Origin of the sequence: Actinomadura madurae, assembly GCF_900115095.1 — a bacterium.
Taxonomy (GTDB): Bacteria; Actinomycetota; Actinomycetes; order Streptosporangiales; family Streptosporangiaceae; genus Spirillospora; species Spirillospora madurae.
This window is the reverse complement of record NZ_FOVH01000012.1, coordinates 223,506-280,693: the sequence shown is the minus strand read 5'-3', so window position 1 is coordinate 280,693 and position 57,188 is coordinate 223,506. Positions and strand designations below refer to the sequence as shown.

Here is a 57,188-nt window from a genome sequence, read left to right as displayed (position 1 = left end):
GAGCTGGAGGCCGACCTCGGCTTCGAGATGCCGGGCCGCCAGACCGCGTTCATGATGCGCGGGGTCGTGATGGGATGCCTGATCAACTCGAACGACTTCGAGCTGGCGGAGCGGTACCGCCGGGAACTCGACGCGACGCCCGTGTACGCGGCGCTTGAGGAATGGGCGTTCCCCACCTACAGCAAGGACGGCCGGATCAGCAGCGACTTCACCCTCCCGAGCTCCCTGTCGCTGCGCAACACGGCCGTCGAGGTGCTGCGCGAGATCATGGTGTACAGCGACGCCTACCTGTACTACCTGGCGTCGACGTACATCCCGCTGGCGCTCAAACGCGACCCCGCGTTCGGCGGGAAGATCCCCGAGCTGATCCAGGCGCTGCGCCTGCGCGGAGCCGACTGCCGGGACAGAAGGACCAGACAGACCTGCGAATCACTGGTGCGGCGGCTCAAGAGCATCGCCTGAACCAGGTACCGAAGAATGGGGAGCCGGTGGAGGACACGGCGCAAGCCATCGCGAACCTGACGCGTGAGCGTTGGGAGGCGAACGCGCAGTACTGGGTCAAGGTGATCAGAGAGCGCCGCGACCGGTACCGCACCGAACTGACCGACACGGCGGTCCTCGACGCCGTCGGGCCCTGCGCGGGCCTGCGCGTCCTGGACGCGGGATGCGGCGAGGGCTACCTCTCCCGCACGCTCGCGTCCAGGGGCGCGGACGTGACCGGGGTCGACGCGGCGCAGGGGCTGGTCGACGCGGCCGCGTCCCACCCGTCCCGCCCGGAGAACACCCGGTTCCTGCGCGCCAGCGTGGAGGACCTGCCGCTGGATGACGACGCGTTCGACCTCGTCCTGTGCAACCACCTGTTCAGCCACCTGCAGGACCCGGCGCGCGCCATCGGCGAGTTCGGGCGGGTCCTCAAGAGCGGCGGGCGGATGATCCTGCTGACGCTGCACCCCTGCTTCTACGTCGAGAACGCCGAGCAGGGCGCCGCCAGCGGCGTCCCGGCGGCGGACTACTTCGCCTCGCGCGGGATCGACCAGCACTTCCTGGTGGACGGGCTGGAGTCCCCTTCGATGATCACAAGCTGGCTCCGGCCGCTGGAGTACTACGCTGGAACGCTCCGGGACTCCGGATTCGTCATCGCGGACCTGCGCGAGCCGCACCCGTCGGAAGAGCAGCTGCGCGACGACCCGTGGTGGCGCAAGGGCTTCCCCACGGCCATGTTCATGCTCCTGGTCGCGGAGCGCCGTTAACCTCGTCCCCATGGACGACGTGGCACCGGAGCGGGTACCCGCGGAGCTGGCCGAGCACCCGGACAGGCTCCGGTGGAACGCCAAGTACGCGGACGCGGAGCCGGACGGCGGCGGCCGGCCGCCGGCCGCGCATCCGCTGGCGGAGCGGGCGCTGTCGCTGGAGCTGCCGGACGGCGGGGTGCTCGACCTCGCGTCCGGGCCGTCCGGGAGCGCCCTGCAGGCCGCCGCGACGGGACGCCCCGTGACGGCCGTGGACATCTCCGAGATCGCCCTCGGGCGGCTCGGCGCGCAGGCCCGGCGGCGCGGCCTCGCCTCGCTGATCACGCTCGTGCAGGCCGATCTGGGCGCCTGGCGGCCGGACGGCCCGGGATACGCGCTCGTCCTGTGCACCGGGTTCTGGGACCGCGCCGTCTTCGAGCGGGCCGCCCGCGCCGTCCTGCCGGGCGGGCTCCTGGCCTGGGAGGCATTCACCGAGGAGGCCCGCCGCGACCGGCCGCACCTGCCCGCCGCGTGGTGCCTCGGCGCCGGGGAGCCCGCGTCGCTGCTGCCGGGCGGCTTCACCGTCCTCGAACAGGCCGACGACGCCGGCAAGCGCCGCTTCCTCGCCCGCGCCGGGAGCTAGTCCAGGTCGACGACGACCGGAGCGTGGTCGGACGGGCCCTTGCCCTTGCGGGCCTCCCGGTCGACGTACGCGGACCCGACCCGCCCGGCGACGGCCTCGCTCGCGTAGAAGAGGTCGATGCGCATCCCCATGTTCTTGTGGAACATCCCCGCCCGGTAATCCCAGTACGTGTACGGATGAGGGCCCTTCATGGGCGTCGGGACGACGTCGTGGAGGCCGAGGTCGCGCAGTTCGGCGAGCGCCTGCCGCTCGGCGGGCGTGACGTGGGTGGAGCCGACGAAGACGGCCGGGTCCCAGACGTCCTCGTCCGTGGGCGCGACGTTGTAGTCGCCGCACGCCACGAGCTGCGTTCCATCGGCCAGTTCGGCGCGCAGGGCGTCCCGGAGGGCGGCGAACCACGCGAGCTTGTAGGCGTAGTGGGCCGACTCCGGGGTGCGGCCGTTCGGCGCGTACAGCGACCAGACCCGGACACCGCCGCACGTCGCGCCGACCGCGCGGGCCTCCGGAACGAGCATGACGGGCTCGTCCAGCTTCATCTGGTCGTCGGCCTCGCCCTCGTAGGCGGGCTCCCCCGGGAAGCCGTTGGAGACGTCCTCGGCGCCGACCCGGGAGAGGATCGCCACGCCGTTCCACCGGCCGTCCCCGTGCGCGGCGGTCTCGTAGCCGAGTTCCCCCACCTCGGCGGCGGGGAACTGGTCGGCGCGGCACTTGGTCTCCTGGAGGCAGACGACGTCCGGCCTCGTCTCGTCCAGCCAGGAGAGAAGGCGCGGAAGCCGTGCCTTGACCGAGTTCACGTTCCACGTGGCGAGGCGCATCCCTCCAGGGTGCCACCCGCCATGTGGCCGGAGGGCGCGAGCCGGTCGGCCGGCGGGGATATCCTGGCTGCTTCCCTGTCCCCTGCCAGACGGCTTCACCCCTAGCCTGTGACCGGTAGATTGCGGGTCGGCCGCCTTTACACGGTTTTCACGCTGTGCTTAGCCCGGCCCTGGAAGGGTGGTCACGTTCGTGGTGTCGTCGAACCCGTCGCGAGTGAGGAAACATGGCCGAGGATGACAAGCCCCGGGGCAAGCCGGCGGTCAAGGCGAAGATCCCGAGCGCCCAGAACATCCGCAGCCCGGAGTTCACCCCGCACGGCATCAGCGCGGGGCGCGGCAGCGGGCTGAACCGGCCGTCCGGGCTGACCGCCAAGGACGCCAAGAAGCGCCGGCTGAAGGTGATCGCCGGGGTGGTGGTCGCCGCGCTGGCGATCTCCGGCGGCGTCTACTGGTGGGTCAACCGCCCCGATCCCGAGATCGAGGTGACCGGCAAGTTCGCCGCCGAGCCCAAGGTCGAGATCCCGACCAAGCTGGCGCCGACCAGGACGCTGAAGACGAGCACCCCGATCAAGGGCTCCGGCCCCGCGATCGCGGACGGCGACACCGTCTACGTCCAGTTCGCCACGTACAAGTGGGCGAAGGACAAGGACGAGGAGAACTCGCGGGTGAAGAGCTCCAGCGAGAAGGTCCGCTCGTCCTACGAGGAGGGCGCGCAGAACCCGCAGGGCGGCGGCCCCATGCACCTCGTCGTCGGCAAGAGCGGGCTGAAGGACATCGACAAGAGCCTCGTCGGCAAGACCGCCGGCAGCCGGCTCGTCCTGCAGCTGCCGCCGTCGAAGGAGCTCACCCAGCTGAGCCCGCAGCAGATCTCGGCCAAGGACGCGATCCTGTTCGTCATGGACATCCAGGCCGTCGTCCCGAAGAGCCAGCAGCCGCAGGGCACCGAGAAGAAGCTGGACGACAAGGCGCTGCCCAAGGTCGAGGACAAGGGCGCCGGCAAGGAGCCGAAGGTCACCGTCCCGGACAAGGACGCGCCGGACAAGCTCCAGGTCAAGACGCTCGTCGAGGGCTCCGGTCCCGCGCTCGCCAAGGGCGACGAGGCGGTGGTCAACTACACCGGCAAGATCTGGAAGACCGGCAAGAAGTTCGACTCCAGCTGGGACAACAAGCAGCCCGCGACGTTCCCGATCGGCGGCGGGCAGACCATCCCCGGCTTCGACAAGGGCCTCACCGGCGCGAAGGTCGGCAGCCGCGTGATGCTCGTCCTGCCGCCCGAGGAGGGCTACGGCAAGAAGGGCAGCCCGCCCACCATCAAGGGCGACGACACCCTGGTGTTCGTCGTGGACATCCTCGCCAAGGTCTACAAGTAGGCCGCGAGGCGCGGACGCGAGAGCGGCGGGCACCCGGGGCCGGGTCCCGCCGCTCGGCGTTTGCGAAAGGCCGGCAGATGCGACATCCATCACGACAACCGGCGAGGCGCATTGCCCGTCCTCCTATTGGGAGGCCAGGAGATGCGCATTGGGCGGCCGGCGCACGGATCCCCTCAGGTATCGTCGGTAACGCATTGATCACGGGGGGCTTGTGAGCGACAGCGAAAAGGTTCCGGAGGGCGAACGGCCCGCCGGGACGGGCGAGGTGGAGCGGCACGACACCGAGGCCGGAACGCCGGCCGGCGCCGACGGTCCCGCGACCGCGACGCTGACCGAGGACATCGAACCGGGCACCGGAGAATCCACCCAGGACGCGGAATTCACCCGCGAGGGCGACATATCTCGGAACGGCGATAAGGCCGCCGAAGAGGCGGGCGAGACCGAATCGCCCGCCGCCGATAAGGCCGGAACCGAAACGGCCGCCGAATCCGCGGCCGAATCTCCCGCCGCCGGGGGCGCGGCGAAGACGGCCGGGTCCGGAACGTCTTCCGAGCAGGACGCGGTCACGGATGCGACGGTGCCGGATGGTGTCGGCGAGGCGACGACCGGTGATACCAAGACCATGGCCGCCTCGCCCGAACGTGGAGCGCCGCCGCCCGGCGCCGGATCCGGCCGCGGCGGAGGCGGCGCGGGCGGGGGCAAGGGCCCCCGGAAGCCGCGGAGCCGCAGGTCGCGCTTCCTCCGCCGGGCGCTGTTCACGCTGCTCGGCCTCATCGGCTTCTGCGTCGTCGCGTTCGCCGTCGCCTACCTGTTCACGCCGGTGCCGTCGCCGCAGGAGCAGGCGATCGCGCAGGGCCCCACGTTCTACTACTCCGACGGCAAGACGCCGATCGCGAAGACCGGCGTGAACCGGGACGCCGTCAAGCTCGACCGGATCCCCGAGAGCACCCGCAACGCGGTGATCGCGGCGGAGAACCGCAGCTTCTACGACGACCCGGGGGTGTCGGTCCAGGGCACCACGCGGGCGGTCTGGTCCACGGTCACCGGCCGGCAGCTGCAGGGCGGCTCGACGATCACCCAGCAGATGGTCCGCAACTACTACGGCGGCATCGGCAAGGAGCGCTCCGTCACCCGCAAGCTCAAGGAGGTCATGGTCTCCCTGAAGGTGGGGCGGGAGAAGTCCAAGGACTGGATCCTGGAGCAGTACCTCAACACCATCTACTTCGGGCGCGACGCCTACGGGGTGCAGGCCGCCGCGCGCGCCTACTACGACAAGGACGTCTCGCAGCTGACGCCCGCGGAGGGCGCCTACCTCGCCGCCGCGATCCAGCAGCCGAGCAACTTCGCCGACCCGAGCGGCCCCCAGCGGGCCTACGCCGAGCAGCGCTGGCGCGCGGTCGTCGGCAACATGGTCCGGGACGGCGCGCTCACCTCCGCCGAGGCCGCGTCGCTGAAGTTCCCCGTCCCGGACAAGGCGAAGATCACCGACGTCCTCAAGGGCCAGAAGGGCTACATGGTCAACGTGGCCAAGAAGGAGCTCACCGAGCGCCGCGGCTACAGCGAGGACGAGATCAACCGGAGCGGCCTGAAGATCACCACGACGTTCGACAAGCGGCTGATGGACGCGATGAAGCGCTCCGTCGCCCAGAACACCCCGCAGGGGATGAGCAAGAAGATCCGCACCGGGGCGGTGTCGGTCGACCCGTCCACCGGGCAGGTCCTCGCGTTCTACGGCGGCCGCGGCTACCTGGACGAGGCGCTGAGCAGCGCCTTCGGCGACTGGGCCCAGGCCGGGTCCGGGTTCAAGCCGATCGCGCTCGCCGCCGCGCTGGACGACGGCAGGTCGCTCAGCACGACCTATGACGGCAGCTCCCCGCAGTACTTCGCCGGCTCCGACATCCGCAACGACAGCAACGAGAACTTCGGCATGGTGAACCTCGCCACCGCCACCCAGCACTCGATCAACACCGCGTACGTCAACCTCGGCCAGGACATCGGCACCGAGAAGATCGCCGAGATGGCGGAGAAGATGGGCATCCCGGCGTCGCAGATGAAGCCGGAGCAGCGGTCCGCCGCCACGTTCCCGCTCGGCATCGTGTCGCTGCACCCCGTCCAGCAGGCGGGCGTGTACTCCACGTTCGCGTCCGAGGGGCTGTACCGGGCGCCGTTCGTCGTCAAGTCCGTCACCGACAACCAGGACCACAAGCGGACCTTCACCGAGAAGGGCAAGCGGGCGTTCAGCCAGCAGAACGCGCGGGACGCCACGTACGCGATGCAGCGGGTCGTCCAGGGCGGCACCGGGACGAACGCGCAGCTCCCCGACGGCCGCGACGTCGCCGGCAAGACCGGCACGACCGACAAGGGCCGCGCGATCTGGTTCAACGGGTTCATCCCGCAGATGGCGACGACGGTCGCGATGTTCCGCAGCGACGGCAAGCCGCTGAACATCCCCGGCTACGGCGCGTACGGCGGGCAGCTCCCCGCGCAGATGTGGCGCACGTACATGAGCGACGCGGTGAACATCAAGGACTACGAGCCGGAGTCGTTCGGGTCCCCGTCGATGACGCCGGGCGGCGGCTACGGCGGCCCGACGCGCGAGGCGCCGCCGGACGGCACGGAGCGGCCCGGGGACGACGGTCCGTCCGCGCCGCCGCCGTCCACCGAGGAGCCCGAGATCCCGACGCCGCCGACCGGCATCCCGACCGGCATCCCGACACCGCCCGGCGGGGGCGGAGACGGTGACGGCGGAGGCGACGGCGACGGTGACGGCGGGAGCGGCGGCGGAGGCAACGGCGGCGGAGGCGGGGGCGGCGACGGCCCGATCGGCGGCTTCCCCAGAGGCTAGCGCCGGGTGCGGCGCGCCGCCGCACCCGGGCCGCGCGTCAGTCGCAGGCCTTGCCGATGGTGGCCGGCGTGTCCCTCATCACGGCGTCGAGCTTGGACACGTCACCGGTGCCGACGGCCGGCGCGGCGGCGCGGAGCCTGCCCGCCTCGGTCTTCAGCGCCTTCTCCAGGGCGGCGTCGTCGGCCTGCTTCGCCAGGCCGTCGACCCGTCCGGCGAGCTGCTCGGTGGCCTGCCGCCACCGCGCCGGCTCCGCCGCCGGGATGCTCCTGACCTGGGTGACGTACTGCTGGAACGCCTTCTTGGTGTCGGTGCACACCTGGGCGGAGTTCCCGCCGCCCAGCATCCCGCACCCGCCCAGCAGGCCGGACGCGCCGAGCGCCACCACGCCCCCGGCCACCGTCCGCACCACCCCGTACCGCATCGCACCCTCCCCTTTGCGCCCAGATCGGCCGCGTATATGATTCCGCATTAGGTCATGAGCGCCAGCGTCAAGCCCCGGCTTGCTGGCCGGCAACCCTTCGTCCGCGATGGGGTGCCCCGGGTGAGGACCTGGCCGGACGCACCACCGCGTCCCGGCAAGCGCGGACCCCGCCGGCTCTCCCGGGGTCCCTGACCCGAAGGGTTCCGGTATGCCCACGCTGCTCGCAAGCTCCCCCATCGCCACCCCTGCTGTGACGCCGCCCGAGGGGGTCCGGGTTCGCCCCGTTCCCCGCGTCATCGGGGCGGACGTCCCGGTTCCGGTGCGGGACGGCGGACAGGTCCCCTACGCCAACTTCGACTACGCGGCGAGCGCGCCCTGTCTGGAGGCGGTGCACGAGGCCGTCACCCATGCGCTGCCGTACTACAGCAGCGTCCACCGCGGGGCGGGCTACGCGTCCCAGGTCACGACCCGCGCCTACGAGGAGGCGCGGGAGACCGTCCGGTCGTTCCTCGGGGCGTGGCGGCGCTCGGCCGTCGTGTTCACCCGGAACACCACCGACGCGATGAACCTGCTCGCCCGCGCCGTGCCCACCGGGACGAGCGTCGTCGTGTTCGAGACCGAGCACCACGCGTCGCTGCTGCCCTGGAAGCGCGCGGTGCGCCTCCCCGCGCCCGCCACCCCCGCCGACGCCGTCTCCGCCGCCGACCGCGCCCTGCGCGACTGCCCGATCGGGTCGCGGCTGCTCGTCGTCACCGCCGCGTCCAACGTCACCGGCGAACTGTGGCCGATCGAGGAACTGGCGCGCGTCGCGCACCGCAACGGCGCCCGCATCGCGGTCGACGCCGCCCAGCTCGTCCCGCACCGCCCTCTGGACATGACCGCGCTCGGCCTCGACTACGTCGCGTTCTCCGGGCACAAGCTGTACGCGCCGTTCGGCGCGGGCGTGCTCGCCGGGCGCGCCGACTGGCTGCGCGCCGCCGAGCCGTACCTGAAGGGCGGCGGCGCGAGCGCCTCCGTCGGGACGGCGACGCGGTGGGCGCCGTCCGCCGAGCAGCGCCACGAGGCCGGGTCGCCGAACGTCCTCGGGGCCATCGCGCTCGCCGCCGCCTGCGAGACGCTGTCCGCCTCGTGGGAGGCGCTGGCCGCACGCGAGGAGGCCCTGGTGGCGCGCCTGCGGTCCGGGCTGGCCACGCTCCCGGCCGTCCGGGAGCTGTCCCTGTGGGGCGCCCGCGCGCCGCGCGTCGGCATCGTGTCGTTCGTCGTGGACGGCTGGGACGCCCGCGACGTGGCGCTCACGCTGTCGGACGAGCACGGCATCGGAGTCCGGGACGGGAAGTTCTGCGCGCACCCGTTCGTCCGGCACCTGCTGGGCGGTGAGGCGGGCTGCTCGGAACCCGGCTCCGCCATCCGCGCGAGCCTCGGCATCGGGACGACCGAGGAGCACGTCGACCGTCTCCTGACCGCCCTCGCCGGGCTGTCAAAGCGCTGACCTGCGGTCTCTCCCGCGCAGTCAGATGATTAGGCTCTTTGGTCCTGTTCGCCCATGTAGCGTAGGCAGTCGCGCGGGGACGAGCACGGAGGAAACAGGGGGTGGCGACCGTGGCCGACGCGTGGCGACCCACGTCGGAACTGGAGCACCGACTGCAGGAGACCGTACGGGCCGGGGACCAGGAGAGCTACTTCCGCCTGCTAGCGGACAGTGAGCTCGTCGTACCCGTCCCGCCCGAGGCCGTGGACGGCGTCCTCGCGGGCGAGGCGCAGCCGTCCTGGCCCACCCAGGAGGAGGACGGCCGGGTCCACGTCCTGGTTTACACGTCGGCCTCGGCGATGCGCGCCTGCATGGGGCCGTCCTACCAGCACTTCATGACGGTCCGGTTCGGCGACATCGCGGAGACCTGGCCGGACTCCCGCTGGTGGCTCGCCATCGACGCGCCCGCCCACGGCGTCGGCACCGTCCTGCCCATCGAGGCGCGGATGCCGTCCTGGTTCATCCGGCAGGTCGCCGAGGGCGACGGCCGCCCCCCGCAGGTCGGCCGCGTGGCCGCCCCCTGGGAGGAGCTCCGCGACCAGCACCGCGACCTGCCCCGCGAGACGTCCCGCACCGAGTTCCAGCCGGCGAACGACGTCGAGCGCGACCTGCTGCGGGCCGCCTCCACCAACGACCACGACCTGTTCCTGCAGACGCTCGCCGGCACCGAGGTGCTGCTGCCCGTCCCGGACGACCTCGACTTCTCGCTGCGTCCGGGCCGGCCCGGCTTCCCCTGGCAGACCAGGGAGGTCGACGGCGCCACCGTCGTCCCCGTCTTCACCTCGCCCGAGCGCCTTACCGAGGCCGCCCGCGCCGCCGGGACCGGCACCGAGTTCATCACGCTGCCGTTCACCGTCGTGCTGCGCTACTGGCCGAACCACGACTGGCTCCTCGCCATCAACTCCGGCTCCCCCGCCGGCGGCACCGTCCTCGCCCAGCAGCTCCCCGGCCTCGCCACCTGGGCCGACCAGCGCGCGGCCCAGCGCATGGCGGACCGCTTCGAACCGCAGAACGACATCGAGCAGCGCCTCCTGGACGCCGCCCGCCGCCGCGACACCGACGGCTTCTTCAAGATCCTCCTCGGCGCACAGGTCCTGGTGCCCGCCGACACCGACACCCCGTGGGGCATCGTCCCGGGCGACGCCGAGTTCCCGTGGCGGCCCGTCCCCGTCCACGGCCGCACGTCCATCCAGCTGTTCACGTCACTGAAGTGGATGAACGAGGCCCTCGGCACGTCCCGCTTCATCATGCCGAGCCTCCTGGAGATGGTCACCAACTGGCCCGACACGAACTGGACGCTCGTCCTGAACCCGGGCACCCCCATCGACGCGTCCATGCCGGGCGACCAGGTCCGCACGCTCCGCGGCCCGGCCACCCCGCCGTCCGCGTCCGCCCCGCCGCCCCCGGAGGCGCCGGCGGTCCCCGTCGCCCCGGCCGTCCCCAGCACCGACCCCGCCCCGCCGGCGCCCGCGGAAGCCGCCCCCATCGAGCCCGCCCAGGCCACTGGACCAGTGCCCGCGGCACCGGGCGGAACCGGCCGCCACTCCGGCCCGTCCGGCGACCCCCAGGACCTGGCCGCGGCACCGACGCCCGAAGCACCCGCGGGCGCCCACGCCGCCCCCGCCAGCGAGCCGGGCGGGAGCAGCCCAAGCGCGCCGGACGTCCCACTCCAGACCGCGCCTAGCGGACAAGCAGACGCCCCCGGGCAACCTCCCGCCCCACAGAACACACCCCCAGCACCGCAGCCCAGCGAACCCTTCGCGACCGGCGCAGCCACACCCGCCGGACAGGTAGAAGTCCCGGGGCCCGACCCCAGCACGCAAGGCGCAGCCCAAAACGCCGCACCCGCCAACGAGCCGACGCCGACCGGAAGCGACACAGGGGCACCCAACCTCCCACCCCAAGCCACACCAGGCGGACAGGAAGGCGCCGCACCCGTCGGCGAACCAGGTGGGAACGACACAAGCGCGCCCAACGTCCCGCCCCAGCACGCCCCCCAAGAGCCGCAGCCCAGCGAGCCCTTCGGAGACCTCGCAAGCACACTCGGCGGACAACCAAACGCCCCCGGCGCCGACCCCGCACCCCAAACTCCCACGCCCGCCAACGAACTAACCGAAAGCGGCACAGGCACGCCCAACGTCCCACCACAGACCGCGCCGGGCGGGCAAGCAGACACCCCCGCGCAACAGCACCCCGGCCCCCAGCACGCCCCGCAAGGACCGCAGCCCAGCGAGCCCTTCGGAGACCTCGCAAGCACACTCGGCGGACAACCAAACCCCACCGGCGCCGACCCCGACACCCACAGCGCACCTCAGAACCCCACGCCCGCCAACGAACCAACCGAAAGCGACACAGGCGCACCCAACGTCCCACCCCAGACGGCGCCTAGCGGACAAGGAGACATAGGGCAGCCCCCCAGCCCACAGACCCCCGCCAGTGAAGCAACCGAAAGCGGCACCGGGGCATTCGACGTCCCACCTCAGACCGCGCCTGGTGGACAGAGAGACGTTCCCGGGCAGCAGCCCAGCGCCCAGAACCTCGCGCCCGCCAGTGAGCCGAGCGGTAGTGGTATGGAGGCGCCCAACGTCCCGCCCCCGGCCATGCAAGGCGGGCGGGAGGAAGCGCCCGCGCCCGCCGGAGAACCGGGTGGGTACGGCGTCGGAGCGGTCGGTGGACAGGGAGAAGGTCCCAGGCATGGCGCGCCGGGCGTTCCCCCAGGCCCTGTGCACCCGGCGGAGCCCACCGTCCCGGACGCCGGCGGTGCACCCGATGCGGGTGGTCCCGGGCACGCGGGGGGCGCGGACGTTCCGCAGGGCCGGGCGTTGCGCGCCGTGGAAGAGCCCGAGCCGCCGTTCGAGCCGGGGAACCGGATCGACCAGGAGCTTTTCGACGCGGCGGCGGGCGGTGACTCGGACGCCTTCCTGCGGGTGCTGCTGAACGCGAACGTGCTCGTGCCGATCCCCGGTGACGCGCCTCTTGAGGTCACGCCGATGCAGCCGGAGTTCCGGTGGGACGCGGCGCTGCGGAGCGCGACGGCCGTGCAGGTGTTCACGTCGCTCGTGAGGCTGCGCGAGGTGATGCCGGAGTCCCGGTTCGTGTACGCGGACTTCCGGGAGCTGATCGGCGCGTGGCCCCGCGAAGACTGGACGATGCTGCTCAACCCGGGCACGCGGATCGGCGCGTCGCTGCGCGGCGACCAGGTGCGGGCGCTGAGCGAGTGGGCGATCCGGGTCGGGCTCGTCCCGGCGCGGCCGGAGGTCCCCGTGCCGCCGCCGCGGCCGGAGCCGGCGCCGCAACCGCCGTCCGACCTGGACGACCGTCTCTCGTCCCCGACCATCATGCAGAAGGTCGTCCCGCACGGGCACGTCGCCTGGTACCTGGAGCAGGGGTACGACCGGGTCGGCGGGTTCGTGCACTCGACCGGCGACGTGGCCGAGCTGCAGACGCCCGCCCAGCTCTACGAGGCGCTCGGGCTGCTCTACGACGGCTCCCCGTTCTCGCCCGGCGATGAAGGCGTGTACGTCATCCGGTGGCCCGCGTACTGCCCCGACCTGTACCGCGTCCCCTTCGGGGGGAGGGACGCCGAGGAGATGGCGGCCTGGGGCGAGGCCGGATGGGTCATCGAGCGGCCGCCGTTCCTGGGCAGCGGCTTCGCGCCGGGCAGCGCCGGGTCGATCCGCGAGTACAAGGTGGTCAGCGTCCGGCTGCCGTACGGGGCGGAGATGTACTTCCTCGGCCGGGACCGGTCCGAACGGTTCATCGCCATGTACGACCCCGACCGGCTCGCCTGGCTGCGGCCGGACGCCAACGCCGAGGCCTGGGACGGACGGACGGAGGCCACCCAGTGATCCGGGACGGGTACGTCGCGCGCTGGCTCGGCCGCGACTTCGAGGCCGCGCCGGGCGCCGACGGCGAGATCAGGCTGTACGCGCCCGGCCCGACGGACGGCTTCGAGGAGCTCCGTCCAGGACGTTTCCGCCGCATCGTCCCCGCGTCCGAGGTCGAGGAGCTCCGCTACGTCCGGACGACGTGCCGCTGGCGCGGCGAGCGCTTCGTCATCGTCGGCGAGCATGAATCGTGGCTGCGCGTCGAGTACGCGGGCGGGCGCGCCCCGGTCGCCGAAGCGCTCGGCCTCGACCGCATTGACCAGGGCATCTGGCAGACGTGGGCACCCGGCACCGAGATCGAGGACATCCGGGAGGAGTTCATCTGATCGCGGACACGGGTTGATTTGCGCCGGGGATCCATGTTCGCATGATTCCCGGGGCGATCCCTCGGGTAGTGAAACGGGCGCTCAACGGCGACGCGACGGAGGTGCGGCGGCAGTGATCTGCCGATCGGCGGTAAAACCGGTCTTTGTGGGGCTCGGCACGGCGGCCATCCTCGCCGCCGGCGGCGCATCCGCCGTCGCGGACGACTCGCCCACCCCCTCCGACCCGGGGACCCCGGCTGTGGGCAAGCTCGCGGTGAGCGTCAAAGCGAGTGACGCGACCGTGGCCCCTGGGCAGTCGGTGACTGTCACGACCACCGTCAGCGCCGTGGACGGCAACCTGACGGACGTGAAGGTCACGAGGATCGCGCCCGCCCTTGAGGGCACGACGATCTCGGGAACGTGCAGGGATCCGTTCGCCGCGACGGCCGGTTGCAACCTGGGTGACATCGCTGAGGGTGAGTCCGACTCCGTCGGGTCGGTGGTTACGGTGCCTGAGAAGGGACCGGAGAGCACCATCAAGTTCACGATCAGCGTCACCGTTGACGCGGCCGACGTGGACCCCGCTTCCGCCGAGCCCATCAGCCTCACCTACGTCGTGCCCACGAAGTCGCCCACGCCGACGAAGACGCCCACGAAGAGTCCGACGAAAAAGCCGACCAAGAAGCCGACGAAGTCGCCGTCGCCGTCCGCCAGTTCCTCGTCGTCCTCCGGGACGTCGTCGGGTGGTGGCAGCGGATCCGGTGGCTCCAGCGGGTCCAGTGGGTCGGGGTCGGGCGGTTATGCGGGGCCGTCGCCGAACTCGTCGTTCGACGCGCGGAACCCGCAGGTGGCGCTGCCGCCGATCCAGGCGCCCAGCCCGTCCGTCGCGCCGAGCCCGGCCCCCGGGTCGGGGACGCCGCAGAGCCGCCTGCAGGGCAACAAGGCGCCCGTCGCGCAGGACCTGACGTTCGAGCGGATGGCCAGCACGCAGATCGCGTGGCTGGCGGCGCTGCTGGTCGCGTTCTCGCTGCTGCTGACGCAGGTGCGGCTCGGCCGCCGCCGCCAGCCGGCCGGGGCGCCCAGACGCGCGAAGGGCACGCACCGCCGTCCCCGCCACGGCATGTTCGGCAGGTAGGCCCGGCCCGGGTCCGCCGCCCCATCGCCTTTTGGGACTCCGGGCTCATGCGTTTCTCCGGCCGCTGGTATTCGATGGTCGGGACGCATCCGAGCGGGGAGAAGCGGTCATGAACGAGCGCCGGGACAGGGGTGAGGGCGCCGTCGCCTATGTCGCCGTCCTCTGCGTGGGAGCCACGGTCGTGGCCACTCTGGTGAGCGGGGTCGGCGAGCGGATCAGCGGATCGATCGGGGCCGCGACCTGCCGGCTCGTGCAGGACGGCGGCTGCGAGGACGGCGACGCGCCCGCCACCCGTCCCGTGCCGTCGAAGGAGCTGCCGCCCACCATCTACTGCGTCCAGGCTCCGTGCCCGCAGCCGACGACCAGCCCCACGCCGTCACCGCAGAGGAAGCCCGGCGGGACCATCTACTGCTTCCGCGCGCCGTGCCCGCAGCCGACGCCGGGCCGCCCGACGTTCGGGGCGGAACCGACCGGCTGAGCTCCCGGTCGGCGGGCTCTGTGCTCAGGCGACGGCCTGCCCCGCGGTGCACGTATTTACGAGGACGTTTCCGTTGTCGATGAGACATACCCTGTAAGTGACGACGGCGCCCTCCGGCAACGAATAGTTGAAATCCTTCGAGGTGCCCGCGCCTCGCGTGTTCACCATGTCCGGGAGGATCTGGTCACCGGCCACGGCCTCCACATAGACCCCGGCGCCGTCCGGGGAACTGTCGGTGAGGATGAAGTGCTCTCCGTGAGCCTTGAACTCCATGCTCCCGGCGCCCTTGGGGTACCGACCGGCCGCCGCGGTCTGGGCACGGGCGTCCTGTCCAGCGTCCGCGACCCCCGCGAGAGGAATCGAAACACCCATGGCGAAAATGGCGGCCGCGGACGCCCTGACCACATAAGCGAACTTACCCATTTGCGCTTCCCCTGCCTATCGGAGTCGATATCCCGGCCGGACGGATCTCGAATCCAGGACGGGACTTCGACGTGAGCTGCCGTTGCCGGCACGATAAGAAGAGGCGTGTTACCTCACCGTTTCCCGGACGCGCTCTTGTGCATGAGGGAATGGCAGGCGATGGCGGCGGCCGCGGTGACGTTGAGGGAGTCGACGCCGGCGGACATCGCGTCCGGGCTCATCGGGATGCACACCGGCTCGTCCGCCTCGTCGAGCCAGTGCGAGGAGAGGCCGTCCCCCTCCGAGCCGAGCATGAGGGCGACACGGTCGCCCGTGGACGCCTCGTCTATGGGCGTGGCCGCCTGGTCGGGCGTCAGAGCCAGCAGGGTGAAGCCGGCGGCGCGCACCTTGCCGAGGCCGTCGCGCCAGTTGGCCAAGCGCATGTAGGGGATCGCGAAGACCGCGCCCATGGAGACCTTCACCGACCGCCGGTACAGGGGATCCGCGCAGCGCGGGGACAGGACGATGGCGTCGATGCCCAGTGCGGCGGCGCACCTGTATATGGAGCCGACGTTCGCGTGATCCACCAGGTCCTCCAGGACGAGGATGCGGCGGGCGCCGGCCAGAACGGCTTCGAGGGGCGGCAGCGGGAGGCGTTCCAAGGACGCGAGGGCGCCTCGGTGGACCTGGAAGCCGGTGAGGGACTCCATGGTGGCGTCGTCGACGATGTAGGCGGGTGCGTCCAGGCCGTCCAGGACGTCGGCGAGCGGTTCGGCCCAGCGGCGGGCCATCAGCAGGGAGCGGACGGGGTGGCCGGCGGCGACGGCCCGGCGGATCACCTTCTCGCCCTCGGCGACGAAGAGCCCGTGCTCGGCCTCCAGGCTCTTGCGCAGGTTCACGTCGCGGAGCCGGACGTAGTCCGCGAGGCGCGGGTCCGCGGGGTCGGGGACGGGGATCAGGCGGGCCATCCCCCAAGTGTGCCGCCGGGCAGGGGATGGTTCAGCGAAGCGGCGGCCGGATCTGGCCGCCCGGAGGTCTTTTCCACCCGGGCCGTCCACAGTCAACGCCGGGGTGTACCGCTGTGATCGCTGGTTGTGACGGTCGAGGGCAATGCCGGGATCTTCAAGACATACGCTCATGACCTGCGTCATTATCAGTTTTGAGTTCTTTGTAACCTCTGGTTCGTACTACTACAGTGCCGTGGAACATCGGCGGGTTTCTGGTGAATCGAGGTCAGGCCATGAGCGGACGTCATCGCAATGACATCCCCGAGGGGATGGGCGACGGCGGATACGACCCGTCCACGCCCGTCTTCGGCCCGGCCAACGACGGGTCGTCCGACTGGTTCGGGACGCGCGACGGGCAGGGGCAGCCGCTCGCCCAGCCGCAGGCGGGTCCGCAGGGCGCGCCGCCCGGCATGGCGCCGGGGGCCTCGGGCGAGACGCCGGAGTGGTTCACGCCCCGGCAGTCGTCGGAGCAGCCGGTGTACGGCGGGCGGTCCGGCCCGTCCGAGACGGGCGGGTACGGGACCGGGCGGTCCGGCGGCTACGGGCGGGAGCCCGGGGCCTCCTCGCCGCAGGGACCGCCCCCCGAGTCCTCGCCGCTGGCCGGGACCGGGTACAGCGAGTACGACGCCATCAGCAGGTCGGACGGCGGCCGGGCGGGTTTCTTCGGCGGCTCCGGAGGGCCGGGCGACTCCGGCGGATCCGGCGGCTACGGCGGCGGGTCCGGTGACTCGGGCGGCTACGGCGGCGGCTCCGGCGGGTACGGCAGCGGCTCCGGCGGCTACGAGTACGGGCGCCGCAAGCGCAAGCGCAACGCGACCGCGCTGATCGGGCCGATGGCCGGGGCCGTCGGCCTCGCGGTGCTGCTCGGCGTCGGCGTCTACGCGTTCGCCGAGAGCGGGGGCGGCTGCTCCGGCGACGACGCGCTGAACCTGTCGGTCGCGGCGGCGCCCGACATCGCGCCGGTCGTGGAGAAGGCCGCCGGGCGCTTCAACGACTCCAAGGAGAAGGTCGACGGCAAGTGCGTCAAGGCGACGGTGAAGAAGGTCGAGCCGGCGTCGGTGACGACGCTGCTGTCCGGGCAGGCCGTGGCGAACGACCGGCCGGACGTGTGGATCCCGGACTCGTCCCTGTGGACGTCCCTGGCCCAGGCCAGTGACGAGAAGGGCGGGCAGGGCGGCGTCGTCTCCACCAAGACGTCCGTGGCGCAGAGCCCGATCGTCGTCGGGCTGCCCCAGTCGCTCGCGGTGCAGCTGAAGAAGCAGGGCGTCACCGCCAGCCCGTCCTGGGACAACCTGCTGAAGGCCGCCGGCGGCGTCGCGGGCGGCGCGGTGACCAAGAACCAGATGATCCCGGCGGGCTCGGTGCGGCTCCTCGCGCCCGACCCGATGAAGAACGCCGCGGGCATGGGCTCGCTGATGGTCACGAGCATGCTGCTGGCGAACGACCCCAACCGCGACTCGATCTTCACCGGCATCGTCCGGACCGTCCGCGAGAGCACCGTCCCCAACGTGTCGGCGGAGTTCCAGCGCTTCCGCAAGGACCGCAGCGGCAAGCAGCCGATCTCGCTGTCGTCCGAGCAGGCCCTCTACGCCTACAACCGGACCAAGCCGGCCGAGCCCGCGGTGGCGCTGTACCCGATCGAGGGCACGCTGTCGATGGACTACCCGTTCACCGTGACCAGCAAGGACGGCGCCAAGCAGAAGGGCGCCCGCCTGCTGGAGAAGGCGATGGGCACCGAGGCCACCCGCAAGGACGTCCTCGACGCCGGGTTCCGGACGCCGGACGGCAAGGCGCCCTCCGGGTTCACCCCGGCCGCCGGGGTCAGCCCGGCCCGGCCGCGGCAGCTGCCCATGCCGAAGAGCGCCGACGTCGCGAAGGTCATGCAGGCGTGGTCGAAGCTGTCGCTCGGCCTGCGCATGCTGACGCTGATCGACGTGTCCGGGTCGATGGCCGAGAAGGTCGGGCCGAACACCAACCGGCTCCAGGCGATCGCGCAGGTGTCGCAGGGCGGGCTCAGCATGATGTCCAACGACACCGAGCTCGGGCAGTGGCTGTTCTCGACGAACATGAACGGCGGCATCCCCTACAAGGAGACGGTCCCGATCGGCGCGCTCGGCGACCGGATCGGGTCGAACACGCGGCGCGGGCTCGTCCTGTCGACGCTGAACCAGATGAAGCCGAAGCCGAACGGCGACACCGGCCTGTACCGGACGATGCTGGCCGCCTACAAGAAGATGAACGAGACCTACAAGCCGGAGTTCGGCAACTCGATCCTGCTGCTCACGGACGGCAAGAACGACGACGACGGCGGCCCGACGCTGGAGGAGACGCTGAAGCAGCTGAAGGAGATGCAGGACCCGAACAAGCCGATCCAGGTCAACATGATCGGTTTCGGCAAGGGGGTCGACAAGAACGAGCTGGAGCAGATCGCCGCGGCGACGAACGGCAACGTCCAGGTCGCGCAGACGCCGCAGGAGATCTCCAAGATCTTCCTGAAGATGCTGTCCCGCCGCATCCAGTGATCACCTGCCGGTGATCTTCCGGACGCGCCGGGTAGTTCTGGAATTTTCCCTGCGTTCGGTGTCAACCGGGTGCGGGACCCGATCGTCTTTCTATGTGGAGGCCCGACGGGGAGCGGGGCCGTCGGGCCTCCGACTCACCTTCCTCCCTGGCCCGTGACAGGGAAGGCGGCCGGTCCGGAGGACCGGGGCCGCCGGGAGAGAACACCGCTCCCCTCTCAGCTCTTCTCAGCCCGTCCCCGATGGTGCGGACGAGGATTTCCGAACAGCCCGCGGGAGGACCTCGTGTCCGGTTGGCCCAGTCTCGATCGCGCCGACGATGAGCGCCTGGCCCGGTCGCTGGCGGCGGGCGACCCAGGCGCCCTCATCCAGGTCATGGACCGCTACGCGGCCCGCCTGTACGACTACTGCCACGCGCTGCTGCGCGACCAGGACCTGGCGGCCGGCGCACTCCACGACGCGCTCATCGCCGCCTACGCGCACGTGTCAGTCTTGCGCGAGCCCGACCGGTTCCGCGGCTGGCTCTACGCGCTCGTCCGCAACGAGTGCATGCGGCGGCTGCGCGACCCGGACCGTCCCGCCGAGCGCCACGAGGCGCCCGAGGTCGAGGACGGCTTCCTGGACGAGGCGGAGCAGGCCCGGCGGCAGGAGGCCCGGCGGCTCGTCCACGGCGCCCTGGCCGGGCTGCGCGGGCGCGAGCGCGAGGCGCTGGACCTCATGCTGCGGCACGGCCTGGACGCGGGCGAGGTCGGCGGCGTCCTCGGCATGGACGCCCAGGAGGCCACCGACCTGACCGGCCAGGCGCACGCCCGCCTGGACGACGCGCTCGCCGCCGGCTACCTCGCCCGCGCGGGGCGCGACGACTGCCCGGAGATCGCCGCGATCGCCGGCGACGGCACCGGGCCGCTGCCGCCGCCCGTGCTGCGGCGGCTCGTCCACCACATCCAGACGTGCGGCATCTGCGGTCCGCGGCGCGACCGGACCGTGTCCGCGGCGCGGCTCCTGCAGGTGCTGCCGGTCGCGATGATGCCGACCGACCTGCGCGGGCTCGTCATGGCGACCGCCACCGACCCCGCGCTGGCGGCCGACCTCGCCGCGATCGCGCACGGGGCCGAACCGTTCGACGCCTGGGGCTGGCCGCACGGCCTCGACCGCGCGGACGCGCGGGACCCCTCCGGGCGGCGCCCTCCGCGCGGGCTCCTGGCGGCGCTGGCCGCCGCCGTGGCCGTCATCGTGATCGTGGCCGGGGCCTTCTACGTGATGTCCGGCTCGTCGGGCGAGCCGACGGCCGCCAAGGGACCCTCGGGCGGGGCGCCGGGCTCGGCGGCCTCCCCGTCCTCCCCGGGCGACTCCGAGAGCCCGTCGGACAGCCCGTCGCCGACCGAGTCGGAGACGCCGACGCCCACGCCCACCACGACCAGCCCGACCCCGACGCCGACCCGGACGCGCACGCCGACGCGCACGTCCAGGCCGTCCGCGACCAGCAGCGCGCCGAGGACCGGCAGGCTGTCGGTGGGCGGCTGCACGATCAGCGGTCCCGGACGGGGCAGCTGCAATCTCCCGGTGCGCGCCGTGGGCGGGACGGTCACCTGGTCCGTCACGGGCACATCCGGCGGCCTCAGCGCCGGCGGCGGCGGCACGCTCCGCAGCGGGCAGAGCACCTCCGTCCGTGTCTCCGGCACGTGCACGCCGCCCGGTGGATCGGGGACGGTCAGCTTCTCCCCCGGCGGCACGGGCTCGGTCACGCTGTCGTGCGACGAGGAGCCCCCGGGCGACGGTCCGGGCGGCGACTGACGCAAACGTGATATAGATCACATTCCTACTCGCAAGTACCGTTCCACAAGGCGATTCGGCCACAGCGAGTACCGCCCCGGTCACTAAAATCGGCCCAAAGGGGAGAAATTCCAGCGACTTGGTGGCAAGATCAGGCAACCAGAGTCGGCCGGCCAGGTGTCGGGGCTCACCGGGGGCACGATCTAGCACATCGAAGACCATCGACTGGGAGGGTTCCCTTGGCCGGTGAGCCAGGGCCCCGGCAGAACGATGACGTCAGGCTGGCGGACTCGCTGCGAGCCGGGGACGTCATCGCACTGACCGAGGTGTACGACACCTACGCGCCGTTCCTGTACGACTACTGCCACGGCCTGCTGCGCGACCGCGTCGAGGCGGCCGGCGCGCTGCGGAACGTCGTGATCGCCGCCCGCGAGCACGTGGACCGGCTCACCGAGCCGGACCGGCTGCGCGGCTGGCTGTACGCCATCGCCCGCAAGGAGTGCATGCGGCGCCGCGACAGCCCCAACCGGCACACCGGGCAGGAGGCCCCGGAGGCCGACGACGAGCTCACCCCCGAGCAGCTCGCCCGCCGCGAGGAGCGCCGGCTGCTCGCGCACAGCGCGCTCGCCGCGCTCAACGGGCGGCAGCGCGAGGCGATCGACCTCTCGGTCCGCCACGAGCTGGACGAGGTGGACCTGTCCGGCGTCTTCGGCATGCCGCTGGAGGAGACCCTCGCGCTGGTGGAGAAGGCCCGCGAGGACCTCGCCGCCGCGCTGCACGCGTCCCTCATCGCGCAGAACCACTGGAAGGACTGCCCCAGCGTCTCCGCGCTGACCGAGTCGTGGCCGCTGTCCCCGCAGACGTCGGCCTCGCTCGTCCGGCACGTGGCGAGCTGCCCGGTCTGCGGCGCCCGCGAGACGCCGCCGCTGCCGCCGGACCGGCTGCTGTCGGTGCTGCCGATCGCGGCGATCCCCGCCGAGCTGCGGCTGGACGTGCTGACCGCCGCGACCGCCGAGGACCGCGCCGGGAACCGCCGCGCCATCGCCGCGTGGACCGAGCCGTTCGACGAGTACGGCTGGCCCCTGCCCTACCAGCAGACCGCGCCCCGCGCCCGCGACCGGGCGCCCCGCCGCCGCGGCCCCGTGCTCGCCGCCGTCGCCGTGGGCGTCGGCGTCCTGGTGCTGTTCGGCGGCGCGATGGCCTGGCTGGGCGGCGGGAACGGCGGGACGAACGCCTCCGCGACCGGCCCGGCGTCCCCCGGCGGCGGCTCGCCCGGTGACTCGGGCGCGCCCGAGCCGACGCCGGGAGACCCGTCCCCCACGGTGTCGTCGCCGTCCCCGAGCGAGTCGGAGTCGCCGTCGAAGTCGCCGTCGCCGTCCAAGAGCCCGTCGAAGACGCCGTCCAGCAAGCCGCCGGCCCCGCCCTCGACCGAGGCGCCGAAGCCGCCGACGCCGGGAGACCTGTCGGTGAGCGGCTGCGACATGGGGCGGGGGAACTCCTGCACCGTCCGGGTCACCGCGGTCGGCGGTCCGGTGAACTGGCGCGTGACCGGGACGTCCGGCCCCGTGCGGGCCGGCGGCTCCGGGCATCTCGACGCGGGAGAGAGCAGCGGTGTGCGCGTGTCACGCACGTCCGGCTTCTGCCTGGGCCAGCAGACCGGCACCGTGTCGGTCTCGGGCCGCTCCGTGTCGGTCACCTATACGTGCTGAGCGGGTGCGCGCCGCGTGATCTGCGCGCGCCCGCGGGGCAGGTCCGGGCCGCCTACCGGAGGAAACCGGCGTCGAGGGTCGCGTGTGCGCGCTCCAGCAGGAGCGGGACCCCGGCGCCGATCTGGTCGAACCCCTCCCCGACGGTGGCGTTCTGCAGGTAGCGGGCGTGGATGCCCTCCAGGATCACCGCGAGCTTGAAGCACGCGAACGCGACGTAGAAGTCGATGTCCGCGAGGTCGAAGCCGGTCAGCGCGGCGTACCGGCCGGCGAACTCGCGGCGCGTGAAGAAGCCGGGCGCTGAGGTGATCGTGGCGCCGACCGGGAGCTCCCGCTCGTCGGCGGCCTCGGCCCAGTAGACGAGCGTCAGCCCGAGGTCGGACAGCGGGTCGCCCAGCGTCGACATCTCCCAGTCGACGACGGCGGCGATCTCCGGGCGCGGCTCCAGCCGGGCCAGGGCGTTGTCGAGCCGGAAGTCGCCGTGGACGAGCCGCGCCGGGGAGTCGGCCGGCATCCGCTCGGCGAGCCGCGCGACGAGCCGGTCGTACTCGGGCAGGTCGCGGCTCGTGCCGGTCGCCCCGATGGCCTCCTGCGAGCCGTCCCACTGCTTGCCCCAGCGCCTGAGCTGGCGCTCCATGTAGCCGCTCGGACGGCCGAAGTCCTCCAGCCCGACCGCCTCCACGTCGACCGTGTGGATCGCGGCGAGCGCTCCGGCCAGCGCCTCGCTGAGGCCGCGCGCCTGCTCGGGGGTCATGTCCCCGGCGTCCTCGCGGGCGCGCAGGACGCGTCCCTCGACGAAGTCCATGAGGTAGAAGCGGGCGCCGATGACGTCCTCGTCGTCGCAGAACGCCAGCGTCTTCGGCACCGGCACCGCCGTCCCGTGGCCGAGGGCGCTGAGCACCCGGTACTCGCGTCCCATGTCATGGGCCGTCGGCTGGACGTGCCCGAGCGGCGGCCTGCGCAGCACGACACGGCGGCCGCCGTCCAGCGTGATGCCGTAGGTGAGGTTCGAACGCCCGCCCGCGATCAGGTCGATCGCGGTGATCCGTCCCGATCCGGGCAGCTCGCGGGCCAGCCAGGCCGCCAGCCGGGGGACGTCGATACCGGGCACCCCGGCCGGAAGTTCTGCGTCAACGGTCATGACGTCCTATTAGAACGCGGCTCGGTCTGGGCTGTGAACCCCACCGGGGTACCCGCGCCGTGAGCGACGCCACCCCGGCCACTTCCGGCCGACTTGCAGCCGGGCTTCACCGGACCTTCAGCATGGCGGCTGACCTGCGCGGACACCGCCGACCGGCGGACACCGGAGTCGGATTCCCGGGGACACCCGGAGGAAAAAGGTGACACAAGGTGGAATGCTCGGACACGCGGGGTACCCATTTGCACCGACACCCGAGCAAACTGGGCTCTACCCGGCACGGATGTCCTTAGCCGTCATCCGGCCCATGAGACGGCAGGCTGGACTTAAGAGTCCCGCTGGGCTAAGAGAAGAGGACTAGACCACTCGGGGTCAGACCGCCCGATTGGGGGGGACGCACCGTGGCAGACGCATGGCTGCCGGGAGCCGGCCGCATGCCGGCACGACATGACGGTGGAGCGTTGAGAGGGGGTGCTCCCCGCGCCGTATGGTGCGCCGGCGAGTACGACCCGCACACCGTCTCCGCGCGCTCGGTGGCCGCCGACCTCCTCAAGGAGGACCGGGCGGCGCACCTGGTGTGGCATCCCGGCACCGGCGAGATCGTCCAGCTCCTCCCGATAACCCGCGCGGCCCGGCTGCTCGGCGGGCGGATCGGCCGGGAAGGGCGCGTCTGCGCGCAGCTCATGGTGATCGGCCAGTCCCGGTCGCCGTTCACCGGATCGCTGCTCACCGGCATCGACGCGATCGTCGCCTGGCTGGACGCGTGGGGCGTCGCGCGCCGCTGGCCGGCCGGCCCGCCGCTCCCCTCGCCCCAGTCGTACCACGCGCACCGGAACCGCAGGGACTGGGCGCGCGGCGGGCACTACGGCGCGTCCCAGGTCCCGGTGCTCGACCGCCCTGATCCCGGCGGCATCGACATCCGGCGCATCACCGGGCCCGACACGCCGCTCGCCGCCATCCCGAAGCCCCGCGTCCCGGGCACCGCGGCCGGACCCCGCCTGCTGCCGCCCCGTCCGCGCACGCCCGACACCGTCCGCCCCCCGCAGAACGACCCCCCGCCCCCGGGACGCCCCGCACCGCTGCGCCCGGCCTCCGAGCCGGTGCCCGTGGGACCGTCCGCCAACTGACCGGCTCGCAGCCGATGGGCCCCAGGGCGCGTCGGCCCTTTCGCGCTACCCGACGAGGTCCCGGACGACCTCGCACCCCTTGCGCAGCTCGGTGAGGGAAGCGGCGGCGCCGTACCCGATCACCAGGCCCGACGCGCGCACCGGACCCATGTGGTGGCGGTCGAGCGTCTCGACCAGGACGCCGCGCTCGGCCGCCTCGTCCGCGGCCCGCCCGGCCACCGGCCCCGGCACGTCCACGACCAGGTGAAGGCCTGCCGTGTCGCCGCGCAGGGACAGGCCGTCGAGCGCCCGCACCACGACCTCGCGGCGGCGCGCGTACTCCCCGCGCATCCGGCGGATGTACCGGTCCAGATCGCCGCGTTCCAGGAGGAGCCTCAGCGCGTCCTGGGGCACCACGGCGGTCCGGTCGTTCAGCTCCTCCCGCCGCAGCGCCACCTCGGCGACCAGGTCGGGGCGTCCGACGAGCCAGCCCACGCCCATGTCCGCCGTGAGGATCTTGGCCGAGGTGCCCAGATAGATCACCACGTCCGGATCCAGCCCGTACAGCGCGGGCAGGGGCGCGACGTCGTAGCGGAACTCGCCGTCGTAGTCGTCCTCGGCGATCAGCGCCCCGTTGCGCCTCGCCCACGCCAGCAGGGCCTGCCGGCGCGGCACGGGCAGGACACCGCCCATCGGGAACTGGTGCGACGGCGTCGAATAGACGATGCGCAGGTCATCGGGCAGGCCGTCGACGATGAGGCCGTGCTCGTCGACGGGGCAGGGGACGAGCTCGGCGCCACGCCCCATGAGGACCGTCCGGGCCTTGCCATAGCCGGGCTCCTCGACGCCCACGCGATCGCCCGGCCGGAGCACGGTCGCCGCCAGGAGATCGAGCCCGTTCGTCGCTCCCCGCGTCACGAGAAGGCCGTCCAGAGGGCAGGTCACGCCGCGACTACGCCTGATGTAGTCGGCGAGCGCCTCCCGCAGGCCGGGCAGCCCGTGCCCCTCCTGACGCTGCTGCGGCGGCATCCCCGCCGCCAGCCGCCATGCCCTGCGCCATGCGGGCGTGTCCAGCGCCCCGATCCACGCCGTTCCAGGTCTCAGATCAATCTCATGTGCGGCCGCCATCCTGCGGAGCGGCTTCGTCTTCACCCTCTGGGGCGCCGGAACAGGTGCGGCCGCCACTCCCTCTGTGACGTACGTGCCGGAACCATGCCGTCCCTCTAGCCAGCCCTCGGCGTACAACTGCTCATAGGCCTCGGTCACGACCGTCCGGCTGACACCAAGGAGATTTGCCAGCGCCCTACTGGACGGAAGCCGTTCCCCGGCGGCCAGACGTCCCTCCCCCATCGCGGCACGCAACTGACCGACGAGCTGCGCGCTCATCGGCTCCTTACCGTCCCTCTCCACGGACAGGGGCAGATCGATCGACAAGTGGTCCCCGCCTATACGCGTCGAGTGGCCATACCCACCAGGCCACTCCCCTCCTAGCGTAAACGGGCATGAACCCACTCTCCTCCACCGCCCGCACACGCCTGGGCCGATACCCCGAGCGCTCCAGCACCGACCGTTCCGTCCTCTACGAGATCCTCGACGACGGCATGATCTGCCACCTCGGCCTCATCGTGAACGGCTCACCACGCGTCATCCCCACCGGCTACGGCCGTCAGGACGACACCCTCTACATACACGGCTCGTCCGGAGCGAGCAGCCTCAGAGCCGGACCGTCCCAGGAAATCTGCATCACCGTCACCCATCTGGACGGGATCGTCCTGGCCAGGTCCCTGTTCCACCACTCCATCAACTACCGCAGCGCCCTCATCTACGGGACGCCCCGCCTGGTCTCCGACACCGACGAGAAGCTGCACAGCCTCCGCGTCATCACCGAGCAGATGGCCCCCGGCCAGTGGGACGCGGCTCGCCGGCCCACCCGCAAGGAACTCGCAGGCGTCTCCGTACTGGCCCTTCCCCTGGACGAGGCGTCCGTCAAGGTACGGCAGGGACCGCCCAGCGATGACGAACCCGACTACGACCTCGACGTCTGGGCCGGGGTCCTCCCCGTCCACCAGACCTTCGGCACACCCGCCCCGGACCCCCTCCTCCGTCCCGGCATCCCCGTCCCGGGGCATATCGCCCGCCGTGTGACCTCCTAAATCGATCGCCCGCGATGCCCCGTGCGGTCGGTCATGGCCGTAGGGTGAGTCCATGAACGAGCGGCTGGTCTGGATCGACTGCGAGATGACGGGACTCGACCTGCGCAACGACGCGCTCATCGAGATAGCCGCACTGGTCACCGACAGCGAGCTCAACATCCTGGACGAGGGCGTCGACGTCGTGATCAAGCCCCCGCCCGAGTCGGTCACGCAGATGACCAAGGTCGTCCGGGACATGCACACCACGTCCGGCCTCCTGGAGGCCCTCCCCGGCGGCATCACCCTCGGCGAGGCCGAGGACGTCGTCCTCGACTACATCAAGAAGCACGTCAAGGACGCCAAGAAGGCCCCCCTCTGCGGCAACTCCATCGCCACCGACCGCTCCTTCCTCGCCCGCGACATGCCGGCCCTCGACGCCCACCTCCACTACCGCATGGTGGACGTCTCCTCCATCAAGGAGCTCGCCCGGCGCTGGTACCCCCGGGTCTACTTCGCCAGCCCCGAGAAGAAGGGCGGCCACCGCGCCCTCGCCGACATCACCGAGAGCATCCAGGAACTGCGCTACTACCGCGCCGCCGTCTTCGTCCAGCAGCCCGGCCCCGACTCCGACACCGCCCGCGCCATCGCCGCCAAGGTCGCCTCCGGCTGACCCACCCCCGGGGAGCCGCTACACTACTGGGAGCCGGGCGCGATCCCGGCCACGGTGGGTGTAGCTCAGCTGGCAGAGCACTTGGTTGTGGTCCAAGATGTCGGGGGTTCAAGTCCCCTCACTCACCCCAGACGCGAGGCCCCGGTCATTCAAGGCCGGGGCCTTCGCCGTCCCCTCGGCGCGGCCGATCGACTCTCGAAGATCGTCCCGTTATGCTCCCACCCTAGAGATGTCACCGACACGCCAAGGGCGACGGATGAGTGTCGACGAGACGGCCCCGCTCCGCATACTCGTGGTGGACGGGGACCCCCGGGTCCGAGCCGACGTGATCTCCCTGCTGGACGCCAGCGACGAACTCCAGGTCGTCGCCGACACCCACGACCCCGCCACGGCCCTCGACCTCGCCGAACGCCTGCGCCCCGACATCGTCCTGCTGGACGCGGCCGCCGCCGACCACACCTCCCCCCTCAGCACCGCGTCCCGCGTGTTCGTCCTCGCCACCGACGACCAGCACGCCGTCGACGCCGCCCTGCGCGCCGGCGCCTGCGGCCACCTCGTCCCCGGCTCCTTCACCGCCCGCGACCTCATCCGCGGCGTCCGCGCCGCGTCCCGCACCAGCCTCGGCCTGTCCGCGCGCGAGGCCGAGGTCATGGACCTCATCGCCACCGGCCGCTCCAACGGCGAGATCGCCCGCCAGCTCTTCCTCAGCGAGAAGACCGTGAAGAACCACGTCAACCGCATCTACGGCAAGCTCGGCGTCAGCTCCCGCGCCACCGCCATCGCCCTCTGGCGCGGCATGATGAGCGTCCTCCCCGCCCGCGACTGAACCGGTTCGCACTGGTCCGCCGCTCCTGATACTGTTCTTCCTGTCGCAAGGCCCACAGGGCCCACACCGACAGGCGCCGTTAGCTCAATTGGCAGAGCAGCGGACTCTTAATCCGCGGGTTCGGGGTTCAAGTCCCTGACGGCGCACCCCGCCCGACCAAGACATTCTCGCTCGAGAGTGCATCTGGCCAAATTGGACCGGCCATCGCCGCGTCCGCCCACGAGGGCACGAAACGCCTCGCGATGTTCGCGGGCGGCTGCCTGGGCAAGGCTTCGCTGCAGCGAGAGAAGCGTTCACTGCGGCCTCGGAGTTGCGTGCTTCGACGCGGGACGTTCGGTGGCGCTGCGCTCCTAGACAAGCCCACAGGCCACGGCTCATCCCCTTTTCTGCAAGTTACGATCATTCACCCGGCTCACGAGCAGGTTCGGGAACTGGTGATGGAGATCTGACGCAGTTACTGCGGCCGACTACTTCATGAGGCCACGCGACTTCAGCCACTGTTGGATTTTGGCGCCGACGAGGTCGGAGTTGCGATCCATCATGATCATGTGCGAGTTGCCTGTGATGCCCTCTCTCGGCAGGTCGATCGTGTCGGCGATGCCGCCTTGGTCAGACTGCGCCTGCCAGTAGCGCTGACACGAACGACGCAGGTCCGACCACACCTCGCTGTCGTCGATGTGATCGCCCCAGACGCAGAGGACGGGGGTGTCGCGCATTGCGGAGATGTCCTCGCGTCCCGGATCGGGTGCCCCTCCGGGCTCCAGCGCGACGACCGCCTTCACCATCGCAGGCGCCGCGGCAGCGGCCCGCAAAGCGAAGATCGCTCCCTGGCTGTGCGCGAGGAGCACGCAGGGACCAACGCGTTCCACCAGTTCGTCGTATGCGGCCTGCGTGCACAGGTCGTTCGTCCCCCAGCGCGGGACCGTCTGCTTGGCGAACTGGTCGAAGGCGGCGACCGGGAACTGGGTGTCCGGATAGGCGATTCGGTTCTCTGGATCGCTGTGCCAGGACGGTCCGATGCGGAAGTCCTCCCAGGCCGTCTGCTTCGGCCTGAAGAAGGGTTCGGTGGCGAACACTTCGGGGAATCTGGCCCACGATGCGCGTCCGCGCTCGACGGCGTCGGACACGAACACGTCGTGGCCGTAGCGGAGGAAGAGGTTCATCCACCCGGGCCGGCCGTCGGGCGTTGTCTCCCAGGTGACGCCGGTCAGGCCGCCGCCGTGCCACATCAACAGCGGGTAGCGGGATCTGGGCGCGGCGAGACGCGCGTACTGGACATACATCTGCTCGACCTCGAACTCACCGTTCGGGTTGATCTCTAGGGGCGGCGCCGCCGGCGTCACCTGCAATATCCGCGTGGCGAGCCCGGACAGGGCGGCCTCGCGACCCCCGATGTGGAAGCTGCCCAGCTCGGCGACGGCGAGTGGCTCTGTGGCGCCGGTGTCCGTCACTGCCCGGCCGCCTTCGTGTTCCCACTCGGTGGGCGGAGGTGCCCGGCCACTTCGAGTTGACTGATCAGCCCACCACTGCGGAGCATGTCCACGATGAAGTCCGGGAACCTGGCGAACGTGCGTCGGGCTCCGGTGGATTCGTTCTTGGCGATGCCGCGATCGACATCGAGGGTCACGACGTCGCCCTCGACCACGAAGGCTCGAGCATCCGCGATGGTGATGGCGGGTAGCCCGAAGTTGAGGCAGTTGCGCAGGAACAGTGAGTTGTACTGCTCTGCGATCAGCGCCGCGACACCGAGTTCGGTGAACAACTCGGCGACGGGCCGGCTGGAGCCGAGTCCGAAGTTGCGCCCGGCGACCACGATGTCCCCGGGCTGGACGAGTTCCGGCCAACCCGGTCTGGTCGCATCGAACATGAATCGGCTGGCCTCTGCCGCGGACAGCTTCATGGCGAAGCCCGGATACATGTCGTCGGTGTTGACGTCATCTCCGAAGAGCCATGCGCGTCCAGCGACGACGAGGTCGCTCGATGTGCTCATGCGCGGGACGCCTCCATCAGCTGTTCGGGGGAAACGATGCACCCGGCGACCGCGGAGGCGGCGACCGTGGCCGGCGATGCCATGAAGACCGACGCCTTCGTGCTGCCCATCCTTCCCTGGAAGTTTCGGGTGCTGGCCGTCACGCAGACTTCACCGGGCGCCAGGACCCCCATGGCATAGCCGAAACATGCGCCGCAGGTCGAGTTCGTGACAACCGCGCCCGCTTTCGTCAGGGTCGTCACGTATCCACGTTCGACCGCGTCGAGGTACACCTGTTGTGAAGCAGGGGTCACGATCAACCGGACGCCTGGCGCGACCCGGTGGCCGGCGATCACTCGTGCCGCTTCTTCGAGGTCTGCCAGTTGACCGTTGGCACACGAACCGATGAAGGCCTGGTGGATCGTCGTGGATTCCAGCTCGGCCACCGGCACGCCGTTGTTGATGACCGTCCCCGGACGGGCGACCATCGACTCGATCTCGTCGAGGTCGATCGTGCGGACGGCGGCGTACCGGGCGTCGGCGTCGGCGTCAACGGGGCTCACCGCCAGGTCGGGCCTCACCGAGCGCAGGTGGTCGACGCAGATCTCGTCCGCGGGAAAGAGTGTGAAGTCGGCGCCCACCTCGGCCCCCTGCGTCGCGATGGTCCGGCGGTCGCTCATGGGGATCGATGCCAGGCCGGGGCCGCCGAACTCGATGGCGTGGTCCGTGGCGTCGCCGTAGCGTGCCGCGATGGCGAGGAAGACGTCCTTGCCGTTGATGTGGGCCGGTTTGGTCCCCACCAGCTCGTACCGGATGGTCGGCGGTACCTGGTGCCAGGTCTTCCCGGTGCAGACGATCTGCATCACCTCGGCCGGTCCGAGTCCGCGGGCGGCGGCGTTGAAGGCGCCCGCCGCGCACGTGTGGGAGTCGGTGCAGGCGACGACCGAACCCGGCGTGGCCAGCCCTCGCTCGGCGATCACCTGGTGCACGATCCCGTGCCGGCCGATGTCGTAGAAGCGCTCGATGCCGTGTTCCCGGGCGAACGCGCGCGCCCGGGTGCCATGCGTGGCGTCGCGGACCGTCGGCGCGGGCACCGCGTGGTCCATCACGATCGCGATCTTGTCGGGGTCGTGGACCGCGACCACGTCCAGCAGCCTGGTCATGGCGAACTGGACATCGATGATCACGGTCATGTCGACGTCACAGGTGAGGATGTCGCCTGGCGTGGCCGCCTCCACTCCGGCCGCCTCTGCCAGGATCTTCTCGATCATCGTGCTAGGCACTTCTCGTCCCCCGATCGTGGTTCTCGTGGAGTGCCTCCCAGAAGGGCAGGCCCAAGTTGTCGAAGAGTTCGCGAGGCGAGACCCGGCTTGCCGGCTCGGGGTCGCCGCGACGCAGCGACCGCAGTGCCGTCGTCAGTGACGAGACGACCGGGCTCAGGCACGCGCCGGGAACGATGGCGAGGGCATAGCCGAAGGACTCGAGGTCGCGGAACGTCACGGCCGGCGACTTGCCGCGTCCCACGAGGTTGAAGAGCACCGGGACGTCGATCTCGCGGGGGATGGCCCGGATCTCGTCGAGCGACCGCGGGGCCTCGATGAAGATCACGTCTGCGCCGGATTCGACGTAGGCCTGTGCCCGTTGGACGGCGGCCGCGAAGCCATGGGTCGCGCGGGCGTCGGTCCGGGCGACGACCAGGAGATCACCGTCACCCCGCGCCTCGACCGCCGCGGCGATCTTCTCAATGAACTCGGGGGGATCGATGACACGCTTGTCATCCAGGTGCCCGCACTTCTTCGGGAATGCCTGGTCCTCGAGCTGGATGGCGGCAACCCCGGCGCGGACGTACTCCCGGACCGTCCGGTAGGTGTTCTTCAGGTCACCGAAGCCCGTGTCGGCATCCGCGATCAGTGGTACGTCGAGCTGGCGCCTGATGACCGCGGCCTGCACCGCCATCTCCGACATCGTCGCGAGTCCGATGTCCGGCAGGCCGACCGCCGAGGCGGACACGGCCGCGCCCGACATGTAGGCGGCGTCGAAACCGGCGGACCGTACCAGGGACGCGGTGATTCCGTCGTACACCCCGGGTGCCACCAGGAGGTGCGGCTCCGCGAGCAGTTCTCGCAGGCGCTTGGCGGTCCCCATCAGCCGGCGGATGCCTGCTCGCGCAGGTGGCCCGACGGAAGTACGTCCCGACCGGGGTCGGCCGGGAGGGTGATCCCGAACTGCCGCTCGAAGATGTCGCTGATCAGCTCGTAGCAGGTCCCGACCCGCACGACCTCCATCGTGCTGAAGTCGATGATCGTCGAGGACCGGCCGTAGTGGTGGTACTTGCGGAGTCCGTGGTCGACGACCAGGTCGACCGCGTCGATGATCTCCTGCTGGATGTCCTCGACGCGGAACCTGGTCCCGGTCCCGGTCAGGTTGGCCGACGAGCCCAGCAGGGCGACACCGTCACGGTGCGCGATGCGCACGACCTCGTCGTGCAGTGCGCCACCGTTGATCAGCATCGCCAGCGTGCTGCCGACGGTGCTGGCTGCGAGCGTCTCCGGCTCGATCGAGGCGACCACCGGGTGGGACGGGTCGTAGTGGGCTGCGATCGCCAGCGGGAGCCCCGCGTCCACGACCACCGCGTCGATCATGTCCTGTTCCCGCTTGCCGAGCCGGTGGACCTCACGATGGAGCTCGTAGTTGCCGCCCATGGCGTGCCGCTTGTGCGGGGCGCGTCGCTTGGCCTGGAACAGGCGCAGCAACGCGTCCGAGGAGATCGCGGTCGCCGCGTAGCCGACGTCCCCGGGCATGATGACCGCCCCTCCGCCGGCCACCGTCTCGTAGATCCTCTGCGCGTCACCCTTGATGTCGTACCTGCCCATGCGGCGCTCCCTTCGACCGATCAACCACATCGTGGTTTACGAAACCATAGTGCAGTGCAGATCTGGACGCTAGCCCTCACGACCTGCGGACGAACGATGCGTTGTGCGTTGACAATGCTTCGACGATGTGAGTACGGTCACGCCACGATGTGGTTGATGACACCACATCCTGGAGAGGGGGTTCGCATGAACCGCTTGACGTCACGCCTGAGCCTCGTCGGGCTGGCGGCCGCCCTGAGCCTCAGCGCCGCGTGCTCGTCGTCGCAGAGAGGAGCCGACCCGGAGAACCCCTACCAACTGGATGTCGCGGTCCTGGCGGCCAACGAGTTCTACTCGATCCCCTGGCTCGTCGGTCAGAAGCGAGGATTCTTCGAGGAACACGGCGTCAAGGTCGGCAAGATCGTGGCCGGCAGCGGCGGTAGCGCGACCCTGCGGACGCAGCTGTCCGGTGACCTTCCGATCGGCGAGGTCGGCTACAACTCCGTCCTCCACGCCGCCAAGGAAGGCGTGCCGCTCGTGGCCGTCGGCGGCGGCGTACAGAACACCCACGGCGGGGAGTACTACGCGCGCAAGGACAACGATGAGGTCAACAAGCTCGCCGACATCCGGTCCTGGGCATACACCAATCCCGGCTCCTCGATCTACGCGCTGTCCTTCATGATCCTGGAGGAGGCCGGCCTGCCGACCAAGGCCGAGCGCGTCGCCGCAGGCGGTGTCGGCGAAGGCGTCGCCCTCCTGGAAGCCGGCAAGGTGGACGTCGCTTGGCTTCCTCCCACGCTGGCCAGCCGCCACAAGGACGACTTCAAGCTCGTCGTCAGGACCCATGACTACGTCGACAAGTTCCAGGCCAGCGTGATCACGACGAGCCCGCGATTCGCCAAGGACCACCCCGATGTCGTCAAGGCCGTTCTGGCCGGCTATCAGGAGGCGATCAAGTGGGCGACCGGGAATCCCGAGGAAACGGCGAAACTCTACGCCGCGCACGTTGACGTGTCGTATGACGCCGCCCTTGAGGTCGTCAAGGGCGCGACGGGAGCGGTGGCCTGGAATATCGGCTTCAACCCCGAGTCCCTCAAGTCGGGCACCAAGTCCGCCGAGCTGAGCGGCCTCAAGGGCGGGGTCGACTACTGCGGCCTGTTCGACGGCAGCTTCCTTCCCAGAGGCGCCACCGCGGAGCTACCCACCGACTGCTCGTGAACGAGCCTGACCCAGGAGGGCTGATCATCGTGGCACCACACGAATCGACCGCAACGTCCGTTCCAGAGCCACCGATCCGCACGAGTCACGTGCAGGCTCGACAGGTGACGCGCAGGTTCGGAACCGTCGACGCGCTCGGACCGGTCGACCTGGACATCCGGCAGGGAGAGTTCGTGTCGATCGTCGGTCCCAGTGGGTGTGGGAAGTCGACCTTGCTCGAGCTCGTCGCCGGACTCCAGGTCCCGTCGTCGGGCGCGGTAAGGGTCGCGGACGAGCCCCTGAAGGGACCGCGCCGCCACACCGCGGTCATCTTTCAGGATTCGGCGACCCTCCCGTGGCGCACGGTCCTCGACAACGTCGCCTTCCCGCTCGAGGTCCGCCGGGTGGCCCGAGCCGAACGCCGCGCTCAGGCCGCCGCCCTGCTGGAGAAAGTGGGGCTGTCCGGGTTCGCCGCCCACCACCCCGGCCAGCTCTCGGGCGGGATGAGGCAGCGCGTCGCCATCGCGCGCGCTCTGATCATGGAGCCGGACCTCATTCTGGCCGACGAGCCGTTCGGTGCGCTCGACGAACAGACCCGCCTCCTCATGGCCTTCGAGCTCCTCGCCGTGGTCGAACGGCTGGACGCGGCCGTCCTGTTCATCACCCACAGCATCCAGGAGGCGGTCCTCCTCTCGGACCGAGTGCTGGTGATGGGTGCCCGCCCCGGAACGTTCCTCGACGAGATCGGCATCGACCTGCCTCGACCCCGCGCCGAGGACACACTGACCATGCCGATGGCAGTCGAGGCGACCGAACGCATCTGGAGCACACTTCGCCACGAAGCCTCGACCAGCATGCAGGCAACATCGTGACCCGCCTGGCATCCTCGGGCTCGCGTTCGACGCTCCCCGGCTACCTCCGGCTGGACCAGGGCCGATCGCTCGGCCTCCCCCCTCCGGTGTGGCGCATCGCCGCCCTTGTCGTCTTCCTGGGCGGAGTGGAGGTGTATGCGCGTTACGTCCTGGCGACGCCGTTCGAACTCGTGCCCGTCACCGACATGGCGGTCCGTGCATCCGAGCTCATCAGGGAGTCGACCTTCCTGCGCGATGACCTCGCGTGGACGGCGCTCGCGGTCGGCATCAGCTTCGTCGCCGCCGGAATCCTCGGGGTCGCCATCGCGTTCGGCATGCACGGCTTCGGCTGGTGCGACCGCGCATTGCAGCCCTATGTCTCGGTCTTCTACGCGGTCCCGACCTTCGCCATGTATCCGCTCCTGGTCGTGATCCTCGGCACCGGGCTGACGCCCATCATCCTGATCTCGACATCGTTCAGCGTAGTCGTGGTGATCGCCCGGGCACGCGACGGCTTCTCCTCGGTCCCCGCCTCGGTCGCGAAGGTATCCCACTCGCTGCGGCTGACCCGATGGCAGCACTTCCGCCTGATCCTGGGGCCCGCCGCGCTCCCGGACATCATCTCGGGCCTCAAACTCGCGCTCTCCTACGCGATCATCTCCGTCCTCGCGACCGAGTTCATCCTCGCGACACGGGGAGTGGGACACTTCATCTCGCGGGCCTACGAGAGTTTCGACTCGCGCGATACCTACGGCGGCATCTTCCTCGTCTCCATCCTCGCCCTCGCTCTCGTCCTGCTCGTCGACCGCCTCGGTTCCGCCATCGACTGGAGGCAACGATGACCGCGCAAACCCCCGTCTCGCCCCGGCGGAGGGCGGTCGCCAACGGCCTCGGGCGGCTCTGGCCACCGATCCTGTTCGCGCTCCTCGTCGTGGCGTGCTGGTGGGGGACGGCAACAGTGCTGAAGAGCACCGTCGTCCCCGCACCCGGAGCGGCCGTCAAGGGATTGCAGGCCGAACTCGGCAATCCCCGGTTCCGGGCGAGTGTCCTCGACACCGTGCGTGTCCTCGCCATCGCCTACATGGCGGCCGCGGCCGCCGGCGCCATCGCCGGTACCCTGCTGGGCGTACGCGCCTTCTGGTCGCGTGCGCTCCTTCCCCTGGTCTATGTGCTGAACTCCGTGCCGAAGGTGACATTGTTCCCCGTCTTCCTGCTCGTGCTCGGGCTGGGTGACCTGAGTCGCGGCTCGTTCGCCTTCGCCTGTGGCGTCGTGCCCATGTTCATCATCGCGGCCGAGGCGACCCGCGGTGTGTCCCGAACCCACCTGAAGCTGGCCGCGTCGCTACGTGTGGGGGAGATCCAGGTGATGCGAAAGATCGTGTGGCCCTCCGCCCTGCCCGCGATCGCCGGCGGGTTGCGGCTGTCCTTCGGATTCACCTTCCTCGGGTTGGTCCTCGCCGAGATGTTCGCTGGTTCATCGGGCCTCGGCCAGGAACTCTTGCGCAACGTCTCCATCGGGCGCATGGAGAACATCGCGGGAGAGGTGATCCTTATCGCGGTGCTCGCCCTCGCGCCTACCGCACTCCTCACCTGGGCCGAGCGCTGGACCGCCGAGCGCTACGGACACAATGCCTAAACTGAAGCGCCGGGCTCCTGATCCGGGGGCAGTGGCCAGATGAAGGCGACATCACAGAAAACGACCTCACGGAAACTCGCCTGGCGAGGAAGGGAGAAAGGCATGGCGGCGGGTCCCTCCGTCCTCGTGCTCGAGAAGGCGGTCAAGCTCCTCGACTGCTTCACACCAGAGCGCACACACCTATCCGTCGGCGATCTCCACCGCCTGACCGGTTTGCCGGTGACCACCGTCGCTCGACTGATCAACACGCTGGTGGCACTGGAACTGCTCCACAAGACCGGAGATACCTACAGAGTCGGGTTGCGGGTGCTCACCTGGACGGCGGCCGCGACAGCCGCCTCGGACCTCCTGGAAGCGGCAGACCGGGCAGCGGCACATCTCCGCGACCAGACGGGCGAGACAGCGGGTATGTACATCCCGCGCGGTACCACGCGTGTGGCGGTCGTGGTCAAGCTGTCTCACCAATCGATCATCTTCCGGGGCTATGTCGGGCAACTGATGCCGATGCGCGCCGGCGCCGCCGGAAAGGTGTTCCTGGCCTACGACCGACATCTCCTCAGCGCAGTTCTCGTCGAAATGAATGAGGGCGCCGGGATCGAGGTCCCACCCGAGCTGGAGGCGCAGCTGGCGCTCACCCGCGAGCAAGGCTGGATCCTGACCGAACAGGAGCGGGAAAAGGGCCTGAACTCGCTCGCGGCCCCCGTCTTCGACTCAACCGGCGCCGTCGTGGGTGCCCTCGGCATCGGCGGCCCGTCCTTCCGCTTGAACGCCCAGTCGGCTCGAGAGTTCGGGCCGCTCGTCGCGGAGACCGCCGCATCCCTGTCGAGCCGATCGGGTGACGGCCCGAAGCGGAGCGTCGGCAACTCGGCCTGAACCACCTGCGGGATCATGGTCGGCCCACACAGCCCGCCCTCCGCGTCCAGGCGGCAAGAATCTTGCGGTCGACCATGGAGACGACCGGCGACCGTCCGTCGGGAAGCCGGCCGAGCCCGGACGGTTGCTCGGGGACGCGCGCCTCCACGCGCAGGTCGGACCGTCCTCGACCATGGACATGGCCGTTTCCGTCATCGTCGGCCTCCCCCGACAGCGCTGACTGGTTCCGCCCGCCGGTGCGGCGTCGCGTCCGCGCGGTGTGCTCGGAGCCGGTCCATCGCCTGATGCAGTTCGGGGCTCTCGATGGCCACGATCGCTCCGAGCAGGGCAGCGTAGAGCAACCGGGTGAAGTAGTCGGGCATGGCCGTGACCGCGACGACCTGCGCGAGCAGGGCCACCGACAGCGCACCGGCCAGCAGACCCAGCGGGGCTCCGCGGCCGTCAGCCCGAGCACACCGGCGGGGAGACCGGCGCGGAGCGATGTGGTGCGGAACATGCTTCTCAACTCTCCCGAGGGATGAGCCGAAGGTGAATAAGCGCATAGTCACCAGCAAGGATGAGCTGTGTCAAGGCTCACAGTGTCACGCAGAGTCACGGCACACCGCGCGAGCCGCCTCGGCATCGCACATCGGCCTCGAAGGAGAGAGTTCCGGACGGCCAGACGACAGGCCCGAGACACCCAGGATCCGGCGCCCGGTCCGCGGCTACAGGACAACCCCCGGAGATCGGATATCGATCAGCCACCGGCCCCGTCGGCTCGTGCCTCGAAAAGACGAGGGGATGGGCGCGTCTCCGCCGCCGGGGGTGGTGTGGTCGGTGTGGTCGGGGTCGGGCAGTACCCCGCCTGCGTGCGTGGCCGTCGCCGGAGCATCAAGCAGTAACTCCTGTTTGTCGTGGACTGAGGGCTCCTCGCAGCCGGCACCTGTGCGGGAGCGTTACCGGCGACGTCTTTGGGCGCGCCGCCGGATCAACACGATCCGCCATAGTACGAGCGCGACCAGCACTATAAAGCCGATAGAGAGCATGACCTTGTGGCCGGTCCCGAAGTAGTAGCCCAGCACGCGGATCATGGCATCGAAGATGAACAGCATCCTTCCCCCTGCGCGAGCCGTACCCGATGACAGCCGCCCCATTCCCGGTCAGAGCCCATGACGATTTGGGTAGCACTTTATGGCCCGGAGGGCGTAGATCAGCCAAGGTCCGGGGAGGCCCCGCGGGCCCCCGATGTGGTACACAGCGGAATACCGCGCAATGCGCGGTACGCTTTTACCTCGCCGCACGTAAAGGAACACTCGTTGTCCGGCGAGATGGAGATTATCGGCGCCTCAACGCAGTTACCGCCCTCGTGGCCGCCGCAGGTCGCCATGCACCACGCCCGGACCGGAACCACCGGCGCGCTCCCGGCCGCGGCACATCAGTCGACTTCGGGGAATGCCATGAAGCGGACCAGTATCGTGCGCGCGTCCGGGTCAGGGGGATCGCTCGCCTGGACGTAGCGGGTGAAGAGCGCCATGTAGTCGTTCCAGAACTCGGTGACCTGCGGAAGGGTGAGGGCCAGTTCCCCTCGCGCGAACAGTTCGGCGTCGCCCCACTTGCCCATCAGGTCGCGCCGTGCCTGGAACCGGGCCAGCGCCTCGGCGTCCTCGACCGCCTCGAACTGCTCGAACTTCGCCAACTCTCGGCGCATCTCCGGGCTCATCCGGCTGCGCGGCGGGAAGCGCAAGTCATGCCGAGGAACCCGCCACCAGCGCTCCCGGCCGCTGCCGTGCTCGGAAGCCTCCTCGATGAACCCGTGCGCGGCCAGCTGCCGCAGGTGGTAGCTGGTCGCACCGGTGTTCTCGCCCAGCGCCCGGGCCAGTGAAGTGGCCGTCGCGGGCCCGTCCCGATCGAGCACCCGCATGATCCGCTTCCGCAGCGGGTGGCGCAGCGCGCGCAGCGCCGCGGCATCAGAGAGCTGGCGGGGTTCCGGACTGTCCGACATCGCTTGCACTCTACCAAAAGCCGTTGCATAGTTCTTTGCAAAGAGTTCTGCAATACGGACTGGAGTGTTCCGCGTTGCCTCACCACACCCCCCCGGGGTCGCCGGGACGCATGCATCACGGTCACCTCGGGTTACCGCCGTATCTCCCCACATCAACGGAGGGAACAATGCCGCAGTCGGACGAACACCACTTCACCCGCCGCACCCTTCTCGGCAGCGCCGCGGTGATCGGCGCAGGAGCCGTCGCCGCCCCCGTCCACGCCGACGCTGTCCCCCGCCACGCCCCAGCCGGCCCGCCGGTAGACCAGAAGTCGATCGACGCCGTGGCGGCGCGGCTCGACCGCGCTCTCGTCGCCCTGCGCCGGCGCATCCATCACCACCCCGAGCTCGCCGGTGCCGAAAGCCGCACCGCCGCAACGGTGGCGGGCCGGCTCCGTGCCGCAGGACTGCGCGTGACCGTCGGCGTGGGCGGGCACGGGGTCGTCGGTGTCCTCCAAGGCGCCCATGCCGGACCCACGGTCGCCTATCGCGCGGACATGGACGCGGTGCCTCCAGCCGATCAGATCGGCGGCGGCGGCGAAGCGGCGCACCTGTGCGGGCATGATCTGCACACCACGGTGGGCGTCGGCGTCGCGCAGGTCCTGGCACGGTTGAGGCACGGACTCGGCGGCAAGCTGGTCTTCCTCTTCCAGCCCGCCGAGGAGAACCTGACGGGTGCCCGCGCGATGCTCGCCGACGGCGTGCTGGAACGGACCAGGCCGCAGGAGATCCACGCCCTGCACTGCGGCCCGTTCCCGGTCGGCCAATTCGCCGTCACCCCCGGTACCGGGCTGCCGGGCCACGACCATGCCGCCATCACCCTGACCGGCCCCGACGCGGCCGAGCAGGCACGGCAGCTCACGACCGGGATCAACGCACTCGGCACCGTGGCCATCCCGCAGACCCCCGCGGACTTCGAGCGACTCGTCCGAGACATCCAAACACCGGCGGGACCACTGGCCCGGTTCATCGCCATCCGGGCCCAAGCGGGCGAGGCCGACGCCGAAGGAAGGATCAAGGTGGAGGCGTCCTACAAGTGCTGGCCCGAGGAGCGATACGTCGAGGTACGTGACACCATCCGACGCCTCACCCAGCCCTACGCCGGCTCTCGGCTGAGCTTCTCCGCCGAGCCATTTCCCGCCATGGTCTGCCCGCAGAAGGAAGGCCATGCCCTCAAGCACCACCTGCGCCGCGTCCTCGGCTCCGACTCGGTCACCGTGCTGCAGGCTGCGGTCCCCTTCAACGGCGAGGACTACGCGCTGTTCCTGGACCGCATTCCCGGCACCTACACCTTCCTCGGCGTCCGCACGCCCGGCGCCGACATCACCACCTGCTATCCGCACCTGGGCACCTTCGACCCCGATGAACGAGCCATTGGCATCGGCGTCCGCGCGATGGCAGGCTGGCTCGCCCAACGCACGTCGACCCAATGAGTTGATCTCAGCGATTCAGCGGGCGTGGCCGTGTTCGAGATGGGTGAGGACGGGGCCGGCTCTGGGGATCTCGCCGATTCGGCTGGTGCCGGCGGTGATGTGCAGGATGCGCCAGGGTTGGGTGAGGGGACGAAGCCGTGTCGGCCAGGTGGCGCAAGGCGAGCAGCGGCGCGTGCAGGTGCGTTCGTCGGCGTCCAGAACGTGACTGCCGGTGCGTTGCTCGACCGGTTGTGTGGTCGCGTTCGACGCGGGCGCCATTGGTCAGGTGCCCGGCTGCTTGAACAAGCTTGCGCACCGGCAGACGCGGGGTGGACGCCCCCACCCACACCCGCATGACCTTCCTCGTCCTCAAGGCTCCCCATACCTCCAGGACACCGAACCACCAAGCCGTCCCAAGACGTCCTGAACGATCCCGCCATCACCGGGCCGGCAACCGAGGAAGCCCGCTCGCCGGCGTCAGGTGCGCTCGCCGTCAAGGCTCGTCCGCCTGGAGACTTGCCTGGTCAACGCGGCATGCGCCTACCTGGAGGTGAATGGTGATGCGTCCGCCATCGCTATGCGGCCAGGAAGCCGGCCCGCCCGCACCCTCCGCGGGGGCCGTGGTGACGGGGCGGGGACTCGCGTGCAGACCGCTGCCTGCGGACCGGCTTCGGCCGAGACGCCGGCCGACCGGAGAGCATCACCATGTACGCGTGTGCGAGTGCGCCTCCTCCCAGTACAGCGGATGAACACCGCTGTCGAGGGGCTCTCAGTGGCGGCTTTCCGTCGCTGCTCGGAGAGCATCGAGCGTGGGCTGGGGCGGCTGGTCGATGACGGCCTTCGACTCGTCCACCAGGCCGGTCAGGCGGGCCACCTCAGCATCGGTCAGGTTCGCGGCGACCTCGGACGCGGCGATGTTGGAGCGTAGGTGACCGGGATCGGTCGTACCGGGGATGACGACCATGGCCGCCGAACGGCGCAGCAGCCAGGCCAGCGCGACCTGGGTCGGCGTTGCGCCGAGGCGCTCCGCCGGGCCTGTCAGCTCGTCGTAGCTGGTGAGCTGCCCGGAGGCCAGCGGGGTATAGGGGACGAACATGATGCCCTGAGACTCGCAGTCGGCGAGGACCTCGACGCCACTGCGGTCCAGGAGGTTGAAGCGGTTCTGCACGGCCGCTATCGGTGTCATCGTCTGCGCGCGGGCCAGCATCTGCGGCGACGCGCCGGACAGACCGATGCGGCGGATGAGCCCCTGGTCGCGCAGCTCGACGAGCACTCCGAGCGATTCCTCCAGAGGCACATCGTTGTGCGCTCCCGGAGTGTCTCCGGCGAGCCGCAGGTACGTCAGCTCGCTTGTCTCCGTCCCCAGGTCGGCCAGTGCCTCGTGCACCTGCCGACGGACCGTGTCCGGGTGGTTCGTGATGATCCACGACTTACCCGGGCCACGCCCGGCGCCTACCTTGTTGCCGACGATCACCCCCTCCGGGAACGGCCGCAGCGCCTCCCCGATCAGGCGGTTCACCATGCGCGGCCCGTAGGCGTTCGCGCTGTCGAAGAACGTGACTCCTAGCTCGACCGCCAGGCGCAGCACCCGCCGCGCCAACTCGGGATCCTCCGGCGGTCCCCACACGTTCGGCCCGGCGAGCTGCATGGCGCCGTATCCGACACGGTTCACTGGCTTCTCCTCGGTGTCTCACTGATCCGCAAAAGTACGTATCACTGATCGACTCAGTGATACATGGAATGCCGTAACATTGCAACGTGGACGACGCGAAGACCCGAACTCGGCGGCACATCATCGAGGTGGCGGCCGGCATCCTGGAACGGGAGGGTGCGCAGGCCGTCTCCACCCGGTCGGTTGCCGCGGCGGCGGGCATCCGCGCCGCTTCCCTCTACCAGCACTTCGGCGACAAGGACGGCCTCCTCTCGGCCCTGGCCGTCCACGCCTTCGACCTCTACCTGGCTGAGAAGCACACGCTGGCGCACACCGACGACCCGGTCCACGACATGCGCCGCGGCTGGGACATGCACGTCGACTTCGGCCTGCGCCACCCCGCCTTCTACCTGCTGATGTTCGGCACCGACCGTCCCGGCCGCCGTCCACCCGCCGCCGACAAGGCCAACGAGCTCCTGCTGAGATTCCTCGACCGCGTGGCCGCCGCGGGGCGCCTTCGAGTCCCGGCCGCCCTCGCCGCCCACCTCAGCCTGGCCGCCGTCAGCGGCGTCACCCTGTCGCTGATCGGCGCTCCCGCAGAGGACCGCAATCCTCAGATCTCCGTCAGAGTGCGTGACACCCTGATCGACTCCCTCATCACCGACCCGCCCCAGGCGGCCGCCGCAGACCCCGCCCTCGCCGCCCGCGCCCTCGCCCTTGATGCCACCCTCGCCTCCGCGGACCAGCTCAACCTCCCGCTACGCCCGACCGAAACCGCTCTCCTCCGTGATTGGCTCCACCAACTCGCCCACTGACCCGAACGGTCGGGTCCACCACTCGGCGTGGAGGTGGAGGACTCCGCCTGGTCACCGCCGCGGCTGAGCGCCCGGCCGCCGCGGGACCGGCCGCGCCCGGAGGCGCTGGAGGGCATGGCGGCACGCTTCGGCGAAGTGGAGGTCGTGGGTTCTGGACCGGCCGGTCTGCTCCTGTACGGAGGGGAGCGCTGGAACGGCCACGAGGCAGCCGCACGTGGCCTCGTCGACAAATGCACGGAGAACGCACCGGCGGCGGTCGAGCGAATCCTGACATCCCTGCGCGACGCGAACGACTCGGCCATCACCTCGACGACGACGTCCATCAGAACCGCGCCGCGGTTCCAACGCTAGCGATACGAGAGGACACCCATGGATCTGCGTCTGAGCGGTGCGCGTGCGATCGTGACAGGGGGCTCGCGCGGAATCGGGCTCGCCGTAGCCCACCGCCTCCTGGTGGAGGGGGCAAGGGTAGCGCTCGCCGCCCGAGACGAACGGCGTCGACGTCCTGGTGAACGCGGCCGCCCAGCCATCGTTCGCCTCCGCGCCCCCGGCCCTCACCGACCTGACCGATGACGAAGTGCAACGAGACTTCGACACCAAGGTGCTGGGCTACCTGAGATGCGCCCGAGCCGTCGCCCCGCACATGACCGCGCAGGGCCAGGGCAGGATCGTCAACATCTCGGCATGGCCCGCTGCGCAATGTGCGTTGCGCAGCGGGCCATGGGTCACAAACGAAGGGCCTCAGTTCAGAGGCGCCAGTTCGCCGCGGAAGAAGACCAGCGGCTTGGCGTCGCCGAGTGCATGCGCGCCGTGAACCAGGCCCGTCACCGCGACGTGGTCACCTACCTCATGGACCGCGTACAGCTCACAGTCCAGCCAGGCCAGGACACCTTCCAGCAGCGGAGATCCCAGCGGGCTGAGGCTCCAGGTCCGCCCGTCGAACCGGTCGGCGCCCTGGGAGGCGAACGATGCGGCGACGTGCGGCTGGCGCGCAGACAGCACGTTCACGCAGAACCGCCCGGCCACCTCGATGAACGGCCACGTCGTGGAGGACTTGCCCGCGAAGAAGGACACCAGAGGCGGATCCAGCGACGCTGACGTGAACGATCCGACGGTCATGCCGGTCGGGGCACCATCATGCATGGCGGTGATGACCACGACGCTGGACGGCACGTGCCGCATGATCTCTCGCAACTGGCTCATGGCATCCATCCTCCGAAGATTCCTCCCGGATCCGCTTGGCCTGCGGGGCACCTGACCCCGACGATGATCCGGGTCAGTGGGCGGCTCCGCCGGTGGCCAGAGCGCGGCCGTAGCGCATCCGGACCGCGATCACGAGACCGACCAGTGCGCACGCGGCGAACAGCAGGAACACGATGGTGTAGCCCGCGTCCGTATAGACCGGCTTATGGCCGGTGTGGGTCAGCACGTGCGAAGAGAGGAGGGCGCCCATGATGACCGGAATCGCGGACGACGTGAAAGCGGAGCAGAAAGCACCGAAACCTGTTGCCACGCCGGTCATTTTCCCGGGCACCGACTCGATGATGAGGTTGTTCAGCCCGCCGTAGTAGCTGCCGCCCGCGATTCCGCCGATGATCGCGAAAACGGCGAAGTACCACAACCGATCATGGAAGAACGCGGTCAGCAGGGAGGTGGTCGAGCTGACTCCCAGGCACATGATCATGACCTTGCGAGGGGAGATCCGACGAGTGAGATAGCCACTCAGTGGACCGAACACCATGCTCAGGAGTCCCCAGCCGAGAATGACCACGCCGACCTCGGAAGCGGAGAGGCCGAATGCATAGCTCGCTCCGGGTGTGCTCTTCGTTTGCAGCATCTGTGAAACCATGTAGGTCCACAGCAACGGCACCTGACCGAGGAACGCGAGGACCATCGCACGGCTGAGCCCGGACGTTCGCAGCAGTTGCAGCGGAATCATGGGTTCCCGCACGCGTGATTCGGTGAAGAGGAATCCCGCTAGAAGGACCACGGCTATCACGATCGGGAGCAGTGCGGCCGTCGAGCCCCAGCCCTTCGACCCGCCCTGGGTGATGCCGATCAGGAGCGACAGGGCACCGAGTGTCAACAGCAGCGAACCCTTGAGATCGACCTGCCGCAGGCTCGAACGCTCGCCGGTAGGACGTGTGGAGGGAACGAAGATCGCGACCAGGGAGCCGAAGACGAGCATGTAGACGGCGCAGAACCAGAAGATCCCGTGATAGTCGCCGACGCTCAGCAACGCTCCCGCGAGCAGGGGCGAGGCGAGGATCGCGACACCGGTCGCCGTCGAGCCCATGCCGACCGCGACGGGAACCATCCTGGGCGGCATGTACTCGCGGAAGAAGGAGTAGATGACGCCGGGCAGGGCCACCGCGGACGCCTGGAGCACCCGGGCCACCATGATCAGGGCGAACGATGTGGTCAACGCCCCCACCAGTGAGCCGACGATGAACACCACCGCGACCACCATCAGGATCCGCTTGCGGCCGAAGACGTCCGCCAGCTTCCCCATCAGCGGCTGGATGGCCGCCGCGACGAGCAGGGTGACGCTGAAGACCCAGGGCAGCTGGGCCGGGGTGAACGGAGGGATCATGTGCGGCAGCACGGTGACGAACGCCGTTGCCCCATAGGTCGTGGTCTCGGCCATGAGCAGAACGATGACCAGGATGAATACATAATGCGCGGTGGACCGCGGCGGCGCGGCGGCCATCGGCGGATCTTCGGCACTCCGTGCGGGCGACTTTTCGTCGCGACGCGGTCGCTCTATTTCAGGGGTGGACATCGAGCGCCTTCCCTTCAGGCAGCGTCAGTGGGAGCGTTGGACATTTTCACGGCTCACTTGAATTCAGCGGACCGTTCCCCCTGGCAGGCGTGCACGGATTCGGCTTGACGAAAAGGGGCCCCCCGGAGAACCGCCCTGTCCTGACGGGTTCCTCTCCGAACACCTACGCCCTTGTCCGCGCCGCCGACGGCGTTACCTACTGAACTGGCTGTCTTCAGTGGCTCGTTAAGGTCGGCTCGACCGAGTCGCGGTGGTCCATCGCCCTCCTCGGTTTCTGGCTCGGACGGCACACGCTCAACCCAACGTGCACAACACCATCAGAAGCGGAGCGCGACCTTTTGTCTAATGCATCTCGACGCCGTTACTATGCATCGAACGCATCAACCTTCCGATCCCGGGAACGCTCACCATGATCGACCTGTCGAAGCTCCGCCACGCGGTGGCGGTAGCCGCTGCCGGAAGCTACACTGCCGCCGCCCAGGCCATCCCCCTCTCCCAGCCGGCACTGACCCGCAGCATCCAGTCACTCGAACGCCAGTACGGCCTGACCCTGTTCGAACGCGACAAGTCCGGTACCCGGCTGACCCCCGACGGCGTCCGCTTCATCTCCCAGGCGGAGCGGCTACTCAGGCACGCGCAGGCCCTGGAGGAAGACATCCAGAGGCTCGCGGCAGGTCACGGAGCCACCATCAGCTTCGGCATCGGCCCGGCCTCCGCCTTCACATTTCTGCCGGGCGCGCTCCCCCTGTTGCTCGAGAGTGCCACCGACATCCGCGTGCGGATCCGGGTCGGCTCCAACAGCGCGCTGCGAAATCTGCTCAGGTCCGGCGAGATCGACTTCTACATCGGCGGGGTACCGCAGGACTCGGACACCTTCATGACCTCTTCCGAGCTGACCGTCGAACCCATCGCCGTCACGTCCCGGCTCCAGCTCATCGTCCGCGAGGGGCATCCGCTGCTCAAGATCACACCGACTCGCGATGACATCGCGGCATACCCGCTGGTGGCCGCGACGTTCGTCCGTGACACCCTTTCCGAGACCGACGTCGTCAGCCTGGGCATCCAGCGCCCCACGATCGAGATCGACGACTACGACCTGCTCACCGACCTCGTCCGGACCACCGACGCCATCCTCGTCAGCAGCTCCATCTTCAGCAGATACCGCATCGACCTCGGAGTCGTCGCGCTGAACCTCGACACGCTCACCACGCCCAGACCGGTCACCTACGCGTTGATCTACTCCAGCGAGCATGGCATGTCGCCGGTCGCGGCGAAGGTCTCCACGGTCCTCGTCGACACCATCTCCGCCGCGCTCCGCAGCGAAGAAGAAGCCCCGTAGGGCAGTCCGAGATCGTGATCTCGGACTGCCGTTCCAGGGACGGCACAGCCGAGAACATCGTCCACGCGCGACCCGGTCATCGCACGAGACATCGCCCAGCCAGCCACTTCTCTCGACGAAAATGCGGTTTTCGCGTACTGTCTGAACGGTTCGCCACCCCGCACCGCCGTGGAGGATCAGTAAGATGATTGAACTCGCCACGGAGCTTCGATGGCAGGACCCCATCTGCACGATCCCGATGGAACGCCTGCTCCTCTCGGAGAAGGTCGGATACGACGCCGTCTTCACCGCCGAGGGATACGGCAACGAAGGCATCGTCCCGCTGGGCTACATCGCCGGCCGCACCAAACGACTCAAGCTCGGGACGCGCATCACGGAGGTGACCGGGCGCCCGCCCGTGCTCGCCGGGATGGCCTACCAGACGCTCAACCACATCAGCGGGGGCAACCGCGTGATCGCCGGACTCGGCAGCGGTTCCCCGCAGGCGGCCGAGGGCTTCCACGGCCGTAAGTGGGGCCGCACGGTCCCGCGTATGCGCGACTACGTCACCATCCTGCGTCAGGTCTTCGCCGGTCAAACCATCGAGCACCAGGGCAGCGAGTGGGCGGCGCCCTACCGTGGTCCCGGCCATCAGGGGATCGCCCCGGCGCCGATCGGGCTCCAGCCCATGGGCGACATCCCGATCTGCATCGGCGCGTCCTATCCGAGAATGATCGAGCTGGCCGCCGAGATCGGCGACGGGTGGATGCCTCCGGGATTCGCCCCCGGAATGATGGACGCCTACCGGCCGATTCTGCGGCGGGGCTTCGACAAGGCCGGCGGCGGCAAGGGCTTCGACGACTTCAAGATCTGGTCCCACGTCGACGTCCTGGTCGACGACGACGTGCAAGCGGCCATGCGGCCGTTCAAGGAGTACGTCGTCACCTGGTCAAGCATGCAGCGCGCGAACATGGAGGCGCGTGGTTACGCCGACCTCGCGGACCGGCTCGCCGACATCATGGGCAACGTGACCGCCGCCGACGCCGAAGCACGCGTGCAGCAGGGGCTGAACCTCCTGCCCGACCCGCTGTGGCAGCAGGCTCTGGACGCCGTCCCGGACGAGTACATCGACGACGGCTGGCTGGTCGGCCCGGTCGAGCGCATTCGCAAGCGGGTCGGACCATGGCTGGACTGCGGCCTCACCGGGCTGATCGTACGTTACGGCCCGCAGCTCGGATCGACGCCGCCGGTGGAGAACCTCGACGTGTTCGTGGCGATCGCGGAGGCGGCAGGCAAGGAACCGACTTCCTGATCGATGCCTTACCCGGGCCGGATCGCGGCAGCGGCTCAGGGTGAGACGAATTCCACTGTCAGTCGGGTAGCCGATTCGCTGCCCACATCCTTGAATACTCGGCGTGAAGCCATAGCGACAAACCGGGAGTTTCGCGTGCCAAAATCTCAGCCAAATGTGGTCATCATCCTTTTCGACGATCTGGGCTACGGCCAGTTCGGATGCTTCGGCTCCGACATCTCGACGCCCAACGTGGACGCGCTCGCCGAAGGGGGTGCGCGCTACAACCGCTTTCATGTGACGGGTCTGTGTTCACCGACCCGTGCATCCCTGCTGACCGGTCGCAACCATCATCGGGTGGGCATGGGACAGCTCACCGAGAGCCCGCAGACCAGTCCGGGTTATTCCGCGCACATCCCCACCTCCGCGGGGACCCTCGCGCAGGTGCTGCGGAACAACCGGTACAACACCATGGCGGTCGGGAAATGGCACCTCACCCCCCGGTGGGAACGCAGCGCCCGCGGACCCTTCGATCGCTGGCCACTCGGAATGGGATTCGAACGGTTCTACGGGTTCCTCGGGGCCGAGACCAATCACTGGGCCCCGGACCTCGTCAGCGACAACGGTCCCGTAGCACCCCCGAAGGGGCCCGAAGAGGGTTACCACCTGACCGAGGACCTGACCGACAAAGCCATCCGGCTCATCCAGGACCAGCAGCAGACCGGTACCGACAAGCCATTCTTCATGTACTACGCCCTGGGCGCCATGCACGCGCCGCACCATGCTCCGCAGGAATGGATCGACCGGTACCGGGGACAGTTCGACGAGGGGTGGGACGTCTGGCGCGAAAGGCTCGTCGAGCGGCAGAAGGAACTCGGCATCATGCCCGCCGGCGCGGAACCGAGCCCCCGGCCCGAATGGGTGACGCCGTGGGAGGAGATGTCGCCCCAGGAGCGACGGCTGTGCGCGCGGAGCATGGAGGTCTACGCCGCGTTCCTGAGCCACACGGACGAGCAGATCGGCCGCCTGACGCGGTTCCTGGCCGAGCTCGACATCCTCGACGACACGCTGATCTTCGTCATGTCGGACAACGGCGCGAGCCCCGAGGGCGGCCTCTTCGGATCGAACAACTACCACCAGGTCGCCGGCGACCACGAGCGCGACGAGCAGGAGACTCTCGAACAGATCGATGAACTCGGCGGGTTCAAGTCCTACAACCACTACGCGTGGGGCTGGGCCTGGGCGGGGAACACCCCTTTCCGGCTGTGGAAGAAGTTCACCTGGCTGGGCGGGACCCGGACCTCACTCATCGCGCACTGGCCGAACGGCATCTCGGAACCGGGCACGGTGCGCGACCAGTTCTGCCACGTCATCGACGTCATGCCGACGGTTCTCGACATCGCCGGCATCACTCCCCCGGCGGAGATCAACGGGGTGACCCAGATGGACCTCGACGGCACCAGCTTCCGAGAGTCCTTCTCGGCACGGGAAACGCCCAGTGCCCGCACGGCTCAGTACTTCGAGATGGTCGGATCGCGTGCGATGTACTGCGACGGCTGGAAGGTCACCACCAACCATGTGGGACCCACACCTCCGCTGGAGAACCAGCTGATCCCCGGCAGCCCGTCCTACGACACGGACCACTGGGCTCTGTTCGACCTCAACAGCGACTTCGCGGAGAACAACGACCTCTCCGCCCAGCACCCCGAGATCGTCACACGGCTGGTCAACATGTGGTGGACCGAAGCCGGCCGCAACAACGTCCTCCCGCTCGACGACGGGTGGCTCTTCAGGCGCAACCGCAGGCGGGCCCCACAACAGCCGCCGCGACGATGGGTGTTCCGGCCGGGAGGTTCCCCGGTGTCGGAATTCGTCCTACCGCCGCTGAGGTTCGGATTCACCCTTACCGCCACCGTGACCGCCGGCGAGTCCGCGAACGGCATCCTGGCCGCGTTCGCGGACTGGAACCAGGGGTGGTCCTGGTATGTCCTCGACGGCCGGCCGGTCTTCGTGGTCAAGTTGTTCGGTCGCCTGTACCGCTTCCCGGCCGAGGTCGTCCTCAGCGCCGGTGATCACACCCTGTCCGTCGACTACCGTCAGGTGAAGGGATCCGGCGGAACGGTGGTACTCCACGTCGACGACAAGTCCAGCGGCGACGGCCGGATCGCCGAGGACCTCCCGTGGTTCTGGCAGATGGGCCACCCCGGCCTGCTCGTGGGCCGGGACCAGGGATTCCCCGTGTGCGACGACTACACGCCGCCCTTCGTGTTCACCGGACTCGTGCACACCGTCGTACTCGAGGTACCCGACGAGCCACCAGCACGCCCGAAGGCCCAGGCGTCGACCGGCTTCGCCCAGGCCCTCCGTCACGAATGAGAGACTGCTCCCGGCCACCGCGAGGTGGCCGGGAGCAGTGCGCTCACCGCGCCATCGAGGGGTGCGGTTCAACCGGTACCAGCACGACGTTGACGCGCCCCTGCCGGGGAACATCCGTCGCGTACCAGACCGTGTCGTCCGATGCGAAGACGGTCAGCCTGCCCGGCTCGGCCGGGTCCCACTCCGCCTTCCGCATGTAGAGCGGCGGCGCCATGTAGTACGAGCCGCTGACGATCGGCTCGCCGTCGACGACCAGGACCTCGAACGACGGGGTGCCGAGGACCTCTTCTTCCTCTTCGATCTCCCGCATCGCACCGGCCTCAGTACTCGTCGGCGGGCGGTTCGCCGACCTCGGGGAAGAGGTCCTGGAAGGCGCCGACGGTGATCCGCCGACGCACCGCTTCGGGCGCGTCGTCGAACAGCTCGTGCAGCGTCTTCTGCGTGTGCCCGTAGGTGCCCTCGAGATGCGGGTAGTCACTGCCCCACATCACGTTGTTCCACCCCATGTACTGCATCGCGCCCACCGCGGTCTCGTCGTGCTGGAACGACGCGTAGACCTGCTCGTACAGGTACTGCTTCGGTGGCTTCGACAACTGCGGCCGCACGAACATCCCGTGCTGACGGTAGCCCTCGTTCATCCGGTCACCAAGGAACGGGCCCCACGTCGCGCCCCCCTCCGACACCAGGATCCGCAGGTCCGGATGCCGCTCCAGCGCCCCGGAAGCGATCATCTGCATGGTGGCGACCTGACCGCCCCACGTGGTCTGCGTGTAGTTCAGCACCGCGCCGCCGGGTCCGCGGAAAACCTGACCGAAGCCCTTGTCGGCGTCCACCGGCTCGGTGCCGATGTGGAACGCGAGGACCTGGTTGGTCTCCTCGAGCGCGGTCCACAACGGGTTCCAGTAGTCGATGTAGTGGTACGGCTTCTGGCCCGGCGGCACCGCGGTCGGCAGGAACACCGCCCGGAACCCGAGGTCCGCGGCGCGGCGCACCTCGGCCACCGCGTCCTCGACGTCGAGCAGCGAGATCGAGGCCGTGGGCACCAGCCGCGGTGACGCGGCCATGATGTACTCCTTGGCCCAGTCGTTGAGCGCCCGCACACCCGCGGCCAGCAGGTCCCGGCTCTTGATCGAGCTCGCCCAGATGCCGATCGAGGGGAAGGTGACCTCGGCCCAGATGCCTTCCTCGTCGAGGTCCCGCAGCCGCAGGACCGGGTCGTTCGCCCCCGGCGCGCGCTTCGCGACCATGTCACTTATCGTGTCGCCCGAGCTGCCGGGCTTGGGCATGTTCCGCTTGAACTGCTGCCCGTCGACGGTGATGATCTCGTAGCCGTCGAACTTCTGGCTCCTGGGCATCCGGTCCGCGAGCGCCTTCGGCAGCCGCTCCTCGAACAGGTCCGGCGGCTCGAGGAAATGCGAGTCACCGGAATTCGCCCAGATCTTCTTGGGGATCGCCATGATCCTTCCTCCCTGGTAGTGGGTTTCCGTGCCGGGATCAGCCGATCACGATGACGCCGCGTGCGGCGAGGTCGGCGATGGTCGCGTCGTCGTAGCCGTACTCGCGCAGGACCGCCTCGGTGTGCTGCCCCAGTGTGCAGCCCACGGTCGCGGTGGTCACCGAGCGCGAGAAGTCGACGACCGGGCCCACCCGGGGATAGTCCTCGAAGATCGGGCTGTGGACCGTGGCCAGATAGCCGTGTTGCTCGCCGAACTCGCCGATGTAGTTCCGGTCGACGGTTCTCGTGTCGGCCTTCACGCAACCGACGTCGGCGGCCAGCAGCTCGCGCTCCCAGTCGTCGGCCGTGCGGGTGGCGAACACCGCGGCCAGTTCGCCGACCAGCTCGTCCGCGTGCGCGGCGCGCGCCTCAGCGTCAGCGAAGCGGGCATCCTCCCCGAGCGCGGCGAAGGCGGGCACCGCGGTCAGGTCCTCCCAGTCACCCGTTGCCGGTGCCGCGAGGAACACCCAGTCCTCGGCCGTTTCGTACAGCCGGTAGAGCGGGCCGAACCCGAAACCGTCCGCGTCCACGGTCGGTGCGGCCGGCCTGTTCGCGTACTCGATCGCATCCTCGCAGAGTGAGTGCGTGGTCGAGTTCAGCATCGTGGTGAGCGCGTGCTGACCCGCCACGCCGCGCCTGCGCAGGTACGCACCGAGAGACAGCGCCGTGGCCACCGCGTAGGCCGCGATCCCGTCTGGCTGGGTCGCCGAGCTCATTCCCGCCGCGCTGATCTGGATCGAGCGGGCCCGCAGCTCGGCGAGCCCGCCCGGCTCGTCCTCGGCGATGAGCGCTCCCGCGTTGCGCATCGCGATGCCCGCGCCGGCGGAGATGGTCGGCGCGAACGCCGGCCGGTGCCCGTGCGGACCGCCGTACCCGTAGCCGGGGGCGTCGAGGTAGAACAGGTTGGGGTGGCGGGACAGCAGGTCGCGCGCGCCTACGCCCAGCCGCTCGGCGACCCCGGCCCGGAACGAGCACAACACGAGGTCAGCGGTGGCGGCGATCTTCTCGACGATCTCCTTCGCCTCCGGCGTGGAGATGTCCAGCGCGACCGACTCCTTACCCTGCAGCACCTTCAGCCCGCCCGCCTCCGGGAACGCCTGCATCGTCCGCATCGGGTCGCCGCCGGTCGGCTCGATCTTGATGACCCGCGCACCGAGGTCGGTGAGCATGGTCGCCCCGAAGGGCGCCGCGTAGAACGTGCCAAGTTCGAGGATCGTCGTCCCGGCCAGGGGCAGCTCGCCGCCAGGGCTCTCGTCGCTGATGACGGGCTCCCGGCGGACGGCGGCGGCCCTGGCCCGCAGCTCGGCGCCGTGCTCATCGAGCCGGGGCGCACTGCGTCCCAGCGTGGCCGGGGTACCGGACAGCTCGACCAGCGCGCCCGGCTGCAGGACCGGGCCTCGCTCCGCATCGTCGATCGAGACCGTGTGGCCGCCGAACTGCATCTGCGGGTGGTGCAGCACTTCTCTGGCGTGCCGGAAGGTCTCCGCGAACACGTCCGGGTCCTGGTCGAAGACCGCCTCCCACTCGGCGAGGGTCTTCTTCCGCACCTCGGTCAGCAGGATGTCCCAGAACTTCATTCGCTGCTCGGTGGCCTCGAAGCTGGGCAGGGTCTTCCACTCGGGATCGTCGTACATCCACTCCAGGCCACAGGCGCGAAGGAACGCCCGGAACAGGCGCGGCTGGGTCTGGGAGAACTGCAACCAGTGCCCGTCCTTGGTCATCGCGACGAGCAGCAGGAACGTGAAGGTGTAGTTCGGCACGCCGTCCTTGGAGATCGGCGGCTCGGCCTTGAACGCGTCCGGGAACCGCTGGGCGATCATCGTGTTGGCCTGGTTCCAGGGGTCCTGGCCCGACAGCGCCTTGGCGAGACTCACCTCGACGAGCTGTCCCAGCCCGCTGGTCTCCCGCTCCACGAGGCCCGCGAAGATTCCCTGCAACAAGGCCTGCGCCGCGCTCCAGGAGGCGAAGGGGACCGAGATGAAGGTCGGGCCGGGGCGGAGGGAAGCCGCCGCGTACGTCGTCGCCATGGCACCGAGCTTGGCCAGCACCATCCCCTCGTAACCCTTGGCGTCGCGCATCGGGCCGGTCCGGCCCCACCCGGTCACCGAGCCGTAGACCAGCCCTGGGTTGACCACGGAGAGCACCGAGTGGTCGAGCCCGAACCGCTCCAGCGCGGCCGGCCGCAGGGTGGTGATGAGGACGTCGGCCTCACTGGCCAGGGACCACGCCACCTCCGCGTCGGCCAGCTCGTGCAGATCGAGCACCACGCTCTTCTTGCCACGCGCCAGGAACGGGTACGCCGCTTCGGAGCGGAGCACGCTCCCGCCCGGCGGTTCGACGGCGACGACCTCGGCACCGAGATCGGCCATGAACTGGCCGGCCTGGGCGCCGGTGAGGCCGTTGGATATTTCGACGACGCGCAGGTGGTCAAGGGGGCCACTCATCGTTCTAGCTCCTTCGTCGCATCGGGGTGGTGGAAGTCAGCATGCGAGCCGGAGGGGGGACCGAACCATCGGACTCCGCGGACTCAGTCCTCATGCACGATGAGCCCACGGATGCTGCGCCCTTCCAGCATGTCCGCGAAGCCCTCGTTGATGTCCTCGAGCGAGTACCGCCGAGTGACCAGGTCGTCGAGCTCGAGCTTGCCCTGCCGGGCCATGCCCAGCAACCTCGGGATGTCGACCGACGGGTTACACGAGCCGTACAGGGTGCCGACGATGCGCTTCTCGAACAGCGTCAGCATCGACCCGGACAGTTGGATCGTGTTCTCCGAGTAGTCGTTCGCGAGGCCGACAAGGACGATGGAGCCGCCCTTGCGGGCCAGTTGGAACGCCTCGCTCACGATCTGGCTGTCGACGACGCCCGCCGTGACCACGCAGATGTCGATACCCACCCCATGGGTGTGCTCCCACAGACCCGCGTGCGCCTCGGCCGCGGTGGCGTAGACGAGGTCGGCACCGGACGCCTTGGCGAAGTCCCGCTTCGTCTCCATCGGGTCGATCACCGCGACGAGCGACGCGCCACCGGCGACGGCGGCCCGGACCGTGTTGATCCCGATCCCGCCGGCGCCGTAGACCGCCACCGTGTCGCCCGAGCGGAGGTTGCCCGCGTTCACCACGGCGCCCCACCCGGTGGCGACACCGCAGCTGACGAGCGAAGCCCATTCGAGGGGAATGTCGTGGTCGACCTTGACGAGCGACCGCTCGTCGACCACCGCGTAGTTCGAGAACGTGCCGAGCCCGCCCCCGCCGGGGATGCCGACTCCGTCGAGCCGGTACCGGTAACCGCCGTTGACCAGTTCCCCGCTCAGGATCTTCGCGCCCAGGTCGCACAGATTGCCGCGCCCGCTGGCGCACCACCGGCAGACACCACAGGCGGGAATGAACGACATCGCGACGTGGTCACCGACGGCGACCCGCTTGACGCCCTCCCCCAGCTTTTCGACGATACCCGCGCCCTCGTGCCCGCCCACGATCGGCATCGGCACGGTGCCCCACTTCGAGTGGTTGTCGGAGTGGCAGATCCCGGCGAACTTCATCCGTACCAGCACTTCGCCGGCCAGCGGCTCGTCGACCTCGATGTCGACCACTTCGTGGTCCTGGTGCTTGCGCCGGAGAATCGCTGCCCTGGCTTTCATACCTCTCCCTACCCAATGCCCGGCGCGGGTCGCCCCGCCGGCGTTCACGTGTTCTTCGCCGCTCGGTCGCGCGACGCCGGCCCGTTGACCGGCCGCCGGGCTACGGGACCGGGCTGCTCTGTTCGGACAGCGGCGGCTCGACCTCTCGAACCGGGGCCGGCCGCTCAAGCCCCAGCGTGTCCCGGAGCGTTGTCCCTTCGTACTCGGTCCGGAAGATCCCGCGGTCCTGCAACTCGGGCACCAGCAGGTCGCAGATCCGGTCCAGTCCTTCGGGCATGTACGGCGGCGTGATGGTGAACCCGTCGCACGCCCGCCGGTCATACCATTCCTGCATCTGGTCGGCGATACCGCTCGCGGTGCCCCGCAACAGCTGATGGCTCGCCGACTTGGTCCGGGTCCGGATCAGCTGACGCAGCGTCGGCTTCTCCTCGGTGATGATCCGGTACATGTTCCGATACCGGCTGGCATTGAGCATCGTGCTGGCCGCCGCCTCCTCAACAGTGGGCAGACGCTCCACCGGAATCGGCTCATCGAGATCAAGACCGGTCAGGTCGGCACCGACAAGCTGGAAACTCAGATCGGCCAGACCGACATCCACGGTGATCAGATCGGCGAGCATCTCGGCGATCTCGTCGGCCTCCGCCTGGGTCTCACCCACCACCGGGATCAGCCCCGGCAACACCGTGACCGCCTCCGGCGAACGCCCGAACTCGGCGACACGCCCCTTGAGCTTCGTATAGAACGACACCGCGCCCTCGATATCGCTCTGCGCGGCGAAGACCACCTCGGCGTTACGGGCGGCGAACGCGACACCCTCCTCCGACTGCCCCGCCTGAACGATGACAGGACGGCCCTGCGGCGACCGCGGCATCGTCAACGCATCATGAACCTTGAAGCGGGCACCCTCGAACCGCGGATGGTGGATCTTGCTCTGATCGGCCCACACACCAGCATCCCGGTCAAGAACGACCGCATCGTCATCCCACGCGTCCCACAACAACCGCGTCACATCAAAAAACTCCTGCGCCTGCGCATACCGCTCCGCCTTCACAGGCATCGCCGCATTGAAATTCTGCGC

General features: G+C 69.9%; 50 protein-coding genes, 2 tRNA genes, 1 pseudogene and 1 riboswitch (1 of these 54 only partly in view). Of the genes and pseudogenes, 31 read left to right on the top strand and 22 right to left on the bottom strand.

From position 1 onward, the window contains the following. The 3 genes in view from BM339_RS50190 to BM339_RS30840 are tightly spaced (at most 26 nt apart) and all read left to right on the top strand, a layout consistent with a single transcriptional unit that may run on beyond the window. Window positions 1-462 carry the 3' portion of a hypothetical protein gene (locus BM339_RS50190; RefSeq protein ID WP_024935167.1) on the top strand. The gene continues 585 nt to the left of window position 1, outside the view, so the window shows 462 of its 1,047 coding nt (coding positions 586-1,047); the start codon falls outside the window, past its left edge; its stop codon occupies window positions 460-462. A 26-nt stretch (window positions 463-488) separates the two neighbouring features. Continuing rightward, on the top strand, window positions 489-1,250 hold the full coding sequence (locus tag BM339_RS30845) for a class I SAM-dependent methyltransferase (protein WP_075023119.1): 762 nt from the start codon (window positions 489-491) through the stop codon (window positions 1,248-1,250). A gap of 10 nt (window positions 1,251-1,260) precedes the next feature. Then, on the top strand, window positions 1,261-1,872 hold the full coding sequence (locus BM339_RS30840) for an SAM-dependent methyltransferase (RefSeq protein ID WP_083598148.1): 612 nt from the start codon (window positions 1,261-1,263) through the stop codon (window positions 1,870-1,872). Here BM339_RS30840 and BM339_RS30835 read toward each other — a convergent pair. Continuing rightward, window positions 1,869-2,687 carry an exodeoxyribonuclease III gene (locus BM339_RS30835; protein WP_075023118.1) on the bottom strand — a complete coding sequence of 273 codons (819 nt, stop codon included), beginning with the start codon at window positions 2,685-2,687 and terminating at the stop codon, window positions 1,869-1,871. The two genes, BM339_RS30840 and BM339_RS30835, sit on opposite strands and share 4 nt — an antisense overlap. A gap of 224 nt (window positions 2,688-2,911) precedes the next feature. On the opposite strand from BM339_RS30835, the gene BM339_RS30830 reads away from it, so the two are divergent. Further along, a complete protein-coding gene (locus BM339_RS30830) occupies window positions 2,912-4,057 on the top strand; it encodes an FKBP-type peptidyl-prolyl cis-trans isomerase (RefSeq protein WP_021598226.1) in 1,146 nt (381 codons plus the stop codon). Window positions 4,058-4,268: 211 nt separating this feature from the next. Next, on the top strand, window positions 4,269-6,902 hold the full coding sequence (locus BM339_RS30825) for a transglycosylase domain-containing protein (RefSeq protein WP_244938419.1): 2,634 nt from the start codon (window positions 4,269-4,271) through the stop codon (window positions 6,900-6,902). A gap of 37 nt (window positions 6,903-6,939) precedes the next feature. On the opposite strand, the gene BM339_RS30820 is transcribed toward BM339_RS30825, so the two are convergent. Next, on the bottom strand, window positions 6,940-7,323 hold the full coding sequence (locus BM339_RS30820; protein WP_021600038.1) for a hypothetical protein: 384 nt from the start codon (window positions 7,321-7,323) through the stop codon (window positions 6,940-6,942). A 50-nt stretch (window positions 7,324-7,373) separates the two neighbouring features. Continuing rightward, window positions 7,374-7,490, top strand: a riboswitch (SAM riboswitch). A gap of 41 nt (window positions 7,491-7,531) precedes the next feature. Here BM339_RS30820 and BM339_RS30815 point away from each other — a divergent pair. From BM339_RS30815 to BM339_RS30795, 5 genes are all read left to right on the top strand, one after another. After that, on the top strand, window positions 7,532-8,812 hold the full coding sequence (locus BM339_RS30815) for an aminotransferase class V-fold PLP-dependent enzyme (RefSeq protein WP_024935170.1): 1,281 nt from the start codon (window positions 7,532-7,534) through the stop codon (window positions 8,810-8,812). A 101-nt stretch (window positions 8,813-8,913) separates the two neighbouring features. After that, entirely contained in the window at window positions 8,914-12,699 is a 3,786-nt protein-coding gene (locus BM339_RS30810) for an SseB family protein (protein ID WP_075023117.1), read from the top strand. Continuing rightward, window positions 12,696-13,064: a hypothetical protein gene (locus BM339_RS30805; protein WP_075023116.1), complete on the top strand. Its 369-nt coding sequence runs from the start codon at window positions 12,696-12,698 to the stop codon at window positions 13,062-13,064. Before BM339_RS30810 ends, BM339_RS30805 begins: the two co-directional genes overlap by 4 nt. A gap of 145 nt (window positions 13,065-13,209) precedes the next feature. Further along, window positions 13,210-14,178, top strand: a complete 969-nt coding sequence (locus tag BM339_RS30800; protein WP_075023115.1) for a hypothetical protein — start codon at window positions 13,210-13,212, stop codon at window positions 14,176-14,178. 109 nt (window positions 14,179-14,287) lie between these two features. Next, the gene (locus BM339_RS30795; RefSeq protein WP_075023114.1) at window positions 14,288-14,656 is read left to right on the top strand and encodes a hypothetical protein; all 369 of its coding nucleotides are present in this window, start codon (window positions 14,288-14,290) and stop codon (window positions 14,654-14,656) included. Between the two features lie 24 nt (window positions 14,657-14,680). Here BM339_RS30795 and BM339_RS30790 read toward each other — a convergent pair whose 3' ends face one another. Both BM339_RS30790 and BM339_RS30785 read right to left on the bottom strand, forming a co-directional pair. Next, window positions 14,681-15,079, bottom strand: coding sequence for a hypothetical protein (locus BM339_RS30790; protein WP_075023113.1), 399 nt, complete (start codon window positions 15,077-15,079; stop codon window positions 14,681-14,683). A gap of 113 nt (window positions 15,080-15,192) precedes the next feature. Further along, the gene (locus BM339_RS30785; RefSeq protein ID WP_075023112.1) at window positions 15,193-16,026 is read right to left on the bottom strand and encodes a TrmH family RNA methyltransferase; all 834 of its coding nucleotides are present in this window, start codon (window positions 16,024-16,026) and stop codon (window positions 15,193-15,195) included. A 272-nt stretch (window positions 16,027-16,298) separates the two neighbouring features. On the opposite strand from BM339_RS30785, the gene BM339_RS30780 reads away from it, so the two are divergent. The 3 genes from BM339_RS30780 (at window position 16,299) to BM339_RS30770 (ending at window position 22,066) form a co-directional block, all read left to right on the top strand. Further along, window positions 16,299-18,587, top strand: coding sequence for a substrate-binding domain-containing protein (locus BM339_RS30780; RefSeq protein WP_024934041.1), 2,289 nt, complete (start codon window positions 16,299-16,301; stop codon window positions 18,585-18,587). 282 nt (window positions 18,588-18,869) lie between these two features. Beyond that, the gene (locus tag BM339_RS30775; protein WP_075023111.1) at window positions 18,870-20,378 is read left to right on the top strand and encodes an RNA polymerase sigma factor; all 1,509 of its coding nucleotides are present in this window, start codon (window positions 18,870-18,872) and stop codon (window positions 20,376-20,378) included. A gap of 218 nt (window positions 20,379-20,596) precedes the next feature. Then, window positions 20,597-22,066 (top strand): RNA polymerase sigma factor, encoded by a 1,470-nt coding sequence (locus BM339_RS30770; RefSeq protein ID WP_075023110.1) that lies wholly within the window; start codon window positions 20,597-20,599, stop codon window positions 22,064-22,066. A 52-nt stretch (window positions 22,067-22,118) separates the two neighbouring features. Here the strand turns inward: BM339_RS30770 and BM339_RS30765 are convergent, their stop codons facing one another. Further along, on the bottom strand, window positions 22,119-23,204 hold the full coding sequence (locus tag BM339_RS30765) for a phosphotransferase family protein (RefSeq protein ID WP_024934043.1): 1,086 nt from the start codon (window positions 23,202-23,204) through the stop codon (window positions 22,119-22,121). Between the two features lie 431 nt (window positions 23,205-23,635). Between BM339_RS30765 and BM339_RS30760 the strand changes: the two genes are divergently transcribed. Further along, a complete protein-coding gene (locus BM339_RS30760; protein ID WP_052357211.1) occupies window positions 23,636-24,328 on the top strand; it encodes a hypothetical protein in 693 nt (230 codons plus the stop codon). Window positions 24,329-24,373: 45 nt separating this feature from the next. Here BM339_RS30760 and pdxR read toward each other — a convergent pair whose 3' ends face one another. Further along, on the bottom strand, window positions 24,374-25,693 hold the full coding sequence (gene pdxR / locus BM339_RS30755; RefSeq protein ID WP_075023109.1) for a MocR-like pyridoxine biosynthesis transcription factor PdxR: 1,320 nt from the start codon (window positions 25,691-25,693) through the stop codon (window positions 24,374-24,376). A 116-nt stretch (window positions 25,694-25,809) separates the two neighbouring features. Here pdxR and BM339_RS30750 point away from each other — a divergent pair, with 116 nt between their 5' ends. The 5 genes from BM339_RS30750 to BM339_RS30730 all read left to right on the top strand — a co-directional run bounded on the left by BM339_RS30750 (window position 25,810) and on the right by BM339_RS30730 (window position 28,081). Beyond that, window positions 25,810-26,460, top strand: coding sequence for a pyridoxamine 5'-phosphate oxidase family protein (locus BM339_RS30750; RefSeq protein ID WP_075023108.1), 651 nt, complete (start codon window positions 25,810-25,812; stop codon window positions 26,458-26,460). Window positions 26,461-26,512: 52 nt separating this feature from the next. Next, window positions 26,513-27,109: an oligoribonuclease gene (gene orn / locus BM339_RS30745; protein WP_075023107.1), complete on the top strand. Its 597-nt coding sequence runs from the start codon at window positions 26,513-26,515 to the stop codon at window positions 27,107-27,109. A gap of 54 nt (window positions 27,110-27,163) precedes the next feature. After that, window positions 27,164-27,239: transfer RNA gene (locus BM339_RS30740), tRNA-His, on the top strand. 126 nt (window positions 27,240-27,365) lie between these two features. Next, complete coding sequence (locus BM339_RS30735) at window positions 27,366-27,935, top strand: response regulator transcription factor (protein WP_021591903.1); 570 nt, start codon at window positions 27,366-27,368, stop codon at window positions 27,933-27,935. A gap of 73 nt (window positions 27,936-28,008) precedes the next feature. Continuing rightward, window positions 28,009-28,081, top strand: a tRNA-Lys gene (locus tag BM339_RS30730). A 321-nt stretch (window positions 28,082-28,402) separates the two neighbouring features. Here the strand turns inward: BM339_RS30730 and BM339_RS30725 are convergent. The 5 genes from BM339_RS30725 to BM339_RS30705 are packed head-to-tail and all read right to left on the bottom strand — an operon-like array spanning window position 28,403 to window position 32,777. Further along, window positions 28,403-29,386 (bottom strand): alpha/beta hydrolase, encoded by a 984-nt coding sequence (locus BM339_RS30725; protein WP_075023106.1) that lies wholly within the window; start codon window positions 29,384-29,386, stop codon window positions 28,403-28,405. Beyond that, entirely contained in the window at window positions 29,383-29,925 is a 543-nt protein-coding gene (locus BM339_RS30720; protein ID WP_075023105.1) for a LeuD/DmdB family oxidoreductase small subunit, read from the bottom strand. Before BM339_RS30720 ends, BM339_RS30725 begins: the two co-directional genes overlap by 4 nt. After that, entirely contained in the window at window positions 29,922-31,175 is a 1,254-nt protein-coding gene (locus tag BM339_RS30715) for a 3-isopropylmalate dehydratase large subunit (RefSeq protein ID WP_075023104.1), read from the bottom strand. Before BM339_RS30715 ends, BM339_RS30720 begins: the two co-directional genes overlap by 4 nt. Before the next feature lie 4 nt (window positions 31,176-31,179). Continuing rightward, window positions 31,180-32,049 carry an isocitrate lyase/PEP mutase family protein gene (locus tag BM339_RS30710; protein WP_075023103.1) on the bottom strand — a complete coding sequence of 290 codons (870 nt, stop codon included), beginning with the start codon at window positions 32,047-32,049 and terminating at the stop codon, window positions 31,180-31,182. Beyond that, window positions 32,049-32,777, bottom strand: a complete 729-nt coding sequence (locus tag BM339_RS30705; protein WP_021591908.1) for an L-threonylcarbamoyladenylate synthase — start codon at window positions 32,775-32,777, stop codon at window positions 32,049-32,051. Before BM339_RS30705 ends, BM339_RS30710 begins: the two co-directional genes overlap by 1 nt. A gap of 147 nt (window positions 32,778-32,924) precedes the next feature. Between BM339_RS30705 and BM339_RS30700 the strand changes: the two genes are divergently transcribed. The 5 genes from BM339_RS30700 (at window position 32,925) to BM339_RS30680 (ending at window position 37,313) form a co-directional block, all read left to right on the top strand. Then, window positions 32,925-33,974 carry an ABC transporter substrate-binding protein gene (locus BM339_RS30700; protein WP_177287823.1) on the top strand — a complete coding sequence of 350 codons (1,050 nt, stop codon included), beginning with the start codon at window positions 32,925-32,927 and terminating at the stop codon, window positions 33,972-33,974. After that, a complete protein-coding gene (locus BM339_RS30695; protein WP_218163806.1) occupies window positions 33,971-34,825 on the top strand; it encodes an ABC transporter ATP-binding protein in 855 nt (284 codons plus the stop codon). Before BM339_RS30700 ends, BM339_RS30695 begins: the two co-directional genes overlap by 4 nt. Continuing rightward, window positions 34,822-35,646: an ABC transporter permease gene (locus tag BM339_RS30690; RefSeq protein ID WP_083598144.1), complete on the top strand. Its 825-nt coding sequence runs from the start codon at window positions 34,822-34,824 to the stop codon at window positions 35,644-35,646. Before BM339_RS30695 ends, BM339_RS30690 begins: the two co-directional genes overlap by 4 nt. A 116-nt stretch (window positions 35,647-35,762) precedes the next feature. After that, window positions 35,763-36,440: an ABC transporter permease gene (locus BM339_RS30685; RefSeq protein WP_218163805.1), complete on the top strand. Its 678-nt coding sequence runs from the start codon at window positions 35,763-35,765 to the stop codon at window positions 36,438-36,440. 102 nt (window positions 36,441-36,542) lie between these two features. After that, complete coding sequence (locus tag BM339_RS30680; protein WP_021591913.1) at window positions 36,543-37,313, top strand: IclR family transcriptional regulator; 771 nt, start codon at window positions 36,543-36,545, stop codon at window positions 37,311-37,313. Between the two features lie 191 nt (window positions 37,314-37,504). Here BM339_RS30680 and BM339_RS30675 read toward each other — a convergent pair whose 3' ends face one another. The 3 genes from BM339_RS30675 to BM339_RS30670 form a co-directional block, all read right to left on the bottom strand. After that, window positions 37,505-37,711 (bottom strand): hypothetical protein, encoded by a 207-nt coding sequence (locus tag BM339_RS30675; RefSeq protein ID WP_075023101.1) that lies wholly within the window; start codon window positions 37,709-37,711, stop codon window positions 37,505-37,507. 537 nt (window positions 37,712-38,248) lie between these two features. After that, entirely contained in the window at window positions 38,249-38,404 is a 156-nt protein-coding gene (locus BM339_RS50185; RefSeq protein ID WP_177287822.1) for a hypothetical protein, read from the bottom strand. A gap of 323 nt (window positions 38,405-38,727) precedes the next feature. Beyond that, window positions 38,728-39,294 (bottom strand): winged helix-turn-helix domain-containing protein, encoded by a 567-nt coding sequence (locus BM339_RS30670; protein ID WP_075023100.1) that lies wholly within the window; start codon window positions 39,292-39,294, stop codon window positions 38,728-38,730. A 167-nt stretch (window positions 39,295-39,461) separates the two neighbouring features. Here BM339_RS30670 and BM339_RS30665 point away from each other — a divergent pair, with 167 nt between their 5' ends. Then, on the top strand, window positions 39,462-40,766 hold the full coding sequence (locus BM339_RS30665) for a M20 metallopeptidase family protein (RefSeq protein ID WP_075023099.1): 1,305 nt from the start codon (window positions 39,462-39,464) through the stop codon (window positions 40,764-40,766). Window positions 40,767-41,514: 748 nt separating this feature from the next. On the opposite strand, the gene BM339_RS30660 is transcribed toward BM339_RS30665, so the two are convergent. Next, complete coding sequence (locus tag BM339_RS30660) at window positions 41,515-42,417, bottom strand: aldo/keto reductase (protein ID WP_021591927.1); 903 nt, start codon at window positions 42,415-42,417, stop codon at window positions 41,515-41,517. Window positions 42,418-42,503: 86 nt separating this feature from the next. On the opposite strand from BM339_RS30660, the gene BM339_RS30655 reads away from it, so the two are divergent. From BM339_RS30655 to BM339_RS50880, 3 genes and pseudogenes are all read left to right on the top strand, one after another. Next, window positions 42,504-43,211, top strand: coding sequence for a TetR/AcrR family transcriptional regulator (locus BM339_RS30655; RefSeq protein WP_075023098.1), 708 nt, complete (start codon window positions 42,504-42,506; stop codon window positions 43,209-43,211). Window positions 43,212-43,325: 114 nt separating this feature from the next. Further along, complete coding sequence (locus BM339_RS30650; RefSeq protein WP_143118665.1) at window positions 43,326-43,562, top strand: hypothetical protein; 237 nt, start codon at window positions 43,326-43,328, stop codon at window positions 43,560-43,562. A gap of 18 nt (window positions 43,563-43,580) precedes the next feature. Then, window positions 43,581-44,025 (top strand): annotated as a pseudogene (locus BM339_RS50880) (SDR family NAD(P)-dependent oxidoreductase). Here BM339_RS50880 and BM339_RS30635 read toward each other — a convergent pair. Both BM339_RS30635 and BM339_RS30630 read right to left on the bottom strand, forming a co-directional pair. Further along, window positions 43,953-44,423 (bottom strand): flavin reductase family protein, encoded by a 471-nt coding sequence (locus BM339_RS30635; protein ID WP_075023095.1) that lies wholly within the window; start codon window positions 44,421-44,423, stop codon window positions 43,953-43,955. The pseudogene BM339_RS50880 and the gene BM339_RS30635 overlap by 73 nt on opposite strands. A gap of 64 nt (window positions 44,424-44,487) precedes the next feature. Then, the gene (locus BM339_RS30630; RefSeq protein ID WP_021591931.1) at window positions 44,488-45,921 is read right to left on the bottom strand and encodes an MFS transporter; all 1,434 of its coding nucleotides are present in this window, start codon (window positions 45,919-45,921) and stop codon (window positions 44,488-44,490) included. A gap of 481 nt (window positions 45,922-46,402) precedes the next feature. Between BM339_RS30630 and BM339_RS30625 the strand changes: the two genes are divergently transcribed. The 3 genes from BM339_RS30625 to BM339_RS30615 all read left to right on the top strand — a co-directional run bounded on the left by BM339_RS30625 (window position 46,403) and on the right by BM339_RS30615 (window position 50,978). Then, on the top strand, window positions 46,403-47,332 hold the full coding sequence (locus tag BM339_RS30625) for a LysR family transcriptional regulator (protein WP_021591932.1): 930 nt from the start codon (window positions 46,403-46,405) through the stop codon (window positions 47,330-47,332). A 184-nt stretch (window positions 47,333-47,516) separates the two neighbouring features. Continuing rightward, on the top strand, window positions 47,517-48,623 hold the full coding sequence (locus BM339_RS30620) for an LLM class flavin-dependent oxidoreductase (protein WP_075023094.1): 1,107 nt from the start codon (window positions 47,517-47,519) through the stop codon (window positions 48,621-48,623). 3 nt (window positions 48,624-48,626) lie between these two features. Continuing rightward, window positions 48,627-50,978: an arylsulfatase gene (locus BM339_RS30615; RefSeq protein WP_083598142.1), complete on the top strand. Its 2,352-nt coding sequence runs from the start codon at window positions 48,627-48,629 to the stop codon at window positions 50,976-50,978. A 43-nt stretch (window positions 50,979-51,021) separates the two neighbouring features. On the opposite strand, the gene BM339_RS30610 is transcribed toward BM339_RS30615, so the two are convergent. The 5 genes from BM339_RS30610 to BM339_RS30590 all read right to left on the bottom strand — a co-directional run. Next, on the bottom strand, window positions 51,022-51,288 hold the full coding sequence (locus BM339_RS30610) for a hypothetical protein (protein ID WP_021591935.1): 267 nt from the start codon (window positions 51,286-51,288) through the stop codon (window positions 51,022-51,024). 10 nt (window positions 51,289-51,298) lie between these two features. Then, entirely contained in the window at window positions 51,299-52,435 is a 1,137-nt protein-coding gene (locus BM339_RS30605; RefSeq protein WP_021591936.1) for an amidohydrolase family protein, read from the bottom strand. Between the two features lie 37 nt (window positions 52,436-52,472). After that, window positions 52,473-54,917, bottom strand: coding sequence for a CaiB/BaiF CoA-transferase family protein (locus BM339_RS30600; RefSeq protein ID WP_021591937.1), 2,445 nt, complete (start codon window positions 54,915-54,917; stop codon window positions 52,473-52,475). Between the two features lie 83 nt (window positions 54,918-55,000). Continuing rightward, window positions 55,001-56,158 carry an NDMA-dependent alcohol dehydrogenase gene (locus tag BM339_RS30595; protein WP_218163804.1) on the bottom strand — a complete coding sequence of 386 codons (1,158 nt, stop codon included), beginning with the start codon at window positions 56,156-56,158 and terminating at the stop codon, window positions 55,001-55,003. A gap of 52 nt (window positions 56,159-56,210) precedes the next feature. Then, the coding region (locus BM339_RS30590; RefSeq protein ID WP_177287821.1) for an NtaA/DmoA family FMN-dependent monooxygenase at window positions 56,211-57,188 on the bottom strand (978 nt) is incomplete at its 5' end.

What these genes read in the sequence shown, in the direction of transcription:
- BM339_RS30625 (WP_021591932.1), top strand. Translation starts at nt 46,403, where the DNA reads ATGATCGACCTGTCGAAGCTCCGCCACGCGGTGGCGGTAGCCGCTGCC.
- BM339_RS30650 (WP_143118665.1), top strand. Translation starts at nt 43,326, where the DNA reads ATGGCGGCACGCTTCGGCGAAGTGGAGGTCGTGGGTTCTGGACCGGCC.
- BM339_RS30750 (WP_075023108.1), top strand. Translation starts at nt 25,810, where the DNA reads ATGAACCCACTCTCCTCCACCGCCCGCACACGCCTGGGCCGATACCCC.
- BM339_RS30760 (WP_052357211.1), top strand. Translation starts at nt 23,636, where the DNA reads ATGCCGGCACGACATGACGGTGGAGCGTTGAGAGGGGGTGCTCCCCGC.
- BM339_RS30680 (WP_021591913.1), top strand. Translation starts at nt 36,543, where the DNA reads ATGGCGGCGGGTCCCTCCGTCCTCGTGCTCGAGAAGGCGGTCAAGCTC.
- BM339_RS30600 (WP_021591937.1), bottom strand. Translation starts at nt 54,917, where the DNA reads ATGAGTGGCCCCCTTGACCACCTGCGCGTCGTCGAAATATCCAACGGC.
- BM339_RS30735 (WP_021591903.1), top strand. Translation starts at nt 27,366, where the DNA reads ATGAGTGTCGACGAGACGGCCCCGCTCCGCATACTCGTGGTGGACGGG.
- BM339_RS30635 (WP_075023095.1), bottom strand. Translation starts at nt 44,423, where the DNA reads ATGGATGCCATGAGCCAGTTGCGAGAGATCATGCGGCACGTGCCGTCC.
- BM339_RS30610 (WP_021591935.1), bottom strand. Translation starts at nt 51,288, where the DNA reads ATGCGGGAGATCGAAGAGGAAGAAGAGGTCCTCGGCACCCCGTCGTTC.
- BM339_RS30815 (WP_024935170.1), top strand. Translation starts at nt 7,532, where the DNA reads ATGCCCACGCTGCTCGCAAGCTCCCCCATCGCCACCCCTGCTGTGACG.
- BM339_RS30700 (WP_177287823.1), top strand. Translation starts at nt 32,925, where the DNA reads ATGTGGTTGATGACACCACATCCTGGAGAGGGGGTTCGCATGAACCGC.
- BM339_RS30670 (WP_075023100.1), bottom strand. Translation starts at nt 39,294, where the DNA reads ATGTCGGACAGTCCGGAACCCCGCCAGCTCTCTGATGCCGCGGCGCTG.
- BM339_RS30830 (WP_021598226.1), top strand. Translation starts at nt 2,912, where the DNA reads ATGGCCGAGGATGACAAGCCCCGGGGCAAGCCGGCGGTCAAGGCGAAG.
- BM339_RS30720 (WP_075023105.1), bottom strand. Translation starts at nt 29,925, where the DNA reads ATGAGCACATCGAGCGACCTCGTCGTCGCTGGACGCGCATGGCTCTTC.
- BM339_RS30790 (WP_075023113.1), bottom strand. Translation starts at nt 15,079, where the DNA reads ATGGGTAAGTTCGCTTATGTGGTCAGGGCGTCCGCGGCCGCCATTTTC.
- orn (WP_075023107.1), top strand. Translation starts at nt 26,513, where the DNA reads ATGAACGAGCGGCTGGTCTGGATCGACTGCGAGATGACGGGACTCGAC.
- BM339_RS30785 (WP_075023112.1), bottom strand. Translation starts at nt 16,026, where the DNA reads ATGGCCCGCCTGATCCCCGTCCCCGACCCCGCGGACCCGCGCCTCGCG.
- BM339_RS30705 (WP_021591908.1), bottom strand. Translation starts at nt 32,777, where the DNA reads ATGGGCAGGTACGACATCAAGGGTGACGCGCAGAGGATCTACGAGACG.
- BM339_RS30835 (WP_075023118.1), bottom strand. Translation starts at nt 2,687, where the DNA reads ATGCGCCTCGCCACGTGGAACGTGAACTCGGTCAAGGCACGGCTTCCG.
- BM339_RS30795 (WP_075023114.1), top strand. Translation starts at nt 14,288, where the DNA reads ATGAACGAGCGCCGGGACAGGGGTGAGGGCGCCGTCGCCTATGTCGCC.
- BM339_RS30630 (WP_021591931.1), bottom strand. Translation starts at nt 45,921, where the DNA reads ATGGCCGCCGCGCCGCCGCGGTCCACCGCGCATTATGTATTCATCCTG.
- BM339_RS30820 (WP_021600038.1), bottom strand. Translation starts at nt 7,323, where the DNA reads ATGCGGTACGGGGTGGTGCGGACGGTGGCCGGGGGCGTGGTGGCGCTC.
- BM339_RS30615 (WP_083598142.1), top strand. Translation starts at nt 48,627, where the DNA reads ATGCCTTACCCGGGCCGGATCGCGGCAGCGGCTCAGGGTGAGACGAAT.
- BM339_RS30605 (WP_021591936.1), bottom strand. Translation starts at nt 52,435, where the DNA reads ATGGCGATCCCCAAGAAGATCTGGGCGAATTCCGGTGACTCGCATTTC.
- BM339_RS30710 (WP_075023103.1), bottom strand. Translation starts at nt 32,049, where the DNA reads ATGGGGACCGCCAAGCGCCTGCGAGAACTGCTCGCGGAGCCGCACCTC.
- BM339_RS30780 (WP_024934041.1), top strand. Translation starts at nt 16,299, where the DNA reads ATGAGCGGACGTCATCGCAATGACATCCCCGAGGGGATGGGCGACGGC.
- BM339_RS30715 (WP_075023104.1), bottom strand. Translation starts at nt 31,175, where the DNA reads ATGATCGAGAAGATCCTGGCAGAGGCGGCCGGAGTGGAGGCGGCCACG.
- BM339_RS30665 (WP_075023099.1), top strand. Translation starts at nt 39,462, where the DNA reads ATGCCGCAGTCGGACGAACACCACTTCACCCGCCGCACCCTTCTCGGC.
- BM339_RS50185 (WP_177287822.1), bottom strand. Translation starts at nt 38,404, where the DNA reads ATGCTGTTCATCTTCGATGCCATGATCCGCGTGCTGGGCTACTACTTC.
- BM339_RS30765 (WP_024934043.1), bottom strand. Translation starts at nt 23,204, where the DNA reads ATGACCGTTGACGCAGAACTTCCGGCCGGGGTGCCCGGTATCGACGTC.
- pdxR (WP_075023109.1), bottom strand. Translation starts at nt 25,693, where the DNA reads ATGAGCGCGCAGCTCGTCGGTCAGTTGCGTGCCGCGATGGGGGAGGGA.
- BM339_RS30840 (WP_083598148.1), top strand. Translation starts at nt 1,261, where the DNA reads ATGGACGACGTGGCACCGGAGCGGGTACCCGCGGAGCTGGCCGAGCAC.
- BM339_RS30620 (WP_075023094.1), top strand. Translation starts at nt 47,517, where the DNA reads ATGATTGAACTCGCCACGGAGCTTCGATGGCAGGACCCCATCTGCACG.